Annotated in this window: 53 protein-coding genes and 1 tRNA gene (2 of these 54 cut by a window edge); 19 read left to right on the top strand and 35 right to left on the bottom strand. The window is 66.0% G+C overall.

The features are described 5' to 3' along the window. A protein-coding gene (locus tag RN02_RS09515) for an FUSC family protein (RefSeq protein ID WP_043314221.1) crosses the window boundary here: on the bottom strand, positions 1 to 1,775 show its 5' portion. The gene continues 265 nt to the left of window position 1, outside the view; only the first 1,775 of its 2,040 coding nucleotides appear in the window; the start codon lies at positions 1,773 to 1,775; its stop codon lies off the left edge, out of view. Between the two features lie 131 nt (positions 1,776 to 1,906). Here RN02_RS09515 and RN02_RS09510 point away from each other — a divergent pair, with 131 nt between their 5' ends. The 4 genes from RN02_RS09510 to RN02_RS09495 are packed head-to-tail and all read left to right on the top strand — an operon-like array spanning position 1,907 to position 5,396. Continuing rightward, positions 1,907 to 3,055 (top strand): MlaE family ABC transporter permease, encoded by a 1,149-nt coding sequence (locus tag RN02_RS09510; RefSeq protein ID WP_024128234.1) that lies wholly within the window; start codon positions 1,907 to 1,909, stop codon positions 3,053 to 3,055. Continuing rightward, positions 3,052 to 3,840, top strand: a complete 789-nt coding sequence (locus RN02_RS09505; protein ID WP_009618442.1) for an ABC transporter ATP-binding protein — start codon at positions 3,052 to 3,054, stop codon at positions 3,838 to 3,840. Before RN02_RS09510 ends, RN02_RS09505 begins: the two co-directional genes overlap by 4 nt. Next, positions 3,841 to 4,779: an MlaD family protein gene (locus tag RN02_RS09500; protein WP_009618444.1), complete on the top strand. Its 939-nt coding sequence runs from the start codon at positions 3,841 to 3,843 to the stop codon at positions 4,777 to 4,779. Beyond that, a complete protein-coding gene (locus RN02_RS09495; RefSeq protein WP_043314220.1) occupies positions 4,776 to 5,396 on the top strand; it encodes an ABC-type transport auxiliary lipoprotein family protein in 621 nt (206 codons plus the stop codon). Before RN02_RS09500 ends, RN02_RS09495 begins: the two co-directional genes overlap by 4 nt. Before the next feature lie 202 nt (positions 5,397 to 5,598). On the opposite strand, the gene RN02_RS09490 is transcribed toward RN02_RS09495, so the two are convergent. The 9 genes from RN02_RS09490 to hflK (RN02_RS09450) form a co-directional block, all read right to left on the bottom strand. Beyond that, a complete protein-coding gene (locus RN02_RS09490; RefSeq protein ID WP_043314219.1) occupies positions 5,599 to 6,624 on the bottom strand; it encodes a Fic family protein in 1,026 nt (341 codons plus the stop codon). 90 nt (positions 6,625 to 6,714) lie between these two features. After that, the gene (cobF, locus tag RN02_RS09485) at positions 6,715 to 7,482 is read right to left on the bottom strand and encodes a precorrin-6A synthase (deacetylating) (protein WP_043314251.1); all 768 of its coding nucleotides are present in this window, start codon (positions 7,480 to 7,482) and stop codon (positions 6,715 to 6,717) included. Positions 7,483 to 7,484: 2 nt separating this feature from the next. Continuing rightward, positions 7,485 to 7,742 (bottom strand): hypothetical protein, encoded by a 258-nt coding sequence (locus RN02_RS09480; RefSeq protein WP_009618451.1) that lies wholly within the window; start codon positions 7,740 to 7,742, stop codon positions 7,485 to 7,487. Between the two features lie 103 nt (positions 7,743 to 7,845). Further along, positions 7,846 to 8,049: a hypothetical protein gene (locus RN02_RS09475; protein ID WP_043314218.1), complete on the bottom strand. Its 204-nt coding sequence runs from the start codon at positions 8,047 to 8,049 to the stop codon at positions 7,846 to 7,848. A 68-nt stretch (positions 8,050 to 8,117) separates the two neighbouring features. Next, entirely contained in the window at positions 8,118 to 10,088 is a 1,971-nt protein-coding gene (locus RN02_RS09470) for a cation-translocating P-type ATPase (RefSeq protein ID WP_043314217.1), read from the bottom strand. 12 nt (positions 10,089 to 10,100) lie between these two features. Then, a complete protein-coding gene (locus RN02_RS09465) occupies positions 10,101 to 10,589 on the bottom strand; it encodes a hypothetical protein (RefSeq protein ID WP_236695170.1) in 489 nt (162 codons plus the stop codon). Positions 10,590 to 10,688: 99 nt separating this feature from the next. After that, positions 10,689 to 11,714, bottom strand: coding sequence for a protease modulator HflK (hflK, locus tag RN02_RS09460; RefSeq protein ID WP_043314216.1), 1,026 nt, complete (start codon positions 11,712 to 11,714; stop codon positions 10,689 to 10,691). Further along, positions 11,707 to 12,732 (bottom strand): protease modulator HflC, encoded by a 1,026-nt coding sequence (gene hflC / locus RN02_RS09455; protein ID WP_043314215.1) that lies wholly within the window; start codon positions 12,730 to 12,732, stop codon positions 11,707 to 11,709. The genes hflK (RN02_RS09460) and hflC overlap by 8 nt, the downstream gene beginning before the upstream one ends. Further along, the gene (gene hflK / locus RN02_RS09450; protein WP_043314214.1) at positions 12,729 to 14,702 is read right to left on the bottom strand and encodes a protease modulator HflK; all 1,974 of its coding nucleotides are present in this window, start codon (positions 14,700 to 14,702) and stop codon (positions 12,729 to 12,731) included. Before hflK (RN02_RS09450) ends, hflC begins: the two co-directional genes overlap by 4 nt. A 193-nt stretch (positions 14,703 to 14,895) precedes the next feature. On the opposite strand from hflK (RN02_RS09450), the gene RN02_RS09445 reads away from it, so the two are divergent. From RN02_RS09445 to RN02_RS09425, 5 genes are all read left to right on the top strand, one after another. Beyond that, complete coding sequence (locus RN02_RS09445; RefSeq protein ID WP_043314213.1) at positions 14,896 to 15,894, top strand: D-cysteine desulfhydrase; 999 nt, start codon at positions 14,896 to 14,898, stop codon at positions 15,892 to 15,894. Between the two features lie 112 nt (positions 15,895 to 16,006). Beyond that, positions 16,007 to 16,810, top strand: coding sequence for a cystine ABC transporter substrate-binding protein (tcyJ, locus tag RN02_RS09440; protein WP_043314212.1), 804 nt, complete (start codon positions 16,007 to 16,009; stop codon positions 16,808 to 16,810). Further along, positions 16,810 to 17,481 (top strand): cystine ABC transporter permease, encoded by a 672-nt coding sequence (gene tcyL / locus RN02_RS09435; RefSeq protein ID WP_024128231.1) that lies wholly within the window; start codon positions 16,810 to 16,812, stop codon positions 17,479 to 17,481. The genes tcyJ and tcyL overlap by 1 nt, the downstream gene beginning before the upstream one ends. Beyond that, the gene (gene tcyN / locus RN02_RS09430; RefSeq protein ID WP_009618464.1) at positions 17,478 to 18,242 is read left to right on the top strand and encodes an L-cystine ABC transporter ATP-binding protein TcyN; all 765 of its coding nucleotides are present in this window, start codon (positions 17,478 to 17,480) and stop codon (positions 18,240 to 18,242) included. Before tcyL ends, tcyN begins: the two co-directional genes overlap by 4 nt. Positions 18,243 to 18,371: 129 nt before the next feature. After that, on the top strand, positions 18,372 to 19,070 hold the full coding sequence (locus tag RN02_RS09425) for a pirin family protein (RefSeq protein ID WP_043314211.1): 699 nt from the start codon (positions 18,372 to 18,374) through the stop codon (positions 19,068 to 19,070). A 49-nt stretch (positions 19,071 to 19,119) separates the two neighbouring features. Here RN02_RS09425 and rffA read toward each other — a convergent pair whose 3' ends face one another. From rffA to RN02_RS09365, 14 genes are all read right to left on the bottom strand, one after another. Beyond that, positions 19,120 to 20,265, bottom strand: a complete 1,146-nt coding sequence (gene rffA, locus RN02_RS09420) for a dTDP-4-amino-4,6-dideoxygalactose transaminase (protein ID WP_043314210.1) — start codon at positions 20,263 to 20,265, stop codon at positions 19,120 to 19,122. 4 nt (positions 20,266 to 20,269) lie between these two features. Further along, the gene (locus RN02_RS09415; protein WP_043314209.1) at positions 20,270 to 21,898 is read right to left on the bottom strand and encodes a hypothetical protein; all 1,629 of its coding nucleotides are present in this window, start codon (positions 21,896 to 21,898) and stop codon (positions 20,270 to 20,272) included. After that, complete coding sequence (locus RN02_RS09410; RefSeq protein ID WP_082033751.1) at positions 21,895 to 22,851, bottom strand: lysylphosphatidylglycerol synthase transmembrane domain-containing protein; 957 nt, start codon at positions 22,849 to 22,851, stop codon at positions 21,895 to 21,897. Before RN02_RS09410 ends, RN02_RS09415 begins: the two co-directional genes overlap by 4 nt. 10 nt (positions 22,852 to 22,861) lie before the next feature. Beyond that, the gene (locus RN02_RS34570; protein WP_161796239.1) at positions 22,862 to 23,554 is read right to left on the bottom strand and encodes a CatB-related O-acetyltransferase; all 693 of its coding nucleotides are present in this window, start codon (positions 23,552 to 23,554) and stop codon (positions 22,862 to 22,864) included. After that, a complete protein-coding gene (locus RN02_RS32205) occupies positions 23,535 to 24,434 on the bottom strand; it encodes an NAD-dependent epimerase/dehydratase family protein (protein ID WP_082033749.1) in 900 nt (299 codons plus the stop codon). Before RN02_RS32205 ends, RN02_RS34570 begins: the two co-directional genes overlap by 20 nt. A gap of 3 nt (positions 24,435 to 24,437) precedes the next feature. Next, a complete protein-coding gene (locus tag RN02_RS09400) occupies positions 24,438 to 25,535 on the bottom strand; it encodes an ATP-grasp domain-containing protein (protein ID WP_043314206.1) in 1,098 nt (365 codons plus the stop codon). Positions 25,536 to 25,557: 22 nt separating this feature from the next. Further along, positions 25,558 to 26,568, bottom strand: coding sequence for a glycosyltransferase family 2 protein (locus RN02_RS32200; RefSeq protein WP_082033748.1), 1,011 nt, complete (start codon positions 26,566 to 26,568; stop codon positions 25,558 to 25,560). A 14-nt stretch (positions 26,569 to 26,582) separates the two neighbouring features. Further along, complete coding sequence (locus RN02_RS32195) at positions 26,583 to 28,169, bottom strand: hypothetical protein (RefSeq protein WP_082033752.1); 1,587 nt, start codon at positions 28,167 to 28,169, stop codon at positions 26,583 to 26,585. 100 nt (positions 28,170 to 28,269) lie between these two features. After that, a tRNA-Ala gene (locus tag RN02_RS09390) sits at positions 28,270 to 28,345 on the bottom strand. 83 nt (positions 28,346 to 28,428) lie between these two features. Further along, a complete protein-coding gene (locus RN02_RS09385; RefSeq protein WP_043314204.1) occupies positions 28,429 to 29,091 on the bottom strand; it encodes an O-methyltransferase in 663 nt (220 codons plus the stop codon). A 16-nt stretch (positions 29,092 to 29,107) separates the two neighbouring features. Continuing rightward, positions 29,108 to 29,638, bottom strand: a complete 531-nt coding sequence (locus tag RN02_RS09380) for a C40 family peptidase (protein ID WP_043314203.1) — start codon at positions 29,636 to 29,638, stop codon at positions 29,108 to 29,110. A gap of 82 nt (positions 29,639 to 29,720) precedes the next feature. Beyond that, positions 29,721 to 30,353, bottom strand: coding sequence for a C40 family peptidase (locus RN02_RS09375; RefSeq protein WP_089391873.1), 633 nt, complete (start codon positions 30,351 to 30,353; stop codon positions 29,721 to 29,723). Between the two features lie 65 nt (positions 30,354 to 30,418). Next, a complete protein-coding gene (locus RN02_RS09370; RefSeq protein ID WP_043314202.1) occupies positions 30,419 to 31,183 on the bottom strand; it encodes an NAD-dependent deacylase in 765 nt (254 codons plus the stop codon). Positions 31,184 to 31,196: 13 nt separating this feature from the next. Then, positions 31,197 to 32,591, bottom strand: a complete 1,395-nt coding sequence (locus RN02_RS09365; RefSeq protein WP_043314201.1) for a sigma-54 interaction domain-containing protein — start codon at positions 32,589 to 32,591, stop codon at positions 31,197 to 31,199. Positions 32,592 to 32,768: 177 nt separating this feature from the next. Between RN02_RS09365 and ddaH the strand changes: the two genes are divergently transcribed. Both ddaH and RN02_RS09355 read left to right on the top strand, forming a co-directional pair. Continuing rightward, the gene (gene ddaH, locus RN02_RS09360) at positions 32,769 to 33,533 is read left to right on the top strand and encodes a dimethylargininase (RefSeq protein WP_043314200.1); all 765 of its coding nucleotides are present in this window, start codon (positions 32,769 to 32,771) and stop codon (positions 33,531 to 33,533) included. Between the two features lie 122 nt (positions 33,534 to 33,655). Beyond that, positions 33,656 to 35,071 carry a basic amino acid/polyamine antiporter gene (locus RN02_RS09355; protein WP_043314199.1) on the top strand — a complete coding sequence of 472 codons (1,416 nt, stop codon included), beginning with the start codon at positions 33,656 to 33,658 and terminating at the stop codon, positions 35,069 to 35,071. On the opposite strand, the gene RN02_RS09350 is transcribed toward RN02_RS09355, so the two are convergent. Then, complete coding sequence (locus RN02_RS09350; protein WP_043314198.1) at positions 35,068 to 35,739, bottom strand: DNA-3-methyladenine glycosylase I; 672 nt, start codon at positions 35,737 to 35,739, stop codon at positions 35,068 to 35,070. The two genes, RN02_RS09355 and RN02_RS09350, sit on opposite strands and share 4 nt — an antisense overlap. Positions 35,740 to 35,752: 13 nt before the next feature. Continuing rightward, positions 35,753 to 36,580 (bottom strand): tRNA 2-thiocytidine(32) synthetase TtcA, encoded by an 828-nt coding sequence (gene ttcA, locus RN02_RS09345; protein WP_009618484.1) that lies wholly within the window; start codon positions 36,578 to 36,580, stop codon positions 35,753 to 35,755. 89 nt (positions 36,581 to 36,669) lie between these two features. Between ttcA and RN02_RS09340 the strand changes: the two genes are divergently transcribed. The 3 genes from RN02_RS09340 (at position 36,670) to RN02_RS09330 (ending at position 38,961) form a co-directional block, all read left to right on the top strand. Then, positions 36,670 to 37,266 carry a DNA-J related domain-containing protein gene (locus tag RN02_RS09340; RefSeq protein WP_043314250.1) on the top strand — a complete coding sequence of 199 codons (597 nt, stop codon included), beginning with the start codon at positions 36,670 to 36,672 and terminating at the stop codon, positions 37,264 to 37,266. Between the two features lie 161 nt (positions 37,267 to 37,427). After that, positions 37,428 to 38,024, top strand: coding sequence for a Yip1 family protein (locus RN02_RS09335; protein WP_009618488.1), 597 nt, complete (start codon positions 37,428 to 37,430; stop codon positions 38,022 to 38,024). Positions 38,025 to 38,463: 439 nt separating this feature from the next. Next, complete coding sequence (locus RN02_RS09330; RefSeq protein ID WP_009618490.1) at positions 38,464 to 38,961, top strand: SprT family zinc-dependent metalloprotease; 498 nt, start codon at positions 38,464 to 38,466, stop codon at positions 38,959 to 38,961. Between the two features lie 2 nt (positions 38,962 to 38,963). On the opposite strand, the gene RN02_RS09325 is transcribed toward RN02_RS09330, so the two are convergent. The 3 genes from RN02_RS09325 to RN02_RS09315 all read right to left on the bottom strand — a co-directional run bounded on the left by RN02_RS09325 (position 38,964) and on the right by RN02_RS09315 (position 43,286). Beyond that, positions 38,964 to 40,145 (bottom strand): CaiB/BaiF CoA transferase family protein, encoded by a 1,182-nt coding sequence (locus RN02_RS09325; protein WP_043314197.1) that lies wholly within the window; start codon positions 40,143 to 40,145, stop codon positions 38,964 to 38,966. A 65-nt stretch (positions 40,146 to 40,210) separates the two neighbouring features. Continuing rightward, positions 40,211 to 41,350 carry an acyl-CoA dehydrogenase family protein gene (locus RN02_RS09320; RefSeq protein ID WP_043267805.1) on the bottom strand — a complete coding sequence of 380 codons (1,140 nt, stop codon included), beginning with the start codon at positions 41,348 to 41,350 and terminating at the stop codon, positions 40,211 to 40,213. 637 nt (positions 41,351 to 41,987) lie between these two features. Further along, positions 41,988 to 43,286 (bottom strand): OprD family porin, encoded by a 1,299-nt coding sequence (locus RN02_RS09315; RefSeq protein WP_082033747.1) that lies wholly within the window; start codon positions 43,284 to 43,286, stop codon positions 41,988 to 41,990. A 293-nt stretch (positions 43,287 to 43,579) separates the two neighbouring features. Between RN02_RS09315 and RN02_RS09310 the strand changes: the two genes are divergently transcribed. Together RN02_RS09310 and RN02_RS09305 are read left to right on the top strand one after the other, a co-directional pair. Further along, positions 43,580 to 44,515 (top strand): DedA family protein/thiosulfate sulfurtransferase GlpE, encoded by a 936-nt coding sequence (locus RN02_RS09310; RefSeq protein WP_043314196.1) that lies wholly within the window; start codon positions 43,580 to 43,582, stop codon positions 44,513 to 44,515. 334 nt (positions 44,516 to 44,849) lie between these two features. Next, complete coding sequence (locus RN02_RS09305) at positions 44,850 to 45,068, top strand: hypothetical protein (protein WP_043314195.1); 219 nt, start codon at positions 44,850 to 44,852, stop codon at positions 45,066 to 45,068. 477 nt (positions 45,069 to 45,545) lie between these two features. On the opposite strand, the gene RN02_RS09300 is transcribed toward RN02_RS09305, so the two are convergent. The 3 genes from RN02_RS09300 to RN02_RS09290 form a co-directional block, all read right to left on the bottom strand. Beyond that, complete coding sequence (locus RN02_RS09300; RefSeq protein ID WP_009618502.1) at positions 45,546 to 45,785, bottom strand: zf-HC2 domain-containing protein; 240 nt, start codon at positions 45,783 to 45,785, stop codon at positions 45,546 to 45,548. Continuing rightward, entirely contained in the window at positions 45,779 to 46,321 is a 543-nt protein-coding gene (locus RN02_RS09295) for an RNA polymerase sigma factor (RefSeq protein ID WP_236695171.1), read from the bottom strand. The genes RN02_RS09300 and RN02_RS09295 overlap by 7 nt, the downstream gene beginning before the upstream one ends. A gap of 70 nt (positions 46,322 to 46,391) precedes the next feature. Then, a complete protein-coding gene (locus RN02_RS09290; RefSeq protein WP_009618505.1) occupies positions 46,392 to 47,513 on the bottom strand; it encodes a beta-ketoacyl-ACP synthase III in 1,122 nt (373 codons plus the stop codon). 483 nt (positions 47,514 to 47,996) lie between these two features. Between RN02_RS09290 and RN02_RS09285 the strand changes: the two genes are divergently transcribed. After that, the gene (locus tag RN02_RS09285) at positions 47,997 to 49,010 is read left to right on the top strand and encodes an acyltransferase family protein (protein WP_043314193.1); all 1,014 of its coding nucleotides are present in this window, start codon (positions 47,997 to 47,999) and stop codon (positions 49,008 to 49,010) included. On the opposite strand, the gene RN02_RS09280 is transcribed toward RN02_RS09285, so the two are convergent. Continuing rightward, positions 49,007 to 50,068, bottom strand: coding sequence for a GGDEF domain-containing protein (locus tag RN02_RS09280; RefSeq protein WP_043314192.1), 1,062 nt, complete (start codon positions 50,066 to 50,068; stop codon positions 49,007 to 49,009). The genes RN02_RS09285 and RN02_RS09280 overlap by 4 nt on opposite strands. Before the next feature lie 214 nt (positions 50,069 to 50,282). Between RN02_RS09280 and RN02_RS09275 the strand changes: the two genes are divergently transcribed. Continuing rightward, positions 50,283 to 50,702: a 3-isopropylmalate dehydratase gene (locus tag RN02_RS09275; protein WP_043314191.1), complete on the top strand. Its 420-nt coding sequence runs from the start codon at positions 50,283 to 50,285 to the stop codon at positions 50,700 to 50,702. A gap of 36 nt (positions 50,703 to 50,738) precedes the next feature. Here RN02_RS09275 and RN02_RS09270 read toward each other — a convergent pair whose 3' ends face one another. Further along, positions 50,739 to 51,176 (bottom strand): HIT family protein, encoded by a 438-nt coding sequence (locus RN02_RS09270; protein WP_043267824.1) that lies wholly within the window; start codon positions 51,174 to 51,176, stop codon positions 50,739 to 50,741. Between the two features lie 121 nt (positions 51,177 to 51,297). Between RN02_RS09270 and RN02_RS09265 the strand changes: the two genes are divergently transcribed. Beyond that, positions 51,298 to 52,002, top strand: coding sequence for a glutathione S-transferase N-terminal domain-containing protein (locus tag RN02_RS09265; protein WP_043314190.1), 705 nt, complete (start codon positions 51,298 to 51,300; stop codon positions 52,000 to 52,002). A 375-nt stretch (positions 52,003 to 52,377) separates the two neighbouring features. Here RN02_RS09265 and hrpA read toward each other — a convergent pair whose 3' ends face one another. Next, positions 52,378 to 55,698, bottom strand: the 3' portion of a protein-coding gene (gene hrpA / locus RN02_RS09260) for an ATP-dependent RNA helicase HrpA (protein ID WP_043314189.1). 732 nt of this gene lie beyond the right edge of the window; the window shows 3,321 of its 4,053 coding nt (coding positions 733–4,053); its start codon lies off the right edge, out of view; its stop codon occupies positions 52,378 to 52,380.

The raw sequence follows: 55,698 nt of genomic DNA, 5'->3' as shown, positions 1-55,698 counted from the left end.
ACGGGGCCGCGGGCAGCGGCCAGGCGCGCGCGCAGGAACAGCAGCTCGTCGCCCAGGTCCAGCGCCAGCAGGCCGCCGCGCCAGCGCGCGCGGCGCTCGGCCGGCAGGTTCTTGTAGAACTGCGCCAGGCGCAGCAGGCGGTCGGCGCTGCGGCCGTCGAACCAGACCTCCAGCGGCGGCAACGGACCGCGGGTGAGCCGCGCCAGGTCGGCGAGGATGGCCGCCAGCACGCGGCGGTAATGGCGCTGCCCGGGCGCCAGGCGCACCAGGTTGAACACCAGCACGGCGAAGGCCACGCCGATCACGGTGGCCAGCGCCGAATTGAGGAAGTGGCCGAGGTCGTAGCTCATCTCGTTGCTCGGCCCGATGTTCTTCACATAGAAGATGCAGAAGGACGAGGCGATGGCGGCGATCGGCGGCCGCGTCATGCACAGCGCGGCGATGAACAGCGGCACGCCCAGCACCAGCGCCAACGCCGGGAAGCCATCGCACAACGGCAGTATCACCAGGCCTGCGACGCCGGCAAAAGGTACCGACAGGACGATGCCGCGCAAGAAGTTCAGCCCGGCGCCGGCCGGGTTGTCGCGGCTGGCGAACAGGCTCAGCACCACGCCGGTGATGGACACCGCGCCCAGGCCGCTGGGCCAGGCCGTGGCCAGCCAGAAGGCCGACACGCAGAGGAACGCCAGGGCGCTGCGCAGGCCGTAGAGCAGACCGCGTTCGATGTCGCGGTGCCAGACGATCACCCCCGGCGCGTTGCGCGGCGCCTCGCCGTAGACCAGCGCCTGCATGCTGCGCTGGGCCTCGCCGGCCATCTCCAGGGTGCGCGCCAGGCATTCCAGGCACAGGCGTTGCTGGGCGTTGTCGCGTTCCCGCGCGGCGTCGCCGAGGCGTTCGCGGCAATCCTCGAAGGCGCGGTACCCGGCCTTCTCCAGCAGTTCCATGACCTCGCGCCGCCAGGGCTCCAGCGCGGCCGCCGCGGCCTGGTCCAGCAGCCGCCACTCCCGCGCCACCTTGCGCGCCGCGCGCAGCAGGCCCAGCAGGTCGGCGTTCAGCACCCGCAGCGCCTGGGCCCGGCGCCGGCCGCTCTCGCCCTCGAACCAGGCGTGCTCGCGCTGCGCGTCCACCGCCACGATGCGGCCCATGGCACGGATCAGCGGACCGCGTTCGTCGGCGCCGGTCAGCTCGGCGGCCGCCGCTTGCAGGCCGGTTTCCCAGGCGCCCCTGCCCTGCTCCGCCAGTTGCTGCTGCACGCGCCGCGGCCAGAGCACGATGCTCACCAGCGAGGCGCAGAGGATGCCCAGGCCGATCTCCGAGCAGCGCGCCACGGCCTGGTCGAACACCGTCATGGGCGCGGCGCTGGAAGGCAGCGCGATGATCGCCGTGGTATAGCCGGCGAGTACGAAACCGTAGGAAGAGAAGTTCTGCAGCAGCGAGGCGCCGGCGGTGCAGAACGCCAGCCAGGCGGCCATGGCCAGCAGGAATGGCAGCGGCGCCTGGCCGAACTGGGCGATCAGCGCCACCGAGACCACGGCCCCGATGCAAGTGCCGAGCAGGCGGAACACGCTCTTGGCCAGCACCATGCCGCTCAGCGGCTGGCTGACCACGAATACCGTGACCAGCGCCCATTGCGGTTGCTGCAACTCAAAGCGGAACGCCAGGTAGAGCGCGAGAATGCCGGCCACCAGCGACTTGCTGGCGAACTGCAGGTCCGTGCGACGCGGGCGCAGCACGGCGCGAAAGAACTCGGTGAACAGCGAGAGGAAAGCAGGCATGCAGACATACCGGCAAAATCGTTGATCGAACTATTAAATAGCTTGCTAACAATGTCAAGAAACATCCTGTAACCGCCCTGAGTGGAAGGCGACGGATGGTCTCGTCACACAACTCCGCTAGACTCCGTGGGATGACCGAAACCGCTCAAGCCGGCCAGCTGCGCCTGGACACCTCCGCCTCCCCGCCTCTGCTGCAAGTCAGCGGCGACTGGACGCTCGCCCATTTCGCCGACCTGCAGCGCCAGGTCGGCGCCCTCGACGGCCAGCGGACCCACGCCGGGGGCTTCGACTTCAGCCGGCTCGGCGCCCTCGACACCGCCGGCGCCAGCCTGCTCGCCGACCTGATCGGCGCCAGCGGCCTGCAGCGCCTGGACGAGATCGCCGCCGAGGTGCCCAGGGAGCGCCGCGACCTGCTGCGCGCGGTGGGCAGCTCCATCACCCAGTGCCGCCTGCACGAGAAGAAGCCGCCGCCAGGCAACGCCCTGGTCGACCTGCTGGAACGCATCGGCCGCGCCATGGAGGTCTTCTGGAAGGACCTGGTGGGCGTGCTCGGCTTCATCGGCCTGACCCTCGAAAGCCTGGCGCGCTGCGCCCTGAACCCACGGCGCTGGCGGCCCACCTCGCTGGCCGCGCACATGGAGCAGACCGGCCTGGACGCCGTGCCCATCGTGGCCCTGCTGACCTTCATGGTCGGCGCCGTGGTGGCCTTCCTCGGCGCCACCGTGCTGAACAAGTTCGGCGCGGCCATCTACACCGTCGACCTGGTGGGCTTCTCGTTCCTGCGCGAGTTCGGCGTGCTGCTCACCGCCATCCTCCTCGCCGGGCGCACCGCCAGCGCCTTCACCGCGCAGATCGGCTCGATGAAGTCGAACCAGGAGATCGACGCCATCCGCGCCCTGGGCCTGGACCCGATGGAATTGCTGGTGCTGCCGCGGGTGCTGGCGTTGCTGCTGGTGCTGCCGCTGCTGACCTTCCTGGCGATGCTCTCGGGCATCGTCGGCGGCGGCGTGGTCTGCGCGCTGTCGCTGGACATCTCGCCGCGCATGTTCATGGTCATGCTGCAGAACGACATCGCCGTGCAGCACTTCCTGGTGGGCCTGGTGAAGGCGCCGGTGTTCGCCTTCGTGATCGCCGTGATCGGCTGCCTGGAAGGCTTCCGCGTCAGCGGCAGCGCGCAGTCGGTGGGCGAGCACACCACCTCGGCGGTGGTCCAGTCGATCTTCGCGGTGATCCTCATCGACGCCATCGCCGCGCTGTTCTTCATGGAGATGGGCTGGTGAGCGAAGAAGCCATCATCCAGGTCCGCGACCTGTGCAACCGCTTCGGCGACCACGCGGTGCACGAGCACCTGGACCTGGACGTGCGCCGCGGCGAAATCCTCGGCGTGGTCGGCGGCTCCGGCACCGGCAAGTCGGTGCTGCTGCGCGCCATCATCGGCCTGCGCCGGCCCCAGGAGGGGCAGATCCACGTGTTCGGGCAGAACCTGCTGGAACTGCCGCCGGAGCAGCGCTCGAAGATCGAACGGCGCTTCGGCGTGCTGTTCCAGAACGGCGCGCTGTTCTCCTCGCTGACCGTCAGCGAGAACGTCTGCCTGCCGCTGATCGAGCACGCCGGGCTCACCCGCGACGACGCCGAGTACCTGGCCAAGGTGAAGATCTCCCTGGCCGGGCTGCCGCCGGAGGCCGGCGACAAGTATCCCGCGGAGCTGTCCGGCGGCATGGTCAAGCGCGCAGCCCTGGCCCGCGCCCTGGCCCTGGACCCGGACATCCTGTTCCTCGACGAGCCCACCGCCGGCCTCGACCCGATCGGCGCGGCGGCCTTCGACCAGTTGATCCTGACCCTGCGCGAGGCCTTCGGCCTCACCGTGTTCCTGGTCACCCACGACCTGGACACCCTCTACACCATCTGCGACCGCGTCGCCGTGCTGTCGCAGAAGCGCGTGCTGGTGGTCGGCAGCCTCGACGAGGTGGCAGCCAACCCCGACGCCTGGGTCCAGGACTATTTCCACGGCCCGCGCGGCCGTGCCGCGCAGCAGGCGGCGGACCGCCTGCGGGAGGAGAACTGAATGGAAACCCGCGCCCACCACGTGGTCATCGGCCTGTTCACCGTGCTGGTGGCGGCCGGCGGCCTGCTCTTCGGCCTGTGGCTGGCCAAGAACAGCAGCGACCAGCAGTACAACTACTACGACGTGATCTTCACCGAGGCGGTGACCGGCCTGTCCCAGGGCGGCACCGTGCAGTACAGCGGGATCAAGGTCGGCGACGTGGTCAGCCTGCGGCTGGACCCGCGCGACCCGCGCAAGGTGCTGGCGCGCATCCGCGTGTTCGACCAGACGCCGATCCGCCAGGACACCCGTGCCAAGCTGGCCATCACCGGGGTCACCGGCACCGCCATCATCCAGCTCAGCAACGGCTCGCCGGAAAGCCCGCCGCTGGTGGGCAAGGACGGCCAGGTGCCGGTGATCAAGACCATCCCCTCGCCGCTGAGCAAGCTGCTGGCCAACGGCGAGGACATCGCCACCAACGTCAGCAACCTGATCAACAACGTCAACCGCATGTTCTCCCAGGAGAACGTCGACCGCATCAGCCGCACCCTCGACCACATCGACCAGGCCACCGCGGTGATCGCCGAGCAACGCGGCGACATCCGCCGCACCGTGCAGGAACTGGCCGCGGCCAGCGAACAGGCCAAGCTGACCCTGGCCAACGCCAGCCAGCTGCTGGGCAACGCCAACCAGTTGCTCGGCAGCCAGGGCAAGGATTCGCTGGTCAGCGCCCAGCAGACCCTCGCCGCGCTGCAACGCAGCAGCGAGAAGGTCGAGCGCCTGCTCGACAGCAACTACGACTCGGTCAACGGCGGGCTGAACGGCCTGGGCGAGATAGGCCCGGCGGTGCGCGAACTGCGCGCCACCCTGGAGAACCTGCAGCGGGTCACCCGGCGCCTGGAAGAGAACCCGACCAACTACCTGTTCGGCGGCAACCGCACCAAGGAGTTCCAACCATGAAGGCCCCCCTGCGCCTGCTCGGCTACAGCGCCCTCGCCGCCCTGCTCGGGGCCTGCTCGATCCTGCCCAGGGCGGAGACCCCGGACATCTACCTGCTGCCGGCGCAGCAGCAACCGCCGCGCGCCACCCCGGCGGTGGACTGGTCGCTGCGGGTGCTGGCGCCCAGGACCAGCCAGGTGCTGGACAGCAACCGCATCGCCGTGCAGCCCAGGGGCGACCTGCTCAGCGTCTACAAGGGCGCGCGCTGGGCCGACGGCGCCCCGCCGCTGCTGCGCGACCGCCTGCTCGACGCCTTCCGCGCCGACGGCCGCATCCAGGCCCTGAGCAGCGACGAAGTCAGCCTGCAGGCCGACCTGGAACTGGGCGGCGACCTGCGCGCCTTCCAGGCCGAATACCGCGACAAGGGCGTGGAAGCGGTGGTCATCCTCGAAGCCCGCCTGGTGCGCAGCGCCACCCAGCGCATCGTCGCGACACGACGCTTCGAGGTCCGCCAGCCGGCCGCCGGGGAAAAGGTGCCGGAAGTGGTCAGCGCCTTCGGCCAGGCCACCGACCGCCTGGCGGCAGAGGTGGTGGGCTGGACGTTGCAGCAGGGGCAGGCGCAGAAGTTCGAGCGGTGAAAGACCGCGCCTAATGGCAACACGTAGGGCGCATAACGCCTACGGCGTTATCCGCCATTTGGCCTCGGTTCCCGGCGGCTCCGAGGCCAACCGTGGCGTTGGCTGTGGCCCCGGCGTATCGGCGTATAACCGCGAACGGTTATACGCCCTACGGAGCGCCTTTCGTAGGATGGGTTGAGCGAAGCGATACCCATCGCCACGGCTAGTCGGAAACCCGCCTGCGCCAACCCGGATCGGTCAAGCGATAACACTGCTGGGGACTGCGCGGCGAATCTGGTTGGGTCATTTCCAGCAATCCGGACACCATCGCCGGCCCCAGGTAGTTCTTCCGGAAGGTTGGCCGGTGCGACAACCCCAACCTGCGCATGATTTCCGAGGACTTGAGGGCTTCTCCCTTGTTGAAAGCCTGCAACAGCTGTTGCACGCTCTCGTTTACTTGATCGGCAACTTGATCGCTTACTTGTTCGGTCTGCGCGACTTCGTCCATGGCTGCCAGTAATGCCCGCAACATGTAGTCAACGAAGGGCGTCGCCTGTGCAACATGATCGGCCTCGGCCAAGGCCGCGTAGTAGGCCTCCTGCTGAGCATGGATGACCGTCTCCACCGGCAAGTAAGCCAACAGCGGATTCCAGCGACTGAGTATCAAGGTCTGCCAGAGTCGTCCCATGCGCCCGTTGCCATCGGCGAACGGGTGAATGAATTCGAACTCGTAATGAAAAACACAACTCGCCAGTAGCGGGTGCCAGTCCGTATGGCCCAGCCACTCCAGCAACTGCCCCACCAGCGTCGGGACACGGTTGGCCGGCGGCGCCATGTGTAGCAGTTGGTCACCCCGGTAGATGCCGACACCACCCTGTCGAAAATGCCCCGCGTCGTCGATGAGCCCTTTCATCAGGCTGGCGTGGGCTGCCAATAGATCGGGTTGAGAGGTCGGATGCCAGGAAGGCAGGTATTCATAGGCGCGAAAGGCATTGCGTACTTCCTGGATTTCACGGGGCAATCCCAGCACCCGCTTCCCCTCCAGCACGGCAGTGACCTGCTCGACGCTGAGGGTGTTGTTTTCGATGGCCAGAGAGGCCTGGATGGTACGGATACGGTTGCCGCGCCGTAGTTGAGGCGTCAATGCCGAGTCGCCACCCACCGAAAGCCGGCCGACCCGCTCGCAGATTTCACCGACCAATCGCAGCAGTGAAGCGGAAAGGGCAAGCGGTGGTTCATAGGCCTTCATGGCGATATCGGGTCCGAGTCTGCGCAGGCATCCGAAGCGATAGTGCGTACATTGGCGGCACTGCCACCCGTGGCAAACACCAAGCGCACGTTATTGATTCTCCACCCGCCGCAACAGATAGGTATCCATGATCCAGCCATTGGCCTCGCGGGCCTTCAGGCGCGTGTCGCGGATGCGTTCGGCGACTTCGTCCAGGCGGCCGGCGATCAGCAGTTCGTCCGGGGTACCGACGTAGGCGCCCCAGAAGATTTCCAGGTCCTGGCCGCGCAGGCCGGTGTAGCTGTCCTGGGCGTCGAGCATCACCACCACGTCCTGCACGCCGGCGGGCAGGCCTTCGCGGGCCAGGCGGCGGCCGGTGGTGATCTGCACCGCGCCGCCTATGTGGTTGAGCGGGATGCGGTGGCGCGCGGCCAGGGCCTGCACGCTGGTGATGCCGGGGATGACTTCGTAGTCGAAACGCAGCCGGCCGCTGGCGAGGATGGCGTCGAGGATGCGGATGCTGCTGTCGTACAGCGCCGGGTCGCCCCAGACCAGGAAGGCGCCGCATTCGTCTTCGGCCACGTGCTCGTCGATCAGCCGCTCGAACAGCGCCTGCTTGGCCGCGTTGAGGTCCACCACGCTGCCGGCGTAGTCGGCCACGCCGCGCTCGCGCTCCGGCAGTTCGGCCTCCACCACGCGGTAATCGCCGCGCTCGACGTAGCGCTCGCAGATATCGCGGCGCAGGTCGAGCAGCTTGGTCTTGCTGGCGCCCTTGTCGAGCAGGAAGAACACGTCGGCGCGGTTCAATGCCTTGACCGCCTGGAGGGTCAGTTGCTCGGGGTCGCCGGCGCCCACGCCGATCAGCAGCAGTCGTTTCATGGTCATTTGCAATGGTAGGGGCTTTCGCCTTCCAGTTCCTGGTCGGCGTCGATGTCACGGATGATCACCGTGGCCTTGGGATAGCTGGAGCAGAGCGCGTTGCGCACCGTATAGATGCCGCTGCCCTGGGCCAGGAAGGACTTCTTGTTGAGCTTCTGCCCGTTGGCGTCGACGGCGTCTATCTCGTAGTGGCCGCCGAAGGTCTTGCAGCCGCCCAGCACCAGCAGGCTGGCGCCGAGCAACAGGGGAATCGCTTTCATTGCCTCTCCTTGTCTGCGACCGGCAAAGGTGCGAGCCGGTCATTCTGAGGATGTCGGGCCTGTTTCGACAAGCCCGGCGGCCATTTGCTCCCCGCCGGGGCGCTCAGCGCTTGCCCATGGAGCGGCGCGAACCGCGGGGCGCCGGCGGGCGGCGTACATCCTTGTCGTAGGCCTTGCGCGGCTGGTAGCCGGCGGCGGCGTCCTTCTGCGCGGCGAGGGCGGCGCGGGTCAGTTCGGCCAGGGATAGCGGGGCCTGGGCCGGGGTGTCCGCGCTGTCGTCGCGCGGCGGCTGTTGCGAGGAAGTCATGATAGAGACCGGATGAAGATGCGGAAACGGCGCCCATCATACCCGATAGGCACCGTGCCCGCTGCTCCTCAGGCGCCGACCGGCTCCCCGGTAGGGCCCTCCGGGCGCGCCTGGCCGAGGCTTTCGTCGAAACGCAGCAGGCGCCCGGCGTTGCCCAGCACCAGCAGGGTGCTGAGGTTGTGCAGCACGGCGGCAATCATCGCCCCGGCGGCGCCGAGCAGGCCGAAGGCAGCCGCCGCGACTATGGCCAGGGTCCAGCCCAGGCCGATCGCCACGTTCACCTGCAGGGTGCGCCGGCACTGGCGGCTCAGCCGCACGCAGGTGCCCAGGCGGCGCAGGTCGCTGCCGATCAGCACCACGTCGGCCGAGGCCAGGGCGATGTCGGCGCCGCCGGCGCCCATGGCCACGCCCACCACGCCGGCCTTGAGCGCCAGCGAGTCGTTGATGCCGTCGCCCACCACCAGCGGGCGGAAGCCCTTGTCGATCTCCTCGCCGACGCGGTGCAGCTTGTCTTCGGGCAGCGCCTGGGCGCTGACTTCGGCGATGCCCACCTCGCGCGCCACGCCTTCGGCGACGCTCTGGCGGTCACCGGTGAGCAGCAGTTGGCGGCCCAGGCCCAGTTCGCGCAGCTCGGCCATGGCCTGCGGTGCCTCCGGGCGCAGGCTGTCGGCCAGCAGCAGCCAGGCGCGGAAGCGCCCGCCCAGGGCCAGGCCGGCGATGGGGCCGTCGTGCTCGGGCACCGGCGCGGTGGCGATGCCCAGTTGGGCGAACAGCTCGGGCCGGCCGAGGGCCGCCTCGCCCTGCGGGGTGTGGGCGATGACGCCCAGGCCCTGGCGTTCGCGGATGTCCTCCAGCGGGTGGTAGGCATCGTGGGGCACCAGCGCGGCCAACGCGCGGCTGACCGGGTGGCTGCTGGCCGCGCCCAGGCTGGCGGCCAGTTGGCGCAGCGCCGCCGGGTCTTCCCCGGGCTCGCCGCGCAGGGCCTGCAGGCGCAGGCTGCCGTGGGTCAGGGTGCCGGTCTTGTCGACCACCAGCGAGGTCAGGTCGGCCAGCTCTTCGAGGAAGGCCGAACTGCGGATCAGGATGCCGTGGCGCGCCGCCACGGCGATGCCGGCGATGGCCGTGGCCGGCGCCGAGAGCACCAGGGCGCAGGGGCAGGCGGCGACCAGCACGGCGAGCATGGCCTGGGGGTCGTTGGTGACGAACCAGGTGACCGCGGCGATCAGCAGCACCAGCACCATGTAGCGCCCGGCGTAGCGTTCCAGCAGGCGGGTGATCGGCGGCTTGGCGCGCTCGGCGCGCTGCATCAGGGCGATCACCTTGCCCAGGGTGGATTCCTCGCCGGTGCGCGTCACCTCGATGCGCAGCAGGCCGTCGAGGTTGATGGCGCCGCCGTAGACCTCCATCCCGGCCTGCGCCTCCAGCGGCACCGATTCGCCGGTGATGGGCGCGGTGTCCAGGCTGGCCTGGCCGTCCAGCACCCGGCCGTCGGCCGGCACGCGGTCGCCGGCGCGCACTTCCACCTGGTCGCCGGCGCGCAGCTGGGCGTTGTCCACTTCCTCCACGGCGCCGTCGGCGCGGATGCGCCGGGCCTGGCTGCGGGTCAGGCGGCCGAGGGCCTCGATGGCTTCCTGGGAGCCGATCACGCTGCGCTCTTCCAGCACGTGGCCGAAGATCATGATGATCGGCAGCAGCGCTGCGGTCAGCAGGTCGCCGGTGGCCCAGGCGCCGAGCATGGCCAGGGCGATCAACTGGTCGGTGATGCCGTGCAGGCTGGGGTGGCGCAGGCTGGCGACGGCCGAGCGCAGCACCGGCACCGCCACCAGCAGCGAGGCGACGCCCAGCAGCATCTGCGCCACGCCTTCCTGCTGCGGCGCCAGCCAGCGCCAGAGCAGGCCGAGCAGCAGCAGGCCGAGGGCGAGCATGGCCAGGCTCAGCTGGCGGGCGGCGGCGCGCTGCTCGTCGCGGCTGAGCATGGCCCCCGTGAGGTGGCCGTGGCTGTGGCCATGGTGATGGCCGTGGTGGTGGTGTGCGCTCATCTATCGCTCAGGTCATCGGCTCGACGCGGTCTCGTCGTCCTTGAGGAGGGTGGCCCGGGGCGGGAAGCGGGTGTCCGGGCGCTGTACGTATTCCTCGGCCTCGGCCTCGGTCAGCACCCAGATCTGGTTGACCTGGCCGCTGAGGCCGCTCTTCAGGGCGACGAACTTGTCCTTCAGCTGCGGCATCAGGCCATTGACGATGAACAGGTTGTTCTCGTTGCGGATGCGCACCGAGACCGCCACCGGGTAGCTGACGGTCTTCTGGTACAGGCCCAGGCTGACCACCTGCTTGAGCAGGTTGGGCTTGGGCCGCTTGAGGGTGATGACCGGGAAACTGGCGCTGTCCACCACGCCCACCAGCATGCCCGAGGGCAGTTCGCGGCCGGCCTCGGCGCTGCCGGCGCCGAGCAGCAGGCCCAGGGCCAGCAGCAGCGCGCCCAGGGGGCGCCAGCGGTTGCCCCGCGACGAAGTGGAAGAGTGCCGGTAAGCGACAGCGTTCATGGAGTGTCCCGCCCTAGGTGTTTTCTCGGAATGTGGGTGTCGGGCCTGCGGCCCTCGGCGAGCCTAGCGCGTCCGTGTGACATCTGTCCGCCCATTGCTTCACGGCTGCGGCCCCTGGAGGATCAGGCGGCCGGCGTCGCGGGGGTCGACGGTGGTGACCGCGCCGGCCTTGCCGAGGATGCCGGGGACTCGCTCGCGGTACAGGCGCAGCAGCAGGCCGGGGTCCTGGCTGGCGGCCAGGCTGGTGATGGTCGCAGTGTCGGCATGGGCCTTGGCCAGGCGCTCGCCGGCCTGGGCGCGGGCCACCTGCAGGGTGCGGTCGGCGGCCTGGGTGGCCGCCTGGGTCTGCCGCGCGGCGTCGTTCTGCGCGCTGGCGACGTTCTGCTCGGCCAACTGGCTGGCGGTGAGCACGGCGTTGAAGGCGCTCACCGCCTCGCGCGGCAGCGAGGACTGCACGTCCACCCGCTCGATCTCGACACCCAGCCCGCTGCCGGCGGCGGCCAGTGCCGCCAGGCTCTGGTTGATGCCCTGCTGCAGGTCGCCGCGCAGGCGCTCGCGGCGCTCGGCCACCGCGCTGTCGCTGCCGACCAGTTCGGGGCGGGCGACCAGGATGGTGTCCAGGTCGCGGGCCGCGCACACGCTCACGGCATTGCGCGCCACCAGGCGGTCGAGCGCCGGCAGCACGTGCTCGCCCTGGAGCACGTAGGCGTAGGGGTCGACCACCTTGTAGAACACCCGCACGTCCAGCTGCACGACGCCGGCATCACCGGTCAGGAGGTAGCCGGAGCCGGCCGTGGCGTCGTTGACCAGGCTGACGTCGAGGTCGGCCTTCTGCGCCTGGGCCGAGCGCAGCAGGGTTTCCACCCGGCGCTCGATGACGCGCTCGGCCGCCGGCAGCAACACCACCTGCTCGAAGGGCTGAGGCCAGGCCAGCAGCAGGCCGGGGTTGGCGATGCGCTGCAGGGCGCCCATGCGCAGCACCACGGCGCGGCTGTCCGGGCCGATCTCGCGGACGTTGGACAGCGCCCAGCCGAGCGCCGCCAGCAGCGTCACGCCATAGAGCGCGACGAACGCCAGGCGCCCGGCCTGCAGCCAGGGGCTGCCGCCCTCGGCGCGCTCACTCATGCTGCGCACCCGGCCTGGGCGCCGGCAGTTGCGGCGGGCCGTCCACCAGCACGCGGAAGGGCGCGGCGTCGGTGCGCAGGACCAGGCGGGTGCCGGAGTTGACGATGGTGCCCAGGGTATCCAGCGAGCGCAGCAGGTTGTACAGCTCGGGCGAGCCGGCGTAGGCCTTGGCGTAGATGTCCGCCGCCTCGACGCGGGACTGCGCCTCGATGTCGGCGGCCTTGACCGTGGCGTCGGCCTGCAGGATGCGCGCGTCGCGCTCGGCGGCGGAGCGGATCTCGGCGGCCTTGCGCTTGCCCTCGGCGGTGCGCTCGGTGGCGATGGTCTCGCGCTCGGCGCGCATGCGGTCGACGGTGGCGCCGAGGGTCACCGAGGGCAGCGTCAGGCGTTCGATGCCCACCTGCAGCACGCGCACGCCGTAGGTGTCGCGCAGGGTCTTGTCGATCTGCCCGCGCAGGCGCTGTTCGAAATCGGCGATGCGCACCTTGCTGCCGTCGGTATTCACCAGGTCGGCCAGGTCGAAGCCGCTGGCGGTGGTTTCCAGGGCCGAGCCGACGAAGGTGCGGATCTGCCGCGCCGCCTCGTCGGGCTGGTTCTGCACCGCGCGCATGAAGCGCTGCACGTCGTCCGCGTCGGGCTGCACCTGCCAGGCCACGTAGGCCTGGACGATGATGCGCAGGCCGTCGCGGGTGCCGACGTCCTGCAGGCCGCTGGAGGTGGTGCGCAGGCGCAGGTCCACCGGGATGGCCGCCTCGAACGGCACCGGCAGGCGCCAGGCCAGGCCCGGCTGCAGCAGCACCCGCACCGGGTTGCCGAAACGGGTGACGACGGTCGCCTCGCCGGAGCGCACCTGCACCAGGCAGGCGGTGGCGGCGGCGAACAGCACCAGCAGCGCGGCCAGGCCTATGCGCCGCCAGGGCAAGGGCCCGGCGCCGCCGTGCTCATGCTCGTGAGGGGGGTGGCCGTGCTCATGGTCGTGGTCGTGGTGCGCGTGGTCGTGGCTGTGCGACGAACTCAAGGGGCGAGCTCCTGTTTGGCCGGCTTGCGCGCCGGGTCGAAGGGCGCGGTGAAATAGCCGCGCAGGTCGAGGGTCGGCGCATCGCCGGCGCCCAGTCGATGGTCGATGACCAGGGCGTTGGCATTGCCCAGGCCCTGGCCCAGGCGGGCGAAATACTGTTCCAGCAGGAACGACTGGCCGGCGTCCTGCCAGGCCTTGCGCTCGGCGCCGAAGCGCAGGTCGGCGGCCCGCGCCGCGGCCAGCGTCTCGCGGGCATCGGCATTGGCCTTGTCCACCGCCTGGCTGGCGGCCAGGCGGGCCTCGTTGCCCTGCTCGGCGGCCTTGCCGCGCTCGCGGGCGATCAGCGCCTGGGCGGTGATCTGCGCCGCCTGCACGCCATGGTAGGCATTCGCCGCGCCGGCCGGCGGGTGGATGGCCTCGACCACGGTGGCGAGGATTTCCACGCCGCTGCGCAGCTCGTCGAGGTCGGCCTGTACAGCCTTGCCGATGTCCTGCGCCAGGGCCTCGCGCTCGCCGCCGAGGACGCCGTCCAGGGTGCGCGAGGCGAAGTCATGGACCAGCACGCGGCTGGCGGTGCTGCGGATCAGCGCCGGCACGTCGGCGCTGTTGTAGGTCGCCGCCAGGGCCGCGGCATCGTCCAGGCCGATGCGGTAGACGAAGCGCACGTCCATGTTGACCACCTGGAAGCTCTGCTTGCCCTCGGCGGCGCTGGCGATCACCTGGGATTTCTCGCTGCGGTGGGAGGCATCCCACAGGCGGTTGGCGCTGTCCGGCGCGGGGCCATCGGCCGGGCCCGGCGGGTCGGCGGCGGCGGAATCGCCGGAGGTGGCCAGTTCGTGGATCACGCCGTTCTCCACCGCGAGCACCCGCCCGAACGGCCAGGGCAGGCCGACATGCAGGCCCGGCTGCAGCACCGCCTCGGGCTTGCCGAAGCGCTCGTAGACGCCGCGGCCGTCCAGGGATACCTCGTGTATGCCGCTGAGCAGCCAGCCGACCAGCGCCACCAGCGCGGCCACCGGCAGGAAGGCGCGACGCATGAAGGCGAACGCCCAGACCTGGCGCAGGTCGATGCCGAAGCGCTGTTGCAGTTCGTCCTGCAGGAACTGCAGCGGCCGCGGCGGCCAGCGCAGTTGCCCGGCCACCAGGCTGCGGCCGACCAGGCGCGGCTCCTCGCGCTCGCGTTGCGGCAGGAAGGCGGAAAACACCGCGCGCGCCAGCAGCTCCACGGCCACCGCGGCGGGCAGCAAGCCGAGCAATACCAGCAGGCGCACCGGCCAGAGATTGTCGGCGCTGGCGAACAGCAGGCCGGGCAGCGACAGCAGCTGCACGGCGATGACCAGCCGCAGCAGCGGCGCCAGGGCGGCGGCTTCCGGCCACTGGGCCTCGCCGCTGGCGGCGAAGTGGCGCTCCAGCACCAGCAGGCCAAAGGCGCCCAGCAACAACAGCCCGGCACCGATATAGGCCGCCTGGCCCAGGTCGGCGCCCGGCAGCGCCAGGCTCCAGCCGGCGCGGATCACCAGCAGCGCGGCGACGCAGAGCCCCGCCAGCCAGAGCGAGCCCGGGCCGATGCGCCGCAGCAGCGAACGGATGCCACGGCCGATGCTGTCGAGGAAGCGGTCATAGGCGCTCAGCGCTTCGGGGGCTAGCGGTTCGTCCGCCGTCTCACGCCCGCCGAACCAGCGCAGCGAAGGCTCCTGTCCCAGGGCCCGCGCCCGCCAGGCATCGACGCGCCAGGCCGACTGCGCCGCCGCGGCCAGCAGCAGCAAGGCCGCCGCGTTGTTGCACAGCAGCGGCAGCCAGGGCGAGCGGGCGGCGAACAGGCCGATGAGAATCGCCAGGAGGAACAGCAGCGCGGCCAGCAGGCCGCTGCCCAGGGCCAGGGCGAACAGGCGCCGGGCATGCACCGCGGCCTGCTGGAAGCGCGGCAGCGCCTGCAGGTCCTCGCCCGCGGTGTCCAGGTCGACTCGCATCACAACTCCAGAGGCGGCCAGGAGGCCAGCCGGTACATCGGCGCGCAGGGAAACAAAATGTAACCTTATAACAATCGGCGTGAAATTCTCGTCGAGACGCGGCGCAAAGAAAAGCCCCGCCGGTGAATTGCCGCGCGCCCCTGCCCCGTTCTATCTTGGCGGATCGTTCAAGTACCGCCGAGGTCCCCTCCCGATGAGCTCCCTGCGCGACGCCCTCGCCCGCTTCCCCCGCCTCGACCTGGTCGGCGCCCCTACCCCGCTGGGCAAGCTGGAGCGCCTGTCGGCGCAGCTGGGCCGGGAGCTCTTCGTCAAGCGCGACGACCTCACCCCGCTGGCCATGGGCGGCAACAAGGTGCGCAAGCTGGAGTACCTCGCCGCCGATGCCCTCGCCGCCGGCGCCGACGTGCTGGTGACCGCCGGCGCCATCCAGTCCAACCACGTGCGCCAGACCGCGGCGCTGGCCGCGCGCCTGGGCCTGGGTTGCCTGGCCCTGCTGGAAAACCCCATCGGCACCGACGACGCCAACTACCTGGGCAACGGCAACCGCCTGCTGCTGGACCTGTTCGGCACCCAGGTGGAAGCGGTCGCCAACCTCGACGACGCCGACGCCCTGCTGCAGGACGCCTGCGAGCGCCTGCGCGCCCAGGGGCGCAAGCCCTACCTGGTGCCCATCGGCGGCTCCAACGCCCTCGGCGCCCTGGGCTACGTGCGTGCCGGCCTGGAGCTGGCCGAGCAGGTGCGCGCCGGCGGACGGCACTTCGCCGCCGTGGTGCTCGCTTCCGGCAGCGCCGGCACCCACGCCGGGCTGGCCCTGGCGCTGGCCGAAGCGCTGCCGGAAACCCCGGTGATCGGCGTTACCGTCTCGCGTCCCGACGCCACCCAGCGGCCCAAGGTGGAAGGCCTGGCGCAGCGCACCGCGGACCTGCTCGGCCGGCCGCTGGCGGCGCACTTCGCCGTGCACCTGTGGGACGCCTACTTCGGCCCGCGCTATGGCGAGCCCAACGCCGGCACCCTCGACGCGGTGCGCCTGCTCGCCGCGACCGAGGGCCTGCTGCTGGACCCCGTCTACACCGGCAAGGCCATGGCCGGCCTGCTCGATGGCGTGGCCCACGGCCGCTTCGCCGAAGGCCCGCTGCTGTTCCTGCACACCGGCGGCGCCCCGGCGCTGTTCGCCTACCCGTCGCTGTTGTGAATTCACTCAAGTTATATGAAAAGGATATTTCATTATTTTATTGCATAACCATTGACCCCCTATAGTCGCGCAGCCTACTAATCTGCTTGAAACACCAAGAACGAGGGCAACCATGAACTTCTCCATCCTGCGACGCGGTTTCATCTTCGCCGGCCTGACCCTGGCCCTCGGCGCCAGCTTCCTCGGCCAGCAGGCCTCGGCCGACGAGGACCTGCTCAAACAGATCCAGGGCAACGGCGCGATCAAGGTCGGCCTGGAAGGCACCTACCCGCCCTTCAGCTTCGTCGACGAGAACGGCAAGCTGTCCGGCTTCGAAGTGGACTTCGCCGAGCTGCTGGCCAAGGAACTGGGGGTGAAGGCCAAGCTCCAGCCGACCAAGTGGGATGGCATCCTCGCCGCCCTGGAGTCCAAGCGCCTGGACGTGGTGATCAACCAGGTGACCATCTCCGAGGAGCGCAAGAAGAAGTACGACTTCTCCGAGCCCTACACCGTCTCCGGCATCCAGGCCCTGGTGCGCAAGGGCGACGAAAGCAAGTACGACACCCCCGACAAGCTCGCCGGGGTGAAGGTCGGCGTGGGCCTGGGCACCAACTACGAGCAGTGGCTGAAGCAGAACGTGCCGCAGGCCGACGTGCGCACCTACGAGGACGACCCGACCAAGTTCCAGGACCTGCGCAGCGGGCGCATCGACGTGATCCTGGTGGACCGCCTGGCCGCCTTCGACATGGTCAACAAGACCAAGGGCGCCATGGCCCTGACCGGCGCGCCCTTCGCCCGCCAGGAAGCCGGCATCGCCCTGCGCAAGGGCAACCCCGAGCTGCTCGGCGCGCTGAACAAGGCCATCGAGAAGTTCAAGGCCGATGGCTCGCTGAAAAAGCTCTCGGAGAAGTGGTTCCAGGCTGACGTCACCCAATGATCGACGAAAGCCTGCAGCTCGCTCTGGACTCCGCGCCCTTCCTGCTCAAGGGCGCGGTCTTTACCGTAGTCCTCAGCATCGGCGGGATGTTCTTCGGCCTGCTGCTGGGGTTCATCCTCGCCCTGGCGCGGCTGTATGGCCATGCGCTGTTCAGCTGGCTGGCGCGCATCTACGTGTCCTTCTTCCGCGGCACGCCGCTGCTGGTTCAGTTGTTCATGATCTACTACGGCCTGCCGCAGCTGGGCCTGGAGCTTGACCCGCTGCCGGCGGCGCTGATCGGCTTCTCGCTGAACATGGCCGCCTACGTCTGCGAGATCCTCCGCGCCGCCATCGGCTCCATCGATCGCGGCCAGTGGGAGGCAGCCTCCAGCATCGGCATGACGCGCGCCCAGACGCTGCGCCGGGTGGTGCTGCCGCAGGCCGCGCGCACCGCCCTGCCGCCGCTGGGCAACAGCTTCATCTCGCTGGTCAAGGACACCGCCCTGGCCGCCACCATCCAGGTGCCGGAGCTGTTCCGCCAGGCGCAGCTGATCACCGCGCGGACCTTCGAGGTGTTTACCATGTACCTCACCGCCGCGCTCATCTACTGGGTGCTCGCCAGCGTCCTGGCGCACCTGCAGAACCGCCTGGAAGAGCGGGTCAACCGCCATGACCGGGAGCACGAGGCATGATCGAGGTACGCAAGCTCACCAAGCAGTTCCGCGGCCAGGAGGTGCTCAAGGGCATCGACCTGTCGGTCGCGGCCGGCGAGGTGGTGGCGATCATCGGCCCCAGCGGCTCGGGCAAGACCACCCTGCTGCGCTGCCTGAACCTGCTGGAAATCCCCAACGGCGGGACCATCCGCGTCGGCGACATCGAGATCGACGCCTCGCGCCCGCTCAAGCCGCAGCAGGGGCTGATCCGCAAGCTGCGCCAGCACGTCGGCTTCGTGTTCCAGAACTTCAACCTGTTCCCCCACCGCACCGCGCTGGAAAACGTCATCGAAGGCCCGGTGATCGTCAAGAAGGAGCCCCGCGACAGCGCCGTGCAACGCGCCCGCCAATTGCTGGCGAAGGTCGGCCTGGCCGGCAAGGAAGACGCCTATCCCAAGCGCCTCTCCGGCGGCCAGCAGCAGCGCGTGGCCATCGCCCGGGCCCTGGCCATGCAGCCGGACGTGATCCTCTTCGACGAACCCACCTCGGCGCTCGACCCGGAGCTGGTCGGCGAAGTGCTGGCGACCATCCGCGGCCTGGCCCAGGAAAAGCGCACCATGGTCATCGTCACCCACGAGATGAGCTTCGCCCGCGACGTCGCCAACCGGGCGATCTTCATCGACAAGGGGGTGATCGTCGAACAGGGCGACGCCAAGACGCTGTTCGCCCAGCCCCGCGAGGAACGCACCCGGCAGTTCCTCAGCAAGTTCCTCAACCCCGACCAGGGGCGACCTGAATAAATCTGCAAATTCGATAAATCAGCTCGGATATTTGCGCTTTTATATCGACTAAAGCGGGATCAACATAGCCTCCATGAACCGCGCAGGCCGGCCAACTCGCCGGCCCGGCGCCCCAAGAGGACTGATCCCATGATCGAACGCAGACCCTTCGCCCAGCTCGGCGGCGCCCACCACGGCTGGCTGAACGCCAAGCACCACTTCTCCTTCGCCGAGTACTACGACCCCGAGCGCATGAGCTGGGGCAACCTGCGCGTCTGGAACGACGACGAGATCGACCCGGGCACCGGCTTCCCGCCGCACCCGCACCGCGAGATGGAAATCATCACCTACGTGCGCCAGGGGGCGATCACCCACCAGGACAGCCTGGGCAACAAGGGCCGCACAGAGGCGGGCGACGTGCAGGTGATGAGCGCCGGCAGCGGCATCGTCCACTCCGAATACAACCTGGAGCAGGACGTGACCAGGATCTTCCAGATCTGGATCCTGCCGACGCAACGCGGCGGCACGCCGTCCTGGGGCGCCAAGCCGTTCCCCAAAGGCGACCGCGCCGGCCGCTTCGTGATCCTCGCCAGCGGCGACGAAAACGACGAGGACACCCTGCGCATCCGCGCCGACGGCCGCCTGGCCGCCGCCACCCTGAAGGCCGGCCAGAGCGCCGAATACGCCCTGGGCAGCGACCGCCGCGCCTACCTGGTGCCGGCGGCCGGCAAGGTGGAGGTCAACGGTGTGGTCCTGGAAGCCCGCGATGGCGCGGCCATCGCCGAGGAAGCGGTGGTGAAGGTGACGGCGCTGGAGGACAGCGAGGTGATTCTGGTGGATGTTGCCTGATCCCCACCTACAACGAAAAGGCACGCCTCGGCGTGCCTTTTTCGGTCCATCAACCACTGCACTTAAGGCTGATTTTGATCTGTTCGACGACCTGGTTCTGCTCCGCTTCGGAAATCCCCAGCCACAAGGGCAAACGCACCAGGCGCTCGGATTGCCGTTCAGTCACCACCATGCTGTCGTGCACTCGACCGTAGCGCTCACCTGCTGGGGAGGCATGCAGCGGCACGTAATGGAAAACGGCCCCTATCCCCTGTCGCTTCAGATCGTCCAGCAGTTGCTCCCGACTTGCAGCGGAATCCAGTAGCACATAGTACATGTGGGCGTTGTGCTGACAGTCGGCAGGCACCACAGGGCGACGCAGGAGGCCTTCCTTCTCCAGCGGCTCGAGCAGTTCGTGATACAGCTCCCAGCATGCCAAACGCTCCTCGGTGATGCGTTCGGCTTCGTCGAGCTGCGCCCAGAGGAATGCTGCTATCAATTCGCCAGGGAGGAATGAGGACCCCACTTCCTGCCAGGTGTACTTGTCCACTTCGCCTCGGAAAAATCGGCTGCGGTCGGTCCCCTTTTCGCGAATGATCTCCGCGCGCTGGACCAGCAGCGGTTCGTTGACCAGCAATGCCCCGCCCTCTCCGGAGATGACATTCTTGGTCTCATGGAAGCTATATGCCCCAAGATCTCCAATGCTTCCCAGAGCACGTCCCTTGTAAGATGCCATCACACCCTGGGCCGCATCTTCCACGACCTTGATCTGCCGTTTATGCGCGACGGCCATGATGCTGTCCATTTCACAGGCGACACCCGCATAGTGAACCGGCACCACTGCACGGGTACGTTCAGTGATTGCCGACTCGATCAGGCGCTCATCAAGATTGAGAGTATCCTCGCGTATATCCACAAAGACCGGCACTGCTCCGCGCAAGACAAAGGCATTGGCTGTGGAAACGAAGGTGAACGAAGGCATTATGACTTCATCCCCCGGCTGGATCTTCAGCAGCAGAGCAGCCATTTCCAAGGCCGCAGTGCAGGAATGGGTCAAGAGCGCCTTGGCCGATCGGGTGTATCGCTCCAGCCAGGCATGGCACAACTTGGTGTACTGACCGTCTCCAGAGAGATGCCCGGAAAGATGGGCATTGGCGATATTGTAAAGCTCTCGTCCGGAAATGTACGGACGATTGAATGGAAGCTTTTTCGACACGGGCTTATCCCTTGTTTCCGGTTATACATCTGGCATTGACGACAACAATGCTGCCAAGATTCTTCACGACCTTGAGTTCCAACTCTCCTCGGTGCCGTTGCATGCAGTAGTTGCGAAGATATTCTCCCTGGGCTGGAATCGGTCTATCGGCATAGCCACTGAAGTCGAGGCCTTGCGAGGACAACAGGCGTTGTACGAACCAGCCCGGTTTCTCACTTTCCAGCCGATAGGCCAGCGAAGTCGGAGCATAGGTTCCGGATGAGAGGGAGTAAAAACGAAATCCTGCGTTGTGCAGATTACGATCAAACGGCGAGTAGACATATTCATAAGGGAAATACCCCCCCCAGGTTACGATCACATCCGTACCCAACTCTTTGACGTCGCGCCGGATATCCTGGACCATCTCGTCTATCTGCTGATGCTGTTTTACTGTTTGCCAAAAGGTACTGGCTGCCAAAGAACAAAGCGCTATATATGCCAGCCACCGGCGCGTACCTCGCAACGCCGACGCCTGTGCAATCATCCACAGAAGGCAAGCACTCAACGCTGGATAATAGGCCCTGAAGACTCCTGGCCTATCTATATAACCGGTATAGAACAGACCAGCGTAAAATAAAAAAAGGCATAGCCATACTCGCAAACTACCCAATAGCGCACCGATGACCAGTCCTGCCAGCGCAAGTGGAAAAGCACGCGGATCCTGCCAAGCAGAACGGATGGATTCGATCCCCCTCCCAACGTTACGCGGCGCACTGAGTTCACCCGGCACAGCCTGGCGTAACGCCTCCATGGTCCGCGAAGAAGTCAGGTTGTCATCGACAAAGAACCAGTTCCTCAACAGGTCGAAATCATTGCTGCTCAGGTCGCTGGAAGAATGCAGGGGAAGGGTTTTCAGATAGTCCGCCAGGCCATAGTCCGTAAGCTTCACCCTTACGGCATTGAAGGCGTTGTACTTCGCCCAACTGATATCCGAATAGGACGCGCGATCGAAAGCGATTGCCGCAAGACTGGCAGCAGCAATTGCAAGGAACAGCAAGAGAAACGCCCGATCACGCAGGATACGGAGCGACAACCAGAGCGGTATCGAAACAGCAACGATGAAGAGAAACTCGTTCCATCGAATCAGATAGGACACCAGGGCCAGAATGAAGCACAGGAACAGCGCCCCGTTGCCACGTCGCTCCCGATAATCCAGCAGCGCCAGCACGGCTGCCATCCCAGCCAGCCCTGAAACAACTGTGAACTGTGGGAAGACGCACGGGTAAAAGAATACGCTGAATACCGCAACCACGGCGGCCCAGGGGCCCATGCCTCGACGGATGAGAAAATGGCAAGCCACTAGCGCAACTGTCAGCAGAACCAGATAAGTGACCAACGAATATCCGAGTAACCCGCGGACACTCGGTATGCATTGAATGAACGCCCCCCACAGGGCATTGGAGAAGATCAGATTGCGACTGGGCACGGCAATCGAGCCGAACCCTTCCACACGCATCGCCATGCCTACATCGTCATTGGTCTGCCAGTAGGGCTCCCATACCGACAATGCACTCAACAACAACACACAGAGCAGCAACGGCAACGCCAATGGCAGGGTACGCGCCCAGCGGGCAGAAACCGATATCGAATTCACGTGCGTTTTCCAGCACCGATCAGGGTATGCAATGCCGCTACGGCACCGCCGATCAGGGCAAGCGCCACACGATTGAGATACATCAGGAAAGCGAGCAGCACAGCGTCCGCGACTGGCACGCCGACTCTTCCCAGCAACCAGACCATCACACCTTCCCGAACGCCTATCCCCCCCAGTGAAATGGGTAATACAGTCGACAGATAGATGATTGGAATGACTACCAGGCAGAGTGCCAGGGGCAGTTCCAGTGCCATGACATGCGCGAAGTAATAGAAAACCAGAATATCTGCGGCCTGGAACAAAGTGCTAAGCAGCAAAGTAGACAACAACGTCCCCGACGGGAGACTCCATAACTTCTGGTAGAGCACCACCAATCTGTCCAGATGCTGGCTGACGAACCTGCTACCAAGCCATTTCAGCAACATCGGGGCAGCACTCAACGCCACGATGAAAACCAATAGCGAGGCCACAATCGTCGGAGCAATCAAGAGTGCCTCCGAACCCAGCTTGCAACTAAGGACATCGTTCAGCGCAAGCACGCCCAGCGAACCGACCAACGCCACACCACAGAGTCCCAGTCCGCGTTCGATGGCCACGGAAGCCAGAACCCTGGGTAGAGCCCCACGCTGGCGCGCCGCACACAGCGCTACCCGCACAGCATCCCCCCCCAGCACACCGGGCAGCATGACACCATAGAAGGTGCCCACCAGATACAGATAGAGAGCACTCGAAGATCGCAGGACAATACCTAAAGCGGCAAGAACCAGGCGCCAACGATTGGCAGCCATGACTAGCCCCACGAGAAGAATCAATGGCCCGGGCCAAAGACGATAAAGGCTCCCATCGCGCAGCAGCGAGGCGACAGCCGACCAATCGAGAAAACGAATGAGGTAGACGACCACGGCAACGGAAAAGCTTGCCTGGAAGAGAACCAGCCACATACGACGAGACATCAACAATCCGTCAGCTCTGATAGTTTCGGTTCAATAGGACTTCCAGTGCCTCAGCATCAGGAGCCGAACTCAATAGATCGAAGTGTCGCTGAATATCATCGGCTGACCAGTCCCACCACTGCAGCTCTTCCAGCTTCCGGATGATCGCTGCCGGGAAGCGATACTTCACCACCCTGGCTGGCGCTCCAACCACCACAGCATAGGGCTCAACGTCAGCCGTAACTACGGCATTGGCTCCAACGACAGCGCCGTTACCTATGCGTACTCCGCGACAGACCACTGCACCCGCGGCTATCCAGACATCATGTCCGATGCTCAACGGCAACGCGAAACGGTCATAAGGAATTTCTGCCGAGAACGGACGGAGCTGGTCATGATCGTTATATAGGAACGAGTGTTGAACGATGCGTGAATGATCATGCTCGCCGCCACCAATGCTGACATTCCATGAGATGGAGCAGAAACTGCCAATATCGGCATGCATGATTACCGTATTCATGCCGGTGTAGGAATGTCGCCCCAGATTCGCACGAAGCAGGTGATTGGAGCGTTCTATCCTGACCCGGCGGGCCAACTGGCTGAAATCGACACGAGAGAAGTTACCGACCGAAACATGCTCCGCCAAGGTAGATGCCTTGATTCGTGCGCCAGCATATACAGTGGCCAGCGGATCTATCCGGCTGTCAATCTCCTGATAATCCATACTTGGCCGCCTCCCGTTTATCATGCAGCGTCATTGCAATGTCCTCGGCAGCGGCCCGCAGAGTCCACGCAGGAGCCCAATCGAACTCTCGACGGAAGCACGAACTGTCCATCAATGAGTGCTCCGGCACGCTCTTCATACTCTGCGCCTCACTTATCCGGTGTTCCCGGCCAAATGCCCGGAATATCGTCCGCGCGATCTGCTCCAGTGACGAGCACTCTCCCGAACCCAGATTGAAGACTCCATTACCAGATCTAAGCAGCGTAGCCTCAATGGCAGTAGCTATATCCCTGATATAAAGATACTCCCGAAGAATACCTGTCACCGTCAGTGTCACCGGCTCATCACGGTAGGCCTTGCGAATGAAGGTGGCGATGGCACTGCTCGCATACTCCCCCAGTCCGAACACTTGGGCCAGACGGAGGGTCACGACATTCAGCCCACGCTGCATGAAGTAATCCGCAGTCAGTTCGGAGTGCCTCTTGGCCAGGGCATAAGGCGATTCCGGAGCAGGCGCCTGGACCTCGCTCCACGGCACGGGCAATCTTCCATACACACCCCGTGTCGAGGCTAATACGACCCGTTGGAGCGCGCATTGTTCAGCACAGAGCAGAACTCGGTAGTCCAGGCTTACATTACCCAGGACATCGGAATCGATAGCCCCCTTGGGCCGAGTGGCAGCGAGATGAACCAGGCCGTCCATCCCCGCAAGATGACGTAGCAGGGACGCAACGGAGTAGTCAGTCGCAATATAGGTGACTCCCGACAATCGCTCGTCAGGAACCGTACGCGACAGAGCGAATACTTCGTATCGTGGTCCGAGCAACTCGACCAGATGCTTGCCGACGAAACCGTTGGCCCCGGTGATGGCGAGCTTCATGGGCTAAAGCGCTCCCATCACGATCTGATAGCCGCATTTTTCCATGAGCCCGTTGGTGCTACGAACGTACTCGCCAGGTGCGTAATAGAATTCGACATGAACGGCATCGGGATGCGCATCGACCAAGGCGAAGCTCTCGCCGGGCGGCTGACAAAAGAACTCCAGATAGGCTGGCCGGACGCTCAGGGTAGCGGGCATGGTGACCGTCCGCCCTTGCAGCCGCTTGATGCAACCATCCAGCAGGTCAACACCGGTGCTGGCCAGAATCAGGCGCCACAGATGGCAGCCATCCAGCCGTGGGGCAACCTCGATCAAATAGGGGAGGTCCCCATTCATCTTGATCTGAAAATACAACGGCCCTTCCTGTATACCCAATTGTGCCGCTGTCTGTAGCACCAGTTCACGAACCGTCTGCTCCGCCCTGTCGGAGAGGCTGGCTGGAAGGATGTGTCGACGAATGATGCCACCATCGAACTGAGCCCAGGACTCCCGGTCGGAAGGGAGGAAGAAAACCATCTCACCCTCGACGAAAAAGGCATTCACGGATATCTCCCGCCCCTCGACTTTCTGCTCGACTATGACCCGACCGGAACGAGAGAAGCCCACGGCCGCGGCAAAAGCCACCGGTATCTGCGCGTACGCCGACACACTGCAGACACCCCGCTGCCCCTGACTGTCGACCGGCTTGAGCATCGCCGGCAAGGGCACGCTGGTCGCCTGGTTCGCATGCTCCAGCACCTCGAACTCCAGCGATCCGGGCAAGCCCTGCAAGTGATGCCGCAACAACCCCTTGTTGTTACAAGTCACCGCAACCTCTTCACTGACCAGCCGCGGCAAATGAAGTTGCTCCGCCACGTACCCCACCGTAGGCATGGCAACATCAGACCCGACGGAGTAGATCTGATCCACGGCATGGTCGCGTGCATAGCGCAGGACGGAATCTCTATCGGTAATGTCTACCTGAGCGAAATGCCGTGCATGGATTCGACCTGGGCCAGCCGTGGTATTGCTCAATGCATGCGTTTCAAATTCGCCCGGCAAACGCGCCAACAGATCAGCCTGCGCTGCACCAACTCCCAGTACCAGAAATCTTTTAGTCACTCCAAGCCCTCATCCATCCGTCCTAGCGCTGGCTACCACCATCATAGCCCCCATGCAGCTCGGCTTCCGTAACGCTCGTCTGCCTGCGCACGAAGTACTGGGGAGTGGCATTGACCCGCTGGAGAATCCGCAAAACATATTCACCGATCACCGCAAAGGCGAAGAAGTTGAAACCGGAGAGGAACAGCAACAGCAAGGTTGTTGTCATCCAACCAGGAACTGCAATACCGCCCAGAAAATACCGGCATAGCAGGTAGGCGGAGAACAGCACGCTGAAGATGATCCCGAAACCACCGATCCCCCCAAGAAGACGAAGGGGAAGAACGGACTGCCCGATGAAGTTGCTCATCGTTGCCCGCAGCAGGCGCGACAAGGTATACCCGCTTTTACCTTCCCGACGGGGATAGTGCGGAACAATGACATTGACAATACGCCGCGTTACCGAACTTAGCATAACGCCTAAAACAGGATTCAATGCCCGTAGCTCAAGCAAAGCATCAACCACCGGCCGCCGAATGGCTCGAAAACTGGTAAACCTCAAATCCCGCGGTTTCCCCAGGAACAGCGCATTCATTTCATTTACCAAGTGGCTCCCCAAGCGCCGAAACAAACTATGCTGCTTTTCGGCTGGCACCCCCATTACGACGTCTACATCACTTTCCAGCCCCCTCAGTAAAAGTGGGATATCCTCCGGTGCACTTTGTAGATCGTCGTCAATGGTCACTACAACCTGACCACGCGAATGAGCCATGCCGCACAAAGTGGCACTGCCTTGACCGAAGTTGCGCATAAGCTGAATAGCAGTAGTATGAGAATCCTTTTCGGCAAGCGCCTGTAGGATAGCCCACGTATTGCCGGGTCCACAATCATCAACAAAAACGATCTCATAACTCCTCCCCTGCGTCTTCAACGTCTCTGTCAGACGTTCATGAAGCTCGCGAAGGGTAAGTTCCGAACCATAAACTGGAACAACGACACTATACGCGACAAAGTCATTCACTTTTAAACCTCTCAAATGCTCCTCGAAGGGCATGAAACAAAAACATATCAATCCTCGCCAGAAAAATCCTTAGCTACGAACACACGACAAGACGGACAACGAGCATCGGAGTCAGGTAAAGCGTGGAAATTTTCCACTACATACTCATATATATGCGGATTAGTATTTCTAAACCTCAGTTCCTCACGACCATCCAGAGGAAGGTCGACAATAATTATCACACCTGGATTCGCCGCTTTGATTCGCTCAATTTCCTCTTGCTCAAAATCGACCCCACGCGACCACAGGGCGTAGTTCGCCCAAAGTGGAGACTTGACACCAAGCAGCGCATAGGCACCCGGCCAATACGGAGTCGCTATAAATGCGCGATGCTCTCCTGAATACTTTTCAGCAAGATCCAATATGAGCTGGACATTTTTTGCAGTCGCAGAGTCCACTTCCAACTTATCGCCAGCTACCACTAGCTTGTCGCATCGGTTATCTCCACTACAGTTCCAACCTGGCTGATTGGCTCCGACACCGATTAGACTAATCGCCAATAGCCCCAATAGCAAAAGCCCCCTCCTCTTCCCATTCTGTCGGAAGATCAGGAGTAAGCAACCTATAAGCAGAGGGAAAATCCCTTGAGAAAGATGACCTACATCCGCACGTGAATAAGCATAGTGCGCGTAAGGTAGCGACAAGAAAGCAGCACCTACAAAAACCGGCGGAACGGCCCTACCTCTCAGTCTTTCAAGAAAAACCCACAGAAGAGAAAGCCCCCCAAATATCAATAAAGAAACAAAAAGAACACCAACCAAAAACGCTCGCAGGCTGTCCAACCAAAATGACGTGGAAAAATCAACAAGCCATGGCCAGGGAATAGGGAGAGGGAGGTTCGTTGAGCCTCGGGAAATCTGAAATTTCACTCCATTTAAAAATGCATCCTCAAAACCAGGAACGAAGAGAATCAAGAAAAGCATAGGAGCGTATCCCACCACAACGCCTACGCACCAAGAAGAAATTTTCTTTACTGCAGCCTCTCTCGCCCCCTCCCCAATTAATAACCAAGCCATTACAGCCACGCTCGCCACAGCCCCATACACTCCGTGGTTACGCCCTAAAAAAGCAATCAATCCGACCCCAACTCCCGCCCCAAAATAGTGACGAGGAGTTCTGGAGCCCGCAAGACATGCCAATATCCCGACCAGAAATATCGAAATGGAAATATCAAACAACTTATGACGCGGAAACATCCAAAGCACAAAAACAGCTGCAGCAAACAGGAGAACGACCCCATCTACGCTCCTCAAGCGGGGACGAGACCGAGCGATTAGATATACCCCACAGAACAGCCCAAAAAATTGAAAAATAGAAACTGCCACACGAAGAAAGACTATTCCATCTCCCCCCATCATGGACATCACCGCCGCCGACCAGTAATAACGCCCCGGATCATATGACATAAAGTCTTTGAGAGGCACTTCCCCCAACATAGTCCGCTGAACGCCATACCACAGGAAACCCTCATCCCACAGATTCAAGCCTCGATGGCCAAACCACAAGAATGCCACCAAGACAAAGAGCAGAGATACCGCCCCACTCCACGTAAATTGTCTAAATAAATCGCTTCTTTGCCCTACGAGCGCCTTCAATCCATAACCCTCAAAAGTAAACATAAAAATATTTTATATATAAAGCAGCGCCCATGTAAGGCATAAAAAACCCAGCCGAATGGCTGGGTTCTCTAATAGCTGGTGGACCGAAGGAGGATCGAACTCCCGACCTCCGCATTGCGAACGCGGCGCTCTCCCAGCTGAGCTATCGGCCCGATAGGGTAGGAATCTAACCCAGGCATTATCTGCAGGCAACGATGGCACTGTCGGAAAAAATGGATACCCGCTCAGCACCAATTCAGCGCTTGCGACACAGCCCCATGCCATCGCCCAGCGGCAGCAGCGAATAGTCCACCCGCGCGTCGCTTTTCAGTGCCAGGTTCAGTTGCTGGATGGCGCGGGTGTCGGCGCTTTGCGGGTTGGTTTCGAGTACCCGGCCGCTCCACAGCACGTTGTCGAAAATTGCCAGGCCGCCTTGGCGCAGCAGGGTCAGGGCGTGTTCCAGGTAGCGTGGGTAGTTGGCCTTGTCGGCGTCGATGAAGGCGATGTCGAAGCTGCCCGCCTGCCCTACCCTTTCCAGGCCGGCCAGGGTGTCCAGCGCTGGGCCCAGGCGCAGTTCGATGCGGCCTTCGACGCCGGCTTCGCGCCAGTAGGACTGAGCTGTGGCGTTGTAGTCTCCGGGCAGGTCGCAGCAGAGGATGTGGCCGTCTTCGGGCAGCGCCTCGGCCATGCACAGGGCGCTGTAGCCGGTGAAGGTGCCCACTTCGAGGATGCGCTGGGCGCCGGTCAGCTTGACCAGCAAGGCCAGGAACTGGCCCTGTTCGGGGGCGATCTGCCAGCGCGCCGTGGGCAGGGCGGCGGTTTTCTCGCGCAGGCGCGCCTTCAGCGGGGTGTCGCGCAGGGAGGTGTCGAGCAGGTATTGGTAGAGCGCGTCGTCGAGGTTGAGCGTACGGGTGGTCATGTGGCCCTCCTGGAGATCAGGGGTGGAGGGCGAGGCTCTGTACCGCGAGGACGCGTTTGGCTTCCAGGAAGGCCCGCTGCCAGTAGGGGCTGTCGAGGCTGTCCAGGCGCACGGTCCCGCCCGTTCTGGGCGCATGCACGAAGCGCCCCTCGCCGACATAGATACCCGCATGGCTGACGTTGCGTCCACCGTTGGTGGCAAAGAACACCAGGTCGCCGCTCTGCAGGCCTTCGCGGCCGACCACGGGGGCGCGCATGCCGATCATCTCGCGGGTGGAGCGCGGCAGTTGCAGGCCGGTGGCGTCGCGGTAGACGTAGCCGATCAGGCCGCTGCAGTCGAACCCGCCATCCGGGGTATTGCCGCCCCAGCGATAGGGCGTACCCACCAGGCCGATGGCACGGATCAGCACGTCGTCCGCAGCCTGGGAATCGCTGAAGTTGTTCGAGGGCGCGTAGACCACCGGCGGCGGCGCGGGCGGCGTATGGCTGGCGCAGGCGGCCAGCAGGGAAACGAGTGCGAGGGTGATGATGCGGAGGGAGGTATGCATGTGATGGCATCCCCTGTTCAGGAATGCCATCACTTTGCACCGTCAAACGCTTAAGCGCAATACTTAAAGTAAAACTTTAAGATTAGCGCGTTACCGTCTGTTGCGCCTGGTAACCCGGCTCCAGGACGCGCTTGGCTTCCATGTAGCTCAGGCGCCAGTAGCTGTCGTCCAGGTTGTCCACCCGTACACCACCGCCACGGCGGCTGGCGGAGTGGATGAACTGGCCATCGCCGATGTAGATGCCGGCGTGGCTCACACGTCCGCGACCACGGTTGTTGAAGAAGATCAGGTCGCCCGGTTGCAGGTCTTCCTTGGAGACCAGCGGAACGTCCATGGTGATCATCTCGCGCGTGGAACGCGGCAGCTTGATCCCAGCCTCTTCACGGAACAGGTAGCCGACGAAGCCGCTGCAATCGAAACCGGTTTTTTCCGAACGGCCCCCGAAGCGATACGGCGTGCCGATCAGTTCGAATGCGCGATCCAGAATGCTGGAAACCCGCCCTGACGGGTTCCCGTTATCATTTCCTGCCCCCTCGTCTTCTACATCCGCCAGCGTTGCCTGATGGTGGTCAATCTGAGCCCAGCTGCGGGTGGCCTGCTCTACGGCGACCTGCTGTTGACCCGGCTGGGACTCTGGCGAATGGCTGGCGCAAGCGGCCAGCAGCAAGACGAAACTCATGGGCACGAGGGGTGCGAAGCGTCTAAGCATGGGCACGACCGTGTCTCATTAGTTCCATTAGCGCGCTAATTTGCCCGCTCGATCGAGCCGATGCAAGTTTTTTATCGCGAAATGTGACCTATCAGTTGCGGCAGAATGTCTAAGGCTCGTCCTGCAATTTTTGCATCGACCCTCGAACTGAGCTCGGTCGGCGCCGGATTCACCTCGGCGACGAAGCCGCCGGCGGCCCGGGTGCGCAGCACCGGCTCGACGATGTAGGGGAAGCTCGCCGTGGTCCCCACCAGCAGCACGACTTCGAAGCCCTTGCGCAATTCGCCGTAGAGGCTGTCGATCGCCGCCTCCGGCAACATCTCCTCGAACAGCACCACCGGCGGCCTCAGTACACCGCCACAGACCGCGCATCGCGGTGGCAGCGGACGCTGCAGGTGTTCCTCCAGCTCATCGCTCTCGGCCCCGCAGGACTGGCAGAACAGCGGCCGCAGTTCGCCGTGGATCTCGATCAGCCGTTCCATCGGCGAGCCCGCCTGGCGGTGGAAGCCGTCGATGTTCTGCGTCAGCACCCAGCACTCCGGCTTGCGCCGCTGCAGTTCGGCGATTGCCTCGTGGCCGGCGTTGGGCGCTGCCGCGAGGCAGGCCCGGCCGAGTTGCGCCAGGTACTTCCAGCACAGCGCCGGGTCGCGCCGCAGCATGGGCCCGGAGATGGCCTGCTCGATGGCGATACCCTCCTCGGTCACGCCGTTGTACAGGCCGCCCAGGCCACGGTAGGTGGGCATGCCGGAATCCGCCGAGAGGCCGGCGCCGGTGATCACCAGGATGCGTTCGGCGGCCTGCACGGCTTGGACGAGCGCGGCCATTGATGGGTCCATGGGCGGATTCCTGTCAGGCCGGCGTGTCGCCAGCGGGTGGGTGCTGTATGGCCAGGCGCTGCAGGCGCCCCAGCAGCGTCGTCCGTGGGATGCGCAGGCTGGCGGCGGCCTGCGAGAGGTTGCCCCGCGCCCGGCGCAAGGCCTCTTCTATCAGCTTGCGCTCCTGTTCCGCCAGCCTCTCGCGCAGGCCCAGCGCCGGCGGCTCGTCTCCGGCCACCGCCATGTCCCGTGGCTCCTCGCCGGCGAAGACCACTTCGTCGAGCACCGGTCCGCCCTGGCCATGCAGCAGCAGGCTGCGGCGGATCACGTTTTCCAGCTGGCGCACGTTGCCCGGCCAGGCGCAGGCCTGCAGGCGCGCCAGCGCCCGCGGCCCCAGGGCCGTCACCCGCGGGTTCAGGCTGCGCGCGTCGCGGCGCACGAAGGCCCGGGCCAGCAATTCGACGTCAGCGGGGCGCTCGCGCAGCGGCGGAATGCTCAGGCAACCGACCTCCAGCCGGTAATACAAGTCCTCGCGCAAGCGCCCCTCGGCGATCGCCTGGCGCGGTGCCTGGTTGCTCGCAGCGACCAGGCGCACGTCCGCGCGCAACGGCCGCAGACCGCCCAGCGGCAGGTAGCTGCCGTCCTGGAGCACGCGCAGCAGCTTGCTCTGCAGGGCCATGGGCATGGAGTTGATCTCGTCGAGGAACAGCGTGCCGCCTTCGGCCAGGGCGAACATGCCCTTGCGGTTCTCGGCGCCGGTGAAGGCGCCGCGGGTGGTGCCGAACAGGGTGCTCTCCAGCAGCGTCTCGGGGATGGCCGCGCAGTTCAGGCTGATCATCGGGCCGTTGCGCCGCGGGCTGAGGGCGTGGGCGCGGCGGGCGAAGAGTTCCTTGCCGGTGCCGGTCTCGCCATGGATCAGCAGCGGCAGGTCGGTCGCGGCGAAGACGTCCAGGCGCTGCAACTGCCGCTGCAGGCCGGGGGTGACGCTGAGGATCGGCGGGCAGTCCGGTTCGTCGTCCGCTGCAGCGCATTCCGCCACCACCTCACCCACCTCCATCGCCCCGAGCAACTGGCCGCCGCGGCCGTGCAGCGGGATCGCCCGGTGCCGGTACTGCAACAGCTCGCCGCCGGCGCCGACATAGGCCTGCAGTGTATCGATGGAGGGCCGCTCCTGGGCCAGGCAGCGCAGCAAGGTGCTCTGCTCCGCCTCCAGCCAAGGCGCGCTCTGCAGCACGTGCATGCCCAGCGCCTGCCGCGGATCTAGGCCGTCGAGCAGGCCGCTGGCCTGGTTGTAGTAGACGAAGCGCCCCCGGGTATCGACCACCGTGACCGGTTGCCGCAGCCCATCGAAGATCGGCGCCAGGCTGTCCACCAGCCAGCGCAATTCGTCCTTTTCCGTAGGAACCGTCGCGTTCTCGACAACAGCCATGGCAGCCCAGCCTTTTATATCCGTCCGGTTTTCGACAACTGTCCCAGTTTCGACGAAAGCGCGCGAGCCCGCCCCGCTGCGGGTCAACGCCAGGCCAGGAAAATCGTCCGCGGCGCGCCGACCCGCCTGGCGCACGCCTTGCAACACGGCAAGCATCCACCTGCAAGAGGAAACGCCATGTTCAAGCACATCATCGCCCGCACCCCGGCCAGCAGCCTGGTCGACGGCCTGACCTCCAGCCACCTGGGCAAACCGGACTTCGCCAGGGCCCTGGAGCAGCACAACGCCTACATCCGCGCGCTGCAGACCTGCGACCTGGACATCACCCTGCTGCCGCCGGACGAGCGCTTCCCCGACTCGGTGTTCGTCGAGGACCCGGTGCTCTGCACCTCGCGCTGCGCCATCATCACCCGCCCCGGCGCCGAGTCGCGGCGCGGCGAGACCGCGATCATCGAGCAGACCATCCAGCGCTTCTATCCGGGCAAGGTCGAGCGCATCGAAGCACCCGGCACGGTGGAGGCCGGCGACATCATGATGGTCGGCGAGCACTTCTATATCGGCGAATCGGCGCGGACCAACGCCGAAGGCGCCCGGCAGATGATCGCCCTCCTCGCCAAGCACGGCTTCACCGGCTCGGTGGTGCGCCTGGAAAAGGTGCTGCACCTGAAGACCGGGCTGGCCTACCTGGAGCACGGCAACCTGCTGGCCGCCGGCGAGTTCATCGACAAGCCGGAGTTCCAGCACCTGAACATCGTCGAGATCCCCGAGGAGGAGGCCTACGCGGCCAACTGCATCTGGGTCAACGAACGGGTGATCATGCCCGCCGGCTATCCGCGCACGCGGCAGAAGATCGCCGACCTAGGCTACCGGGTGATCGAGGTCGACACCTCCGAGTACCGCAAGATCGACGGCGGCGTCAGCTGCATGTCCCTGCGCTTCTGAACGGCCGCTCCAGCGGCGGGCCTGCCGGCCCGTCGCGCCGGCACGGGCCCCCTCCCCTGCGTCGGCGTCATGCGTGGCGGCAGATGCCGCCACGCCACCGGTTGCCGTCTCGGAGGCGCAAGATGTCGATTTCGGATAAAGGAAAACTCGGCCTGCCGGCGCTGACCGCCCTGGTGGTGGGCGGCATCATCGGCAGCGGTATCTTCAGCCTGCCGCAGAACATGGCCGAAGGCGCCGGCGCCGGGGCCATTCTCATCGCCTGGGGCATCACCTTCGTCGGCATGCTGACGCTGACGCGGGTCTTCCAGTGGCTGTCGACCACCTACCCGGAACTGGACGATGGCGTCTACGGCTACGCCCGCGAGGGCTTCGGCGAGTACCTGGGCTTCAATGCCGCCTGGGGCTACTGGATTTCCGCCTGGGTCGGCAATGCCGGCTACCTCGTCGTGCTGTTCAGCGCCCTGGGCTCGTTCGGCGCGCTGGCCTTCTTCGGCGACGGCACCACCTGGCCGGCGCTGCTCGGCGAGCTGGCGGTGCTCTGGCTGATGCACGCCTTCGTCCTGCACGGGGTGCACAACGCGGCCATCACCAACGCCATCGTCACCCTGGCCAAGGTGGTGCCCATCGCCCTGTTCATCCTCTGCGTCGCCCTGGCCTTCCGCGTCGAGGTGTTCCGCCTGGATTTCTGGGGCAGCCCGGCGCTGGGCAGCATCACCCGCCAGGTGGAAACCACCATGCTGTACACCGTGTGGGTCTTCCTCGGCATCGAAAGCGCCACCGTCTATGCCAGCCACGCGCGGCGCGCGGCCGACGTCAGCCGGGCCACCCTGCTCGGCTTCGTCATCACCCTGCTGTTGCTGGTCTGCGTCTCGGTGCTGTCGCTAGGGGTGGTGCCGCAGCACGAGCTGGCGCAGATGAAGAACCCGTCGATGGCCCAGGTGATGGCCGCGGCCGTGGGCCCCTGGGGCGCCACGCTGATCAACGTCGGCCTGATCGTTTCGGTGGGCGGCGCCCTGCTGGCCTGGACCATGCTGGCGGTGGAGATGCTCTACCTGGCCAGCCGCGGCGAAGGGCACACCGCGCCGGCGCTGTTCGGCAGGACCAACGACGTGGAGACGCCGGCCCCGGCGCTGTGGCTGACCAACGCGCTGATCTCGGCGCTGCTGCTGGTCGCCTTCCTCAACGCCTCCGGCTACAACGCGCTGATCCAGCTGGCCACCTCGATGGCGCTGATCCCCTACCTGTTGTGCGCCGGCTTCTGCCTCAAGCGCGTGCTGCGGCAGCCGAGCCCGGCGCTGCTGGCGATGGCGACGCTGGGCACGCTCTACGGCGTCTGGCTGCTGTATGCCGCCGGGCTGAAGTACCTGCTGTTGTCGATGATTCTCTACGCCCCGGGGCTGGGCTTCTTCGTCCACGCCCGGCGCCAGCGCGGCCTCGCGGCCTTCGGCAACGCCGGGGAGCGGGCGCTGGGCGCGCTGGTGCTGGCCCTGGCGCTGACCGCGCTGTGGATGGTCGGCAGCGGCCGCCTGGGGCTCTAGTGGTTGACGGTGTACGACAGCATCATCGAGAGCTGGCACAGCGGCCGGCCGCTCTGCTCGTGCCAGGCGTTGAAGGCGGCCTGCACGGCGGCGAGGTCCTTCTGGCTGGTGGGCGCCTTGTCGACGATTTCCTGGGCCTTGAGCGCGGCGACCACGTCGTCGCTGGGGATGAAGGTGTCCTTGCCGGCCATGCGCAGGAAGCGCGGCGCCGACAGGCCGCCGAGCTGGTTGCCGCGCTTGGCCAGCAGCTTCCACAGGCCGACGATGTCGGTCACCGGCCAGTCCGCCAGCAGCTTGCCGAAGCTGCCGTGCTCATGGGCGATGTCGAGGATCATCTGGGCGTTGCGCGGCACGCTCTTGAGCTTGCCCAGGTGGCGGATCAGGCGGGTGTCCTGCATCAGGTTCTCCAGGCGCTCGCCGCCCATGAGCACCACCTTCTGCGGGTCGAAGCCGAAGAACACTTCCTCGAAGGCCGGCCACTTGGCATCCACCAGGCTGTGCTTGAGGCCGGCGCGGAAGATGCGCAGGCTGATCAGCGACAGGTAGCGGTCATCGCTCACCGCGGCCAGTTCGGCCGGACTCTTGGGCTGCGGCAGGCGCGCTTCCAGCGCCGCCGCCGAGCCGAAGCGGTTCAGGCAGTATTCGTGCAGCCATTGGTAGTCGCGCATCGCCCTTCCTTTATTACAGGTTCATCACGTCGACGAAGCGCGGCGTGGCGGTGTCGTCGATACGCAGGCTGGCGAAGTCGAACAGGTTGCGGTCGGCCAGTTGCGAGGGCACCACGTTCTGCAGGGCGCGGAACATGATCTCGGTGCGGCCGGGGGTCTTGCGCTCCCATTCCAGCAGCATTTCCTTGACCACCTGGCGCTGCAGGTTCTCCTGCGAACCGCAGAGGTTGCAGGGGATGATCGGGAATTCCTTGAGCACCGAGTAGGCCTCGATATCCTTCTCGTTGCAGTAGGCCAGCGGGCGGATCACCACGTTGCGGCCGTCGTCGGACAGCAGCTTGGGCGGCATGGCCTTGAGGGTGCCGCCGTAGAACATGTTGAGGAAGAAGGTCTCGAGGATGTCGTCGCGGTGGTGCCCCAGCGCCATCTTGGTCGCGCCGATTTCGTCGGCGTAGGTGTAGAGCGTGCCGCGGCGCAGGCGCGAGCACAGCGAGCAGGTGGTCTTGCCCTCGGGGATCTTCTCCTTCACCACCGAATAGGTGTCCTTCTCGATGATGTGGTACTGCACGCCGATGGATTCCAGGTAGGCCGGCAACACGTGCTCGGGGAAGCCGGGCTGCTTCTGGTCCATGTTGACCGCGACGATCTCGAACTGGATCGGCGCGACCTTCTGCAGGTACAGCAGGATGTCGAGCAGGGTGTAGCTGTCCTTGCCGCCGGACAGGCAGACCATGACCTTGTCGCCGTCCTCGATCATGTTGAAGTCGGCGATGGCCTCGCCGACCTGGCGGCGCAGGCGTTTCTGCAGTTTGTTCTGGTTGACCGAAAGGGTGCTGGCCATGGTGCTGTGGAATCCGGGGGGAAGACGAAAAGCTGGTTATTTTACGCGCACCCCGCCTTCATCGGTAGCCTGATGCTAGGCTCATGCCCATGACTCCCGACCTCGACGCCCGCCTCGACCTCGCCGGGCAGTTGCTCGAACTGCTGCGCGAGGCCCCTGAAGGCCTTTCCGAATATCAGTTGATCCAGCAACTGAAGGCGCGGCATTCCACCCATGTCCCGCACCTGCCGCTGCTGGACAAGCTGGTGCTGTTCCGCACCCACTTCCTGGTGTTCAACGCCCTCTACCGCCTGCGCGACCAGCTTTGCGCCGAAGAAGCCGGCTTCCTGCAGATCGGCCCGCTGCAGATCCGCCTGCTGCCCTGGCAACCCGGCGCGCCGGGCCTGGTGGAGAGCGACCCGCTGCGCGACTACTACCTGGACGAAAGCAACCTGCGCGACACCACCGAGCGCGACGTGGAAAAGCTGCTGGAAAGCTTCTGGACGCGCATGCAGGGCGACGGCGAGAAGGCCGCCGCGCTGGCCCTGTTCGAACTGGAGGACGGCCCGGTGGACTACGCGCTGATCAAGCTGCGCTACCGCCAGTTGGTCAGCCAGCACCACCCGGACCGCGGCGGCAGCACCACGCGCCTGCAGTCGATCAACAAGGCGATGGAAATTCTCGAGCGCTATTACAGCCGCCCATGAAGCTCCGATTTGCTCTAACCCCAGGCAGGACGCGGCCTTCGGGGCTTTCCTATACTGCGACACAAGGTCGCACGAGTCTGACGGGCACCGGAAGGCGCTGGCCATGCGTCCCCGGCGCGGCGCTGGGAGGCGGCCTGCATAATAACGAGGAGGTTGCCGAGATGATCCATCATGTGTGGGGGCTCTTCACCCATCCCGATCAGGAATGGCAGGAAATCCGCGGCGAAGAAGAAAGCATCAGCCACATGTACCTGACCCATGTGCTGATATTGGCTGCCATCCCGGTCATCTGCGCCTACATTGGCACCACCCAGGTGGGTTGGGTGCTGGGCAGCGCGGGACCGGTCAAGTTGACACCAGCGAGCGCGATCCAGCTCACCGTGCTCACCTACGTGGCGATGCTCGCCGGCGTCGCCGTCATGGGCGCCTTCATCCACTGGATGGCGCGCACCTACGACGCCACTCCGAGCATGACCCAGTGCATCGTGTTCGCCGCCTATACGGCGACCCCGCTGTTCATCGGCGGCGTGGCCGCGCTCTACCCGCACCTGTGGCTGGGCATGGTCATAGGCACCGCGGCGATCTGCTACACGGTCTACCTGCTGTACGTCGGCATCCCGACCTTCATGAACATTCCCAAGGACGAAGGCTTCCTGTTCTCCAGCTCGGTGCTGGCGGTGGGCCTGGTGGTGCTGGTGGCGATGATCGCGCTGTCGGTGATCCTCTGGGGGAGCGGGGTGGGACCGGAATATACCTGAGACTTGACTGGCGAATGCAGACCGGGCCCTGGGGGCCCGGTTTTCGTTTTTTGGGGTTTGGTTTCTGGCTTGGCCACAGAGCGTTGTCGAAGTCCGCAACCCTCTCCCCAGCCCTCTCCCTGAAGGGAGAGGGAGCTTGTCCGTACCGGCTGGTGGGCATGGTTTCAACCTGAACCTTCGCCTCCAACTGACGCCGAAACACCCAACCTCACCGAACGGTCCCCTCTCCCTTCAGGGAGAGGGTTAGGGAGAGGGAGCGGTGTGCCAAGCCAAACAGGAATAACAGGGAAACTCCCTTCGCGAGCAAGCTCGCTCCTACAACACCTGATCTTCCTTGCCTGAAACTCCCCGCCACTTGCCCGAACCTGCACGGCAGACGAGCGGCCTGCACAACGCCGGCGCCTGCGGCATAATCGGCAGCCGTCGGAGAAAATACTGTATGCCCGAACAGCTCAACGCCCGTGTCGAAGCCTGCTACCAGTTGGCGGAAAGCTTCTTCCAGCGCCGCTTCCCGCGTCCGGAAGTGAGCTTCCGCCTGCGCGGGCAGAAGGCCGGGGTGGCGCATCTGGACGAGAACCTGCTGCGCTTCAACCCCCAGCTCTACCGCGAGAACCGCGAGCACTTCCTCAAGCAGACCGTGGCCCACGAGGTCGCCCACCTGATCGCGCACCAGATGTTCGGCCCGCGCATCCGCCCCCATGGCGAGGAGTGGCAGTTGATCATGCGCGGCGTCTACGGCCTGCCGCCGGACCGCTGCCACACCTACGAGATCAAGCGGCGCCGCGCCACGCGCTACATCTACCGCTGCCGCTGCGACGAGAACCCCGACTTCCCCTTCTCCGCCCAGCGCCACAACCTGGTGGCCCAGGGCCGCCGCTACTACTGCCGGCGCTGCCGCACCACCCTGGTGTTCACCGGGGAAGTGGTCCGCGAGTAGCCTCAGCCCACCGCGCCCGCGGCCTTAAGCGCCGCCACCTGCTCGTCGCTGTAGCCCAGTTCGGCCAGGACCTCGGCGCTGTGCGCGCCTGCCGCTACGCCTATGTGTTTCGGTGCCGGCAGGCCGGCGGAGAAGCGGATCGGGCAGGCCATCTGCCGCTGGCTGCGGCCATCGCCGCGGGGCACTTCGGTGACCAGGCCGCGGGCCTGGATCTGCGGGTGCTCCACCGCTTCGGATAGCGGCAGCATAGGTTCCACGCAGGCGTCCACGGCGGCGAAGCGTTCGCGCCAGTCGGCGAAATCGCGCTTCTCGAACTCGATGGCGATCTCGCGCTTGAGCAGTCGCTGGTCCTCTGCCTTGGGCGACAGGCCGCGGGTGGCCAGCTCCGGGCGGCCGATGGCGGCGCAGAACTGCTGCATGAACTGCGGCTCCAGGCTGCCGACCGAGAACCAGCGGCCATCGCGGGTGCGGTAATAGTCGTAGAAGCTGCCGCCGTTCAGCGCCTGGGTCTCCATGCCCGGCTCCACGCCGCAGGCCAGGTAGCCGGCGCCGGCCATGCCGTTCAGGCTGAAGGCGCAGTCGGTCATGCTGATGTCCACCTGCTGGCCCTCGCCGGTCTGCTGCCGGTGGATAACTGCAGCGAGCAAGCCCATCACCCCGTGCAGCGAGCCGCCGGCGATATCCGCCAGTTGCACGCCCAGGGGCAGCGGGCCGGTGTCGCGGCGCCCGGTGTAGCTGGCCACGCCGGCCAGGGCCAGGTAGTTGATGTCGTGCCCGGCGCGGTCGCGATAGGGCCCGGTCTGGCCGTAGCCGGTGATGGAGACATAGATCAGCCTCGGGTTGATCGCCTTGAGCGCCTCGTAGCCGACACCCAGCTTGTCCATGACGCCGGGGCGGAACTGCTCCAGGACGATGTCGTACTCGCGCACCAGTTGCTTCACCACCTCCACCGCCTCGGGCCGCTTCAGGTCCAGGGCGATGCTGCGCTTGTTGCGGTTGAGGTAGGCGTGGCTGGCCGAGACGCCGTCGTCATGGGGCGGCAGCACGCGCACCAGGTCCATGCGCGTGGGCGATTCCACCCGCAGCACCCGGGCGCCCATGTCGGCCAGCAGCAGCGAGGCGAAGGGCCCCGGCAGCAGGGTGGAGAAGTCGAGGACTTTCAGCGAGGCGAGCGGGCCTTTCATGGGAACTCCTGGGTCTGGTTTTCCGCGCCCCCGCGTTCGCGGGGGCCCAGCGAAGCAGCCGCGCCTCAGAGCTTCATGCCGCGGCTGATGATCTCCTTCATGATCTCCGAAGTGCCGGCGAAGATGCGCTGGATGCGCGCGTTGGCGTACATCCGGCAGATCGGGTATTCCCACATGTAACCCCAGCCGCCGTGCAGTTGCACGCCCTCGTCGACCACCTTGCCGAGCAGTTCGGTGGTGAACAGCTTGGCCTCGGCGGCCACCTCGGGGCTGAGCTTCTTCTGGTTGTGGTCCATCACGCAACGGTCGGTGAACACCTGGGCCACGTCCACCTGGGTGCGCATCTCGGCGAGCTTGAAGCGGGTGTTCTGGAAGTGCGCGATGGGCCGGTCGAAGGCCTTGCGCTCCTTCACGTAGTCGAGGGTGGCCTGCAGCGCCGCCTCGGCCCCGGCCACCGCGCCGCAGGCGTTGGTCAGGCGTTCCTGGGCGAGCATGTTCATCAGGTAGTAGAAGCCGCCCTTGGCATCGCCCAGCAGGTTTTCCTTGGGCACCTTCACGTCGTTGAAGAACAGCTCGGCGGTGTCCTGGCTCTTCATGCCGAGCTTCTTCAGGTTGCGCCCGCGCTCGAAGCCGGGCATGCCGCGCTCGACCAGGAACAGGCCCATGGCGTGCTTGTTGTTCGGGTCGGTCTTGGCCGCGACTATCACCAGGTCGGCCAGCAGGCCGTTGGAGATGAACACCTTGGAGCCGTTGAGGACGTAGTGGTCGCCCTTGTCCACGGCGGTGGTGCGCATGCCGGCCAGGTCGGAACCGGCAGAAGGCTCGGTCATGGCCACGGCAAGGATGGTCTCGCCGCGGATGATCCCGGGCAGGAAGCGCGCCTTCTGCTCGGCGTTGCCGTATTCGGCGATGTAGGGCCCGCACAGCGCTGAGTGCAGCGGGATCATGAAGCCCGGCTCGTTGATGCGCGCCAGCTCCTCGCACATGATCTGCTCGTAGCGGAAGTCCTTCAGCCCGGCGCCGCCGTATTCCTCGTCGGCCCAGGGCAGCAGGAAGCCCAGCTCGCCGGCCTTCAGCCAGACGCTGCGGTCGACCACCCCGGCCTCTTCCCAGGCCTCCTGGTGCGGCACCACTTCCTTGGCGAGGAAGGCGGCGAAGGCATCGCGGAACAGGTTGTGCTCGGTCTCGAAGTGTATGCGCTGCATGCTGGCGAACCCTGGTCGGTGGAAGTGCCGGCAGGTTAGGTGCCAGCCCCGCCACGCCTCAATGACGGCAGCGCTCAGCCTGGATTGACGCTTTCGTCCATGGAGGAAACCACGCGGACATTTCCGCAGCCGACTGCGTCGAGGTGCTTTTCGTAGGATGGGTTGAGCTTGCGAAACCCATCGGGCCATGCTGATGGGTATCGCTTCGCTCAACGCCATCCTACGGGGTTGGGGCATGGCGTAGGAGCAACTGTCTTGCCGGCTGCGCCAAAGCGCGCCTCAACGGGTGGGTTGAGCCTTGGCGAAACCCATGCGGTCGTGGTGATGGGTATCGCTTCGCTCAACGCCATCCTACGGGTCTTGTGTTTGCCGGAGGGCGTAGGAGCGGACCTTGTCCGCGATAGCCGGAGGTATCGGCGCGGATCGCGGATGAGATCCACTACGCTGCCCCAGCCGCGCCGCTCCCCTGTAGGAGCGCGCCCTGCGCGCGAATCGCGGGCAGGGCCCGCAGTTGGAAAATCGCGGTGTTCCCCCCTGTAGGAGGACTCCGTCCGCGATGGGCGGTTCGGCGGATAAAAAAGCCCCGCCAGGCGGCGGGGCTCAAACCATAGGAGTGACGTCTTGCTTCAGCCCGCCATTACCACAGCGGCATGGTGTAGCTGAGGATCAGGCGGTTCTCGTCGGCCTTGTTGGAAGAGGCGCTGTTGCGGGCGAAGTCGCTGCGGGTGGTCGCGTTGCGCCACTTGATGCCGAAGCCCTTGAGCGCGCCTTCCTGGACGACGTAGGCGATGTCGGTGTCGCGTTCCCATTCCTTGCCGTCGTCGCCGCTGGCGTTCAGCAGGTCGACGTTGTCGCCCTTCACGTAGCGGGTCATGAAGGTCAGGCCGGGGATGCCGAGGCCGGCGAAGTTGTAGTCGTAGCGGGCCTGCCAGGATTTCTCGTCCTTGTTGGCGAAGTCCAGGATCTGGATGTAGTTCACCAGGTAGGGGTCGGTACCGTTGATGTAGGCAAAGCCGGTGTCGCCGCTCATCTTCTGGTAGCCGACGCCGAAGGCGTGGTAGCCCAGGTTGTAGGTGACCATGGCGTTGAACGCCTTGTTGTCGACGTTGCTGCCGCCATCGTCGGTGGACTTGGCCCAGCGGACGTCGGATTTCAGCGACTGGCCTTCGGCGATCGGCAGGGTCCAGCCGAGGGTCAGGTAGTGCTGCTTGTAGAAGTCGTCCAGCTGGCCGTAGTGGTAACCGGTGCTGAAGTTCTTGGTCCAGTTGTAGGTGGCGCCGGCGTAGTCGAACTCGTTGGTGGTGTTGCCGCTGCGCACGGTGATGTTCTTCTTGCCGCCGGTGGTGACGGTCATTTCCTCGTAGTTGGAGGAATCGCGGCGGTTGGTCTGGTTCAGGCGGCCGGCGTCGAAGTTCAGGCCTTCGAGCTGGGTGGAGTTGATCGCGCTACCCACGAAGAGCTGCGGCAGCAGGCGGCTGTCGTTGGTCACCACGACCGGCAGCTTGGGCGTCAGGGTGCCCATCTTCAGGGTGTTCTTCTCGTAGCGCAGCTTGAGGGTCGCGCCGCCCTTGCTGAAGTCGTCCGGCGCATCACCATCGGCGGTCTTCGGCAGCAGGCCGGTGCCGGTGCGGTCGGCGCTGGAGTCCAGCTTCAGGCCCAGCGCGGCGATGCCGTCGACGCCCACGCCGATGGTGCCGTCGGTGTAGCCCGACTCGAATTTCAGGATGAAGCCCTGGCCCCACTCTTCCTGCTTGCTCTGCTGCGCCTGGGTGGAGCTGCGGAAATCGCGGTTGAAGTAGAAGTTGCGCAGTTCAACGTTGGCCTTGCTGTCCGAAATGAAGTCGGCGTGAGCGACTGCGGGTACGACAATGCTGGCGCCGAGCACGGCCTGCGCCAGGCCGCCCATGGCAAAACCGGCGTAGTTCTTACGGATCATCAGGATTCCCCTTATGGTGTTTTAAGCGTTGAACACGCTGAGCGCCTGGCATGCAGGGCGCGGCCCCCATGGTCTCGCGCAGCCGTTTGGCGGCTCTTCTGTGTTGCGGGGAATCTTGGCGGGGGGTTATTTCAGATCGACTGCATAGATATAAACTTTTTGTTACAGCTGAACTTTTCCGAAAAACTCGACTACGCGGTCATGGGCCGACAGCAGCGACTGTCAGCGGGGACTGACGCACCGGACGAGCGGCAGTATGCTGTCGCCTCCCTCTCCGCCACCGCGCCCATTCCATGCAAGAACTGCAACCGCTGATCGAACGCTACGGCCCTGCCCTGCTCTTCCTCAATGTGCTGCTGGAGCAACTGGGCCTGCCGATTCCGGCCTACCCGGCACTGATCGTCGCCGGCGCCCTGGCGCTGCAGGGGCACGGGGTGTCCCTGGGCGAGGCGCTGGCGGTGGCCACCCTGGCCTGCCTGATCGCCGACACCGCCTGGTACTTCGCCGGGCGCCGCTATGGCGGCTTTCTGCTGCGCAGCATCTGCAGGGTGTCGCTGTCGCGCGACAGCTGCATCCGCCAGAGCCAGAGCCTGTACCTGCGCATAGGCCCGCGCGCGCTGCTGATCAGCAAGTTCCTGCCCGGCGCCGGCGCGCTGTCCACCAGCCTGGCCGGCATGACCGGCACGCCGCTGCGCCGCTTCCTCGGCTACGACTTCGCCGGCTCGGCGCTATGGGTGGGCTCGGCGCTGCTGCTGGGCGCCATCTTCAGCGACACCGTCGACAGCCTGCTGGGCTGGCTGCACGACTACGCGACCCGCGGCCTGCTGTTGTTATTGGCGGCCTTCGCGCTGTTCATCGCCTGGCGCCTGTGGCAGCGCTACAGCCTGCTGCGGCGCACCGCGCGGATTCCCCGGATCAGCGTCGAGGAACTGCGCGAACGCCTGGACCAGGGCGACACCCCGCTGATCCTCGACGTGCGCGCCGAGGCCGGCGAGGACGGCATCCCCGGCGCCATCCCGATGACCCTGGACACCCCGCTGGACGGGCTCGCCGACAGCCTCGGCCAGGCCGACGTGGTCATCTATTGCGCCTGCCCCAACGAACTCTCCGCGGCCATGCTCGCCGAGCGCCTGCGCAAGCACGGCTACCCGCGCGCCTGGGCGCTGTCCGGTGGGCTGGAGGCATGGCAGGCGAGCCAGGCCCAAGCTGGCGCCGATGGGCTTTCGTAGGATGGGGTGAGCGCAGCAATACCCATCACCACAGCTATCACGGGCAGACATGGTTCCTACAAAAAGCGCGGCGTCCATCGATTGACGTTGCGCCGACCAGCCCTTACCGTTGCCCAGCCGCTCAACCGAGCGGTGCGGGATTGGCGTCCCGGCATCAGAACAGACGCGAGCCTCAGGGCGAGCGTCGGCATGGTCGCACCTGTGTCATGGGCAGGCCGTGCAGGGCATCTTCGGATGCGCCGGATGTTCTGACCGGTACGCCAACCTGTACGGTCTGCCCTCCCTGATTGGCGTCAGACGGGCAGTTCTAGGTACTTTTCGTCAGGACACAACCATGCATCCATTACGTATTTCCAAAGAAGCGACTTCCCTCGACCTCTTCGACGCCGCCCAGGCCCGTCACTCCGCCGCCTGCGACGCCCTGCGCCTGCTGGCCGGCGCGCCGGACCTGGGCTGCCCGGACGAGGGCACCCTCGCCGGCGCCCTGGGCAGCCTCGAACTGTTGCTGCGCGATGCCTCCCGGCTCTACGAGGCCGCTAGAGAACGGGCCTGAGCGCCGGGGCGCTTTGCGTAGGATGGGTTGAGCTTGCGATACCCATGCGGTCACGGTGATGGGTATCGCTTCGCTCAACCCATCCTACGGTGTGCTACCTGCGCCATTCCCCCCGCCCGCGCCTGGAGGCACGGTATTTCTCCCCCGTAGGAGCGGACCTTGTCCGCGATAGCCGGAGGTTTCGGCGCGGATCGCGGATGAGATCCGCTCCTACGCTGCCCCGCCCGCGCCATTCCCATTGTAGGAGCGCGCCCTGCGCGCGAATCGCGGGCAGGGCCCGCTACAGGTTACCGGGAGGCACGGTATTCCCCCCGTAGGAGCGGACCTTGTCCGCGATAGCCGGACGATCCGGCGCGGTTCGCGGATGAGATCCGCGCTGCCCCACCCACGCCATTCCCCTGTAGGAGCGCGCCCTGCGCGCGATTTCGCGGGCAGGGCCCGCTTACAGGGAGGCACGAATCTCATCCGCAATTGCGCTCAGCGCCGCGAGTGGTCCCGGCGCAGTTCGGCCAGGCGGGCGGCCAGCAGGTCCAGGCCGGTGGCGCGGTCTTCCGGCAGGCGGCGCACGCTGGCCTGGGTCAGGCGCATCTGGCGGATGAAGCGCCGGCAGTGACGGCACAGCAGCAGGTGGCGGCGCACCGCGAGTTTCTCGCGCAGGCCGAGCTGGCTGTCCAGCAGGTCGCTGGAGAGGGCCACCAGTTCCTTGCAGGTCAGCATTGGCCGGTCTCCTCGAAATGCTCCAGGGTGGCGAACAGCTTCAGCCGCCCGCGGTGCAGCAGCACCCGGACATTGGAGAGGGAAAGCGACAGAAGATTACAGATTTCCTGCAATTCCAGGCCCTGGCGCTCGCGCAGCAGGACCACGCTGCGCTGCAGGTCCGACAGGCTCAGCAGGGTCTTTTCCAGGCATTCGCGCAGTTCGTCCTCGGCCAGCAGGGCCTCGGGCGAGTCCGAATGCCAGGCCAGGGGCGCGGCGCTCCAGTGGCCGTCGGCGGCGAAGCGGCTGTCGTCGATGCTGCCGTGGGGCGCCGGCAGGTCGTCCAGGGAGACTTCCCGGCGCACCTGGCGCAGCTTGCTCTTGGCGGTGTTGGCGGTAACGGTCAGCAGCCAGGTCTTGAGGCTGGAGCGCCCCTGGAAGCCGTCCAGGTGGCGCACCACGGCGAGCCAGGCGTCCTGCACCACCTCGTCGGCGTGGGCGCTGCCGACGATGGCCAGGGCCACGGCGCGCATGGCGCCCTGGTAGGCCGCGACCATCTCGCGGAAAGCCGCGTCCTCGCCGGCGCGCAGGCGCGCCAGCAGTTCGCCATCGGCTTCGCCCACCCGGTCAGCGCTTGCGCAGGATCACGCTGCCGATGGAGTAGCCGGCGCCGAAGGAGCTGAGCACGCCGATGGAACCGGCGGGCAGGTCCTCGTGGTACTTGTGCAGGGCGATCACCGAGCCGGCCGAGCTGGTGTTGGCATAGGTGTCGAGGATCACCGGCGCCTCGTGGGCCTCGGCGTCGCGGCCGAGCAGCTTGCGGGTGATCAGCAGGTTCATGTTGAGGTTGGCCTGGTGCAGCCAGAAGCGCTTGACGTCGCCGACCGGGATGTCGTTCTGCGCCAGGTGCTCGCCGATCAGCTCGGCGACCATCGGGCAGACGTCCTTGAACACCTTGCGGCCTTCCTGGACGAACAGCTTGTCGCGCTGGCCGATGCCCTCTTCCGCGGCGCGGTTGAGGAAGCCGAAGTTGTTGCGGATGTTGTTGGAGAACTGCGTCAGCAGCTTGGTGCTGACGATGTCGAACTGCTGCTTGCCGATGGCCTGGTCGGCGCGCTCGACGATCACCGCGGTGGCCGCGTCGCCGAAGATGAAGTGGCTGTCGCGGTCGCGGAAATTCAGGTGGCCGGTGCAGATTTCCGGGTTGACCATCAGGATGGCGCGGGCCTGGCCCAGTTGCACGGCGTTGGCCGCGGCCTGCAGGCCGAAGGTGGCCGAGGAGCAGGCGACGTTCATGTCGAAGCCGAAGCCCTGGATGCCGAGGGCGGCCTGGACCTCGATGGCCACCGCCGGGTAGGCACGCTGCAGGTTGGAGCAGGCGACGATGACGCCGTCGATGTCCGCCGCGCTGCGGCCGGCCCGGTGCAGCGCCTCCTTGGCGGCGTGCACGGCCATCTCGCAGAGGATGCCCCAGTCGTCGTTGCTGCGCTCGGGGATGCGCGGGACCATGCGCTGCGGGTCGAGGATGCCTTGCTTGTCGACCACGAAGCGGCTCTTGATGCCGGAGGCCTTCTCGATGAACGCCGAGCTGGATTCGCTCAGCGCTTCCAGCTCGCCCTTGGCGATGGCTTCGGCGTGCTGGTCGTTGTACTGGCGGACGTAGGCATTGAAGGACTCCACCAGTTCATCGTTGGAGATGCTGAACGGCGGGGTATAGAGACCGGTTCCGCTGATCACGACTTTATGCACGGTCAATCCTCTTCTCAATCTGGCTGCCGGCCCCGGCAGCATGGTTAGGCATCGATGTGCCCGCCCGCGGGCCGGCACTGCAAAAGGGGTTCGGCCCGCAGGGCCTGAGGGCACGGCCTGATGACCAGGCAGTGTGCCATCGAAGGTGGCGCGCCGGCATCTTCCACCGCCCAACGGCGACGGCGCTGCGCGGCGCTCGAATAACCGCCGATTATGCGGCAAATCGTCGGCAAATGCCGCTACCGCGGCGCAGATTTCCAGCATACAGACCTTGTACCGGCCGGTGATTGAAATTCCCGAAAGCCGCTATGGCCAGGCCATCCGGGCGAGTTGGCGGAAGCGCCCTGCGCTCTTGCGCAAATGCCCTTGGGGCGAATACCCGCATGCCACCGGGCAGCTGCGCTGAACCCCGGCGGGAAAACCGCTGTCGAGGAAAGGGGCGCCCGCCGGCGCCCCTTTTCATTGGCAAGCACAGAGGTAGCGATGCTGGTTTCCCTTCAGGCGCTGCGGGCCCTGGCCGCCTGGCTGGTGGTGTTCCATCACTTCATGCAGGTGTTCTTCGATTTTCGCGCCGACAGCCTCGGCGGGCGCCTGCTGTCCACCCGCGGCCAGGTCGGGGTGGACATCTTCTTCGTCCTCAGCGGCTTCGTCATCCAGCTGTCCTGCGCCGGGCGCCAGGTGCCCGGCCTGACCTTCCTGGCCCAGCGGCTGGCGCGCATCGCCCCGGCCTACTGGCTGTACACCGCCATCACCGCGCTGATCCTCTACGCCTTCGGCAACCTGATGCCGGTCTACGGCGTGGCCCTGCCGCAGCTGCTGCTGTCGCTGCTCTTCCTGCCCAGCCAGAACCCCGGCGGCTTCGGCTTCTACCCGATACTGCCGGTGGGCTGGACGCTGAACTTCGAGATGCTCTTCTACCTGCTGTTCGCCCTCTCCTTCGCCGTGGGCGAACGCTGGCGCCCCTGGCTGGTGGGCGCGTTGCTGGCGCTGGTCAGCGGCGTGCTGGCGAAGGCGCCGTGGCTGAGCAATTTCTACCGCAACCCCATCGTCTGCGAATTCCTCTTCGGCCTGCTGCTGGCCGAGCTGTACCGCCGCGGCCTGCTGCGCCTGCGGGCATCGGTGGCACTGCCCCTGGCGCTGGGCGCGGTGCTGGTGCTGCTGCACTTCCCCGCCGACCATCCCTGGCGCCCGCTGACCTGGGGCCTGCCCAGCGCGGCGCTGGTGGCCGCCTGCGTGGCGCTGGAGCCATGGTTCGCCGGCTGCCGCCCGCTCAAGGCGCTGGGCGACTGGAGCTATTCGGTGTACCTGGTCCACGTGATAGTGCTGTGGCTGGCCAGCTACTGGCTGCACCAGCGCCTGGGCCTGGGCCCGTACCAGACGCTGGCGCTGTGCCTGCCGGCTATCCTGCTGCTGTCCTGGCTGAGCTACGAATGGGTGGAACTGCGCCTGGGCCGACGCCTGAAGCGGGCCTGGGCGCCGCGCCCGGTGCCGGCCTAGCCGTCGCTGCAGACCAGGCGGTTGCGCCCCTGGGCCTTGCCGCGGTACAGGCGGTGGTCGCAGCAACGGTACAGGGCCTCGGCGTCGTCGCCGTCCACCGGCCACTCGGCCAGGCCGAAGGTGGCCGACAGCGGGATGACATGGCCGCGGTACAGCAGCGGGTTGGCCGCCAGGTCCGTGCGCAGGCGCTCCACCAGCGGTGCGGCGTCGAAGCGGACGGTGTTGCGCAGCAGCAGGGCGAACTCCTCGCCGCCCAGGCGGCCGATCATGTCGCCGGCGCGCAGGTGCAGGCGCAGCCGGGCGCAGAGGTACTGCAGGGCCTTGTCGCCGGCGTCGTGGCCCCAGCGGTCGTTGACGTCCTTGAAGTGGTCCACGTCCAGCAGCACCAGCACCCAGCGCTGGCCGTTGCCGTGGGAATCCTCCAGGCAACGCAGCACCGCGCGCTGGAACGCCTCGCGGCTGGCCACGCCGGTCAGCGCGTCGCTCAGCGCCAGGCGCTGCAGCAACTGCTGGGCCTGGGCGCGGCGGGTTTCGTAGATGTGCACGAAGGCCATGATCAGCAGGCCGCAGAGGATGGCGTTGCCTAGGTCGATCATCCCCGGGGCGTCCAGGCGCAGCGGGTGCTGGCGCAGGTAGAGCAGCGCGGCCACGCCGACGAAGGGCACCGAGAGCAGGAAGCCGCGCCACGCGCCCAGCAGCAGGTAGGCCATCACCGGCATCAGGTAGAGCCAGACGAAGGCCGTGGCCGAGGCCTGCGGCATGATGATGATGTAGACCAGGAAGCAGAAGGTGGGCAGCAGGTAGGCGTAGATCCACGGCGTCAGGTCGCGCACCCGCGCCAGGCGCGAGGTGGCCCACAGCAGCAGCGCGCAGACCAGCGCCTCCAGGCCAGCCAGCAGGTAGTTGCCGTTGAGGCACTGGAGCACCGAGAAGATTCCCAGGGTCAGCCCGGTGCAGAAGAAGACCAGGCGCATCAGCAGACGCTGGTCGGCCAGGTCCAGTCCGCTGGTGCTGGCCGCCGGCTCCCCCGGCGCATTGGCTTTGGCCTTGTCGTGCATGGCTACCTTTCCCTGGCCCCGCCAGGCATGGCGGAGCGCTGGACGAAACGACCGCCCATCCGCGTGGATGGAGTCTAGCCAGTCCGCCCGCCCGGCAGCACAGCCGGTCGTCGCCCGCCGGACGGTGCAAGCATGGCGACCAACGCCGTGAATTCACGGCAGCTTCATCGCCGCTGCGCTAGCCTTCGAGGAACCCCAACCACGGAGGGCGCCCATGCGCGCATTGATCGCTTCGCTGTCCCTGCTGGCCCTGGCCGGCTGCTCGTCCTACCAGGCCAGGGAAACCGGCCCGGTGCCCGCCGACCGTCTGCTGGGCTTCCAGCAGGAGGCCCAGGACGGCGCCAGGGTCGAGGTCGAGCGCGACCTGGGCTTCCTCGGCGGCGGCTGCATGGTCGCCTTCAAGATCGACCGCCAATTGGCCGCGCGCATCGCCGTGGGCGAGACCGCCAGCTTCCAGCTGCCGCCCGGCCAGCACATCGTCGGCATCGGCGCCGACGAACAGGGCGAGGGCCTGTGCAGCAAGGGCCTGCTGCGCCGCGAACTGCTGGTGGACCTCGCCGCCGGCGAGACCGCGCAGTTCCGCATCCTCAGCGACGCCAACAAAGGCTTCGACATCCTCCCGGCCCAGCGTTGACGCCCGGGCGGGGCCGCGGCCCCGCCCTTCCCCGGCTTACCCGTTGATGCGTCGCACCAGGCGCGCCTGCAGCTGTTCCAGCTCGGCCGGGTCGGCCTTCTGCGCGGCGTGGATGCCCAGGCCCTGGCCGGCGTAGCGCGGCACTATGTGCACGTGGATATGGAACACCGTCTGCCCGGCGGGCGCACCGTTGAACTGGGCCACCTGCACGCCGTCGGGGTTGAGTTCCTCGACTATCGCGCGGGTCAGGCGCTGCACCACCCCCATCACCTTGCACAGCGCATCGGCGTCGACTTCGAGGATGTTGCGCGCGGCGCTGCGCTTGGGCACCACCAGCGCATGGCCGTGGGACTGCGGGAAGAGGTCGAGGAAGGCGAGCACGTCGTCGTCCTCGTACAGCTTGTAGCAGGGGGCGTCGCCGCGAATGATCTGGGCGAAGATGTTCTGCGGGTCATAGGTGCCTTGCAGGCTCATGGCGCTGTCCTTGAGCGGTGGATCGGAGACGGCACCATACCGGCTCGCGGCGCCGCTGGCACCTCCCCCCTGCGCGATCGGCGGCGTATGCTGGGCGTTCGACTTTCAGACCGGAGTTCCCATGCCTTCGCTCGCCGACTTCCCGATCACCCGCAAATGGCCCGCCACCCGCCCCGACGTCCTGCAGCTGTACTCGCTGCCCACGCCCAACGGGGTGAAGGTCTCGATCATGCTGGAGGAAACCGGCCTGGCCTACGAGCCGCACCTGGTCAGCTTCGAGCGCAACGACCAGTTCAGCCCGGAATTCCTCTCGCTGAACCCGAACAACAAGATTCCCGCCATCCTCGACCCCAACGGCCCCGGCGGCCAGCCGCTGGCGCTGTTCGAGTCCGGCGCCATCCTCATCTACCTGGCCGACAAGACCGGCCAGTTGCTGCCCCAGGACCCGGCGCGGCGCTACGAGGCGATCCAGTGGTTGATGTTCCAGATGGGCGGCATCGGCCCGATGTTCGGCCAACTGGGCTTCTTCAATAAATTCGCCGGTCGCGAGATCGAGGACAAGCGGCCGCTGAATCGCTATGTGGAGGAGTCCCGGCGGCTGCTCGGCGTGCTCGACCAGCGCCTGGAAGGGCGCGACTGGGTGATGGGGCAGGAGTACGGCATCGCCGACATCGCCATCTTCCCCTGGGTGCGCAACCTGGTGGGCTTCTACGAGGCGGGTGACCTGGTGCAGTTCGAGCGCTTCGGCAATGTGAAACGGGTACTGGAGGCGTTCCTGGCGCGGCCGGCGGTGCAGCGGGGGTTGGGGATTCCGCAGCGGGGTTGAGGTTGGGGTTGGGCTGCTCGCGAACGATGGTGTCCAGCTTGGCTACGGAGCGGTGTCGAAGTCCGCAGCCCTCTCCCCCCGCCCTCTCCCTGAAGGGAGAGGGGGCTTGTCCGTGCCGAGAGAGGGAATGGTTTCAGCCGGAAACCTTCGGTGCTGCCGGCTAACTCCAAAACATCCCGTTCGGCCCAACGCCCCCTCTTCCGGCTAACGCCGAAACACCCGAGCACGCCGAACGGTCCCCTCTCCCTTCAGGGCGGGGCGCGCAGCCGAGGGTTAGGGAGAGGGAGCGGAGTCCCTCTCGAACACCGGAGCAGCCGGGAAACACTGTTCGCGAGCAAGAACTAGGCGTCCCCCTCGCTCCTACGAAAAACCTCGTCAGGCCTCGACCTGGCTCCACTGCTTGCTCAGCCGCTTGTCCGACACCGGCACCTTGGTCCCCAGTTGCTGGGCGAACAGCGATACGCGGTATTCCTCCAGCATCCAGCGGTACAGCACCAGTTCCGGATCGCGCTTGCCTTCCTGGGCGTGCTTGGCCTGGCGGGCCTTGTACTGGTCCCAGTAGCCGGCCATCTCGCCGCTCCACACGCGGTCGCGCTGGACCTGGCCGGCGACCTTGTCCAGGCGCTGTTCCACGGCCTTGAGGTAGCGCGGGTATTCCTTCAGCCATTCCAGCGGGGTGTCGCGGACGAAGCCGGGGTAGACCAGGTTGGCCAGTTGCCCCTTCACGTCGTTGAGCGGCACCGTCATGGCCAAGTCGACCTTGCCCTTGAAGCGCTTCTGCAGGCCGTGCCAGAGCTTGAGGATGTCCAGCACCAGGCGGGCGATGCGTTCGGCGTGTTCGGTCCAGGCGCCGCGTTTTTTCTCCGCCAGCGAAGCCAGGGCCGCGCCGTCGCGGGGCAGGCTGGCCTCGCCTTCGAGGATGCAGGCGTCCAGGCTGGCCAGGAGGATGTCTTCCACCAGCGCCTCGACGCGGCCCAGTTCGCGGTACAGCAGGCCCATCTCGGTCTGCCCCGGCAGCTTGCCACGCAGGAATTTCGCCGGCTCGGCCAGTTGCTGCAGCAGCAGGCGCTGCAGGGCGCGGCGGTGCTGGTACTCGGCCTCGGCCTGGGTGGGGAAGCGGTTTTCCTTCACCACCCCGCCCTCTTCCACCAGCGCCGGGTAGACCGTCATCGACAGCCCGGCGATCTTCTGCTGGGCCTTTTCCGCCACTTCGGCGAAGCCCTTGGCTTCCACCGGCTTCTGCGGCTTGTCGGCCTGGGGAATGGCCAGGGCGGCCTGGCTGGCTTCGGCGAAGCGCGCGGTGAGTTCGGCGAGGTCGCGGCCTTCGCCGAGGAACTTGCCGCGGGCGTCCACCACCTCGATGTTCATGCGCAGGTGGCTTTCCACCTGGGTTTCGGCCTCGGCCCAGGCTTCCTCGGGCACGCGGCTGCCGGTCATGCGTTGCAGCTCGCGGCCCAGGGCCTCGGGCAGCGCCCCTTCGGCGAAGGTCATCTTGCCCAGCGCGGCGCGGACGAAGTCCGGCACCGGCACGAAGTTCTTGCGGATGGCCTTGGGCAGGTTGCGCACAAGGGCCACGCACTTGGCTTCCAGCAGGCCCGGCACCAGCCATTCCAGGCGCTCGGCGGGCAGTTGCGGCAGCAGCGGCGCCGGCACGCGCAGGGTCACGCCGTCGCGCGGGTGGCCCGGCTCGAAGTGGTAGCTCAGCGGCAACTGCAGCTCGCCCAGGCGCAGGCGGTCCGGATAGAGGCCGGCGGTGACTTCGCTGGCATCGCGGGCCAGCACGTCTTCCTCGCGCATGATCAGCAGATCGGGCTGCTGCTTGTGCTCGCGCTCGTACCACTTCTCGAAGCTGGCGGTCTGGTAGATGTCCGCCGGCAGGCGCGCGTCGTAGTAGGCGAACAGGGTTTCCTCGTCGGCGAGGATGTCGCGGCGGCGCGCCTTGGCTTCCAGTTCGTCGAGCTTCTCCAGCAACTGGCGGTTGGCGGCAAGGCACCTGGCGCGGCTGTTGATCTCGCCGCGCACCAGGGCCTCGCGGATGAACAGCTCGCGGGCCACCGGCGGGTCGATGGGGCCGTAGTGCACGGCGCGGCGGCCGACGACGATCAGCCCGTAGAGGGTCACCTGCTCGTAGGCCACCACCTGGCCGCGCTTCTTCTCCCAGTGCGGTTCCAGGTGGTTCTTCTTCACCAGGTGGCCGGCCAGGGGCTCCAGCCAGTCCGGCTCGATCTTCGCCACCATGCGCGCAAACAGCTTGGTGGTCTCCACCAGCTCGGCGGCCATGATCCACTGCGGCTTCTTGCGCCCGATGACGCTGGAGGGGTGGACCCAGAAGCGCCGCTGGCGCGCGCCCAGGTAGTCGCCGTCCTCGGACTTCTGGCCGATCTGGCTGAGCAGGCCGGAGAGGATGGCCTTGTGCACGGCGGCGTAGTCGATGTCGCGCTTGGGCGGCTCACCTTCCTTGTAGGAGCGAGCTTGCTCGCGAACGCTCTTCGCGTCTTTGGTCGCCTGGGGTTTCGCAGCGTTGGGTTGTTCGCGAGCAATGGCTGAGGCGCCCCCCTCGCTCCTACGAGAAGCATCGCCCTTGCCGAAGGGGAGTTTAAGTTCGCGGCAGATCAGGGTGAGCTGGCGGTGCGCATCGCGCCATTCGCGCAGGCGCAGGTAATTCAGGAAGTTCTTCCGGCACCAGGCGCGCAGGGCGTTGGAGCCCAGGGCCTGGCGCTGTTCCTCGAAGCCGCGCCAGAGGTTGATCAGCGCGGCGAAGTCGGAGTCCGGGTCCTTCCACTGCGCGTGGGCCTGGTCGGCGGCCTGCTGGCGTTCGATCGGGCGTTCGCGCGGGTCCTGCACGGAGAGCGCGCTGGCCACCGTCAGCACTTCGTTCAGGCTGCCCTGGTGGGCCGCCTCCAGCAGCATGCGGCCCAGCCGCGGGTCCACCGGCAGGCGCGCCAGCTGGCGGCCCAGCGGCGTCAGCTGGCCCTCGCGGTTCACCGCCGAGAGTTCCTGCAGCAGGGTGAAGCCGTCCTTGATCGCCTTGCCGTCCGGCGGCTCGATGAAGGGGAAGGCCTCGATGTCGCCCAGGCGCAGGTGGAGCATCTGCAGGATCACCGCCGCCAGGTTGGTGCGCAGGATCTCCGGGTCGGTGAAGGCCGGCCGGCCGTTGAAATCCTCCTCGCTGTACAGGCGCACGCAGATGCCCGGCTCGACCCGCCCGCAGCGGCCCTTGCGCTGGTTGGCGCTGGCCTGGGAGATAGCCTCGATGGGCAGCCGCTGGACCTTGGCGCGGTAGCTGTAGCGGCTGATGCGCGCGGTGCCGCTGTCGATCACGTAGCGGATGCCCGGCACCGTCAGCGAGGTCTCGGCGACGTTGGTGGCCAGCACTATCTTGCGCCCCGGCATGGGCGCGAAGATCTTCTGCTGTTCCGCCGGGGTCAGCCGCGCGTATAGCGGCAGCACCTCGGTATGGCGCAGGTTGGCCTTGCGCAGCATGTCCGCGGCATCGCGGATTTCCCGTTCGCCGGGGAGGAACACCAGCACGTCGCCGGGGCGCTTGCCGACTTCGCGCTCGTGGGCGGCGATTTCGTCCAGGGCGCGGAGGATGCCCTCGTCCACCGAGAGGTCGTCGAACAGCGCCTCGCCGTCCTCGTCCACTTCGGCGGCCAGCGGGCGGTACCAGGTTTCCACCGGGTAGGTGCGCCCGGA

Origin of the sequence: Pseudomonas sp. PI1 (assembly GCF_000812405.1) — a bacterium.
Lineage (GTDB): Bacteria > Pseudomonadota > Gammaproteobacteria > Pseudomonadales > Pseudomonadaceae > Pseudomonas > Pseudomonas citronellolis.
Note: the sequence above shows the minus strand (reverse complement) of the source record. Positions and strands in the feature narration are given on the sequence as shown.

What these genes read in the sequence shown, in the direction of transcription:
- RN02_RS09510 (WP_024128234.1), top strand. Translation starts at nt 1,907, where the DNA reads ATGACCGAAACCGCTCAAGCCGGCCAGCTGCGCCTGGACACCTCCGCC.
- RN02_RS09500 (WP_009618444.1), top strand. Translation starts at nt 3,841, where the DNA reads ATGGAAACCCGCGCCCACCACGTGGTCATCGGCCTGTTCACCGTGCTG.
- RN02_RS09495 (WP_043314220.1), top strand. Translation starts at nt 4,776, where the DNA reads ATGAAGGCCCCCCTGCGCCTGCTCGGCTACAGCGCCCTCGCCGCCCTG.
- RN02_RS09490 (WP_043314219.1), bottom strand. Translation starts at nt 6,624, where the DNA reads ATGAAGGCCTATGAACCACCGCTTGCCCTTTCCGCTTCACTGCTGCGA.
- cobF (WP_043314251.1), bottom strand. Translation starts at nt 7,482, where the DNA reads ATGAAACGACTGCTGCTGATCGGCGTGGGCGCCGGCGACCCCGAGCAA.
- RN02_RS09480 (WP_009618451.1), bottom strand. Translation starts at nt 7,742, where the DNA reads ATGAAAGCGATTCCCCTGTTGCTCGGCGCCAGCCTGCTGGTGCTGGGC.
- RN02_RS09475 (WP_043314218.1), bottom strand. Translation starts at nt 8,049, where the DNA reads ATGACTTCCTCGCAACAGCCGCCGCGCGACGACAGCGCGGACACCCCG.
- RN02_RS09470 (WP_043314217.1), bottom strand. Translation starts at nt 10,088, where the DNA reads ATGAGCGCACACCACCACCACGGCCATCACCATGGCCACAGCCACGGC.
- RN02_RS09465 (WP_236695170.1), bottom strand. Translation starts at nt 10,589, where the DNA reads ATGAACGCTGTCGCTTACCGGCACTCTTCCACTTCGTCGCGGGGCAAC.
- hflK (WP_043314216.1), bottom strand. Translation starts at nt 11,714, where the DNA reads ATGAGTGAGCGCGCCGAGGGCGGCAGCCCCTGGCTGCAGGCCGGGCGC.
- hflK (WP_043314214.1), bottom strand. Translation starts at nt 14,702, where the DNA reads ATGCGAGTCGACCTGGACACCGCGGGCGAGGACCTGCAGGCGCTGCCG.
- RN02_RS09445 (WP_043314213.1), top strand. Translation starts at nt 14,896, where the DNA reads ATGAGCTCCCTGCGCGACGCCCTCGCCCGCTTCCCCCGCCTCGACCTG.
- tcyJ (WP_043314212.1), top strand. Translation starts at nt 16,007, where the DNA reads ATGAACTTCTCCATCCTGCGACGCGGTTTCATCTTCGCCGGCCTGACC.
- tcyN (WP_009618464.1), top strand. Translation starts at nt 17,478, where the DNA reads ATGATCGAGGTACGCAAGCTCACCAAGCAGTTCCGCGGCCAGGAGGTG.
- RN02_RS09425 (WP_043314211.1), top strand. Translation starts at nt 18,372, where the DNA reads ATGATCGAACGCAGACCCTTCGCCCAGCTCGGCGGCGCCCACCACGGC.
- RN02_RS09410 (WP_082033751.1), bottom strand. Translation starts at nt 22,851, where the DNA reads ATGTCTCGTCGTATGTGGCTGGTTCTCTTCCAGGCAAGCTTTTCCGTT.
- RN02_RS34570 (WP_161796239.1), bottom strand. Translation starts at nt 23,554, where the DNA reads ATGGATTATCAGGAGATTGACAGCCGGATAGATCCGCTGGCCACTGTA.
- RN02_RS32205 (WP_082033749.1), bottom strand. Translation starts at nt 24,434, where the DNA reads ATGAAGCTCGCCATCACCGGGGCCAACGGTTTCGTCGGCAAGCATCTG.
- RN02_RS32200 (WP_082033748.1), bottom strand. Translation starts at nt 26,568, where the DNA reads ATGCCCTTCGAGGAGCATTTGAGAGGTTTAAAAGTGAATGACTTTGTC.
- RN02_RS09385 (WP_043314204.1), bottom strand. Translation starts at nt 29,091, where the DNA reads ATGACCACCCGTACGCTCAACCTCGACGACGCGCTCTACCAATACCTG.
- RN02_RS09380 (WP_043314203.1), bottom strand. Translation starts at nt 29,638, where the DNA reads ATGCATACCTCCCTCCGCATCATCACCCTCGCACTCGTTTCCCTGCTG.
- RN02_RS09370 (WP_043314202.1), bottom strand. Translation starts at nt 31,183, where the DNA reads ATGGACCCATCAATGGCCGCGCTCGTCCAAGCCGTGCAGGCCGCCGAA.
- RN02_RS09365 (WP_043314201.1), bottom strand. Translation starts at nt 32,591, where the DNA reads ATGGCTGTTGTCGAGAACGCGACGGTTCCTACGGAAAAGGACGAATTG.
- ddaH (WP_043314200.1), top strand. Translation starts at nt 32,769, where the DNA reads ATGTTCAAGCACATCATCGCCCGCACCCCGGCCAGCAGCCTGGTCGAC.
- RN02_RS09355 (WP_043314199.1), top strand. Translation starts at nt 33,656, where the DNA reads ATGTCGATTTCGGATAAAGGAAAACTCGGCCTGCCGGCGCTGACCGCC.
- RN02_RS09350 (WP_043314198.1), bottom strand. Translation starts at nt 35,739, where the DNA reads ATGCGCGACTACCAATGGCTGCACGAATACTGCCTGAACCGCTTCGGC.
- ttcA (WP_009618484.1), bottom strand. Translation starts at nt 36,580, where the DNA reads ATGGCCAGCACCCTTTCGGTCAACCAGAACAAACTGCAGAAACGCCTG.
- RN02_RS09340 (WP_043314250.1), top strand. Translation starts at nt 36,670, where the DNA reads ATGACTCCCGACCTCGACGCCCGCCTCGACCTCGCCGGGCAGTTGCTC.
- RN02_RS09335 (WP_009618488.1), top strand. Translation starts at nt 37,428, where the DNA reads ATGATCCATCATGTGTGGGGGCTCTTCACCCATCCCGATCAGGAATGG.
- RN02_RS09330 (WP_009618490.1), top strand. Translation starts at nt 38,464, where the DNA reads ATGCCCGAACAGCTCAACGCCCGTGTCGAAGCCTGCTACCAGTTGGCG.
- RN02_RS09325 (WP_043314197.1), bottom strand. Translation starts at nt 40,145, where the DNA reads ATGAAAGGCCCGCTCGCCTCGCTGAAAGTCCTCGACTTCTCCACCCTG.
- RN02_RS09320 (WP_043267805.1), bottom strand. Translation starts at nt 41,350, where the DNA reads ATGCAGCGCATACACTTCGAGACCGAGCACAACCTGTTCCGCGATGCC.
- RN02_RS09315 (WP_082033747.1), bottom strand. Translation starts at nt 43,286, where the DNA reads ATGATCCGTAAGAACTACGCCGGTTTTGCCATGGGCGGCCTGGCGCAG.
- RN02_RS09310 (WP_043314196.1), top strand. Translation starts at nt 43,580, where the DNA reads ATGCAAGAACTGCAACCGCTGATCGAACGCTACGGCCCTGCCCTGCTC.
- RN02_RS09305 (WP_043314195.1), top strand. Translation starts at nt 44,850, where the DNA reads ATGCATCCATTACGTATTTCCAAAGAAGCGACTTCCCTCGACCTCTTC.
- RN02_RS09300 (WP_009618502.1), bottom strand. Translation starts at nt 45,785, where the DNA reads ATGCTGACCTGCAAGGAACTGGTGGCCCTCTCCAGCGACCTGCTGGAC.
- RN02_RS09295 (WP_236695171.1), bottom strand. Translation starts at nt 46,321, where the DNA reads ATGGTCGCGGCCTACCAGGGCGCCATGCGCGCCGTGGCCCTGGCCATC.
- RN02_RS09285 (WP_043314193.1), top strand. Translation starts at nt 47,997, where the DNA reads ATGCTGGTTTCCCTTCAGGCGCTGCGGGCCCTGGCCGCCTGGCTGGTG.
- RN02_RS09280 (WP_043314192.1), bottom strand. Translation starts at nt 50,068, where the DNA reads ATGCACGACAAGGCCAAAGCCAATGCGCCGGGGGAGCCGGCGGCCAGC.
- RN02_RS09275 (WP_043314191.1), top strand. Translation starts at nt 50,283, where the DNA reads ATGCGCGCATTGATCGCTTCGCTGTCCCTGCTGGCCCTGGCCGGCTGC.
- RN02_RS09270 (WP_043267824.1), bottom strand. Translation starts at nt 51,176, where the DNA reads ATGAGCCTGCAAGGCACCTATGACCCGCAGAACATCTTCGCCCAGATC.
- RN02_RS09265 (WP_043314190.1), top strand. Translation starts at nt 51,298, where the DNA reads ATGCCTTCGCTCGCCGACTTCCCGATCACCCGCAAATGGCCCGCCACC.